The following is a 50137-nucleotide window of genomic DNA, read 5'->3' as shown; positions in this document are numbered from 1 at the left end:
CCAACTCATCCGCCACATTGTGTGTAGCCGCAAAGTTAGAATGTCCTGTTGAGCGTCGCCAGATAATTTTGGACTGTGGTCACGTATTCTTGGACTGTGCACCCACAATTTTGGATTTACGTACTCTCCTGCCCGAATGCCTGACCTCTCCGCCTGTCAGGCGATGCCGGAACGAACTGGCAGCGGATCGAACATCCGCTGCCGAAGATAATTCAACGAGTGGTCTGCTTATTTTGCCGGGGCTTTGTAGGCAGATGCGATTTTGCCCGCCTTTTTTTGGGCGGCCTTGAATTCCGCACCCGTGTACGCTCGCACGGTTTTGATATTCGATACTGCTCCCGATGCGCCGACGACAAGAAGCGCGGGGATCAGGTCAACACCGTCGGGGAATTCTGCGATTATCATCCAGTCGGTTTCGCCGGTCGTGACGTAGAAAGAATGCTGTTTCCCGCCTGCTGCTTCCATGATGGCACGGGCCGCCGCTTCCCGGTCCGATGGATCGGCGATCATTCCCTTCGCTGCTGCGGCAGAATAGCACCCTGTGATTATGAACAGTGGCATAGGACATCCTCCTCAACAATCAGGCAGATCGGGTGATCTGCGCATATTCAGTATCTCACATCCAGGCGTTCACCGCGATTAGGTAAACCGGAGTAAACCCCGGCGTAGGCCCGTCGTGCAAAAAGCCCAATGCCGCCCTCTCCTCAGTCGAACCTCGATGCCGACGACAAGGAATATGGGCGAAACTGCCGAAGGTCGGGCGCGCCAGATTCTCTTTCGGTGGCGCGATGCGGATAACCCTTGCGCTCCTAGCCCGCTGCTCCGCCCGTTCGACCGCCGCGATGGCAAGGTCGGTGCCAACAAACCTCTGCGGTCGCTCCAATGCGATCCTGCCCCCGATCCAGGATTATGCGTTTCAGCATCCAAAATCGTCCTTTCGAGATCTCTGATTTTCATAGCTAAAACAATGCTTTTGAATCCAAGATTATCTGGCGGCGCTCAATGAAGTGCGACAGACACACAGCATCAGCCATGATTTCTTGAGAATGGAATGGCCTGCTCTTTTGCGCAATTGAACAGGCCTGCCTGCCCCTCATGCCTCCAGTGTCATAACGACGATCCAGGCCTGCCATCTGATGCCCGGGATTTTGAGCAGCAGATTGTCGATCTGTTCGCCGGTACCCCGGACAGCGGCGCCAAGCGGGCTCCTGCGAAACGGGATGGAGGCAAGTGAGGCAAGCCCGAAGAATTCCAGGTCGCACTTCGAGAAATATTTGCGCACGATGTCAAAGTCGGATTTCAGGAGCGGATGCTCGTCAACCGTGCGGGCGGCTGGCGTCCGGTTACGATAGAGATTGATCACGGGGTTGTGGCCGAGTGGCTCGAAGAAGAAGGCCTTGCCGCCGGGTCGCAGCACACGCCGGATCTCGCTAAGCGATTTCTCCAGGACCAGGTGGTGCAGGATGCCGCTGCCGAAGACAACGTCAAAACCCGCCGAGGACAGGCTCATAGCTTCCGCATTGTCGACCTGGAAGGCTACGTTGTTGATTCCATGGCCAGCCGCCGTATTCGTGGCCTGTTGAATGGCGACGTCCGAAATGTCGATACCGGTGATCCGCTTGGCGGAGTGCGCAAGACCAATGCTGCTCATACCGTTCGAGCACCCGTATTCGAGCACTTCCTTTTCGGGGCAAGCCGCCCTCACCAGTCGCCAATAGGTGTCCACAGCGGCCTTTACGGCGAAATAGAACGAGTCCTCCTTGCGCTCCTCCACTGCACCGAAGCGTTCATTATGAAAGTCGCGCTCACGCGTCAAACGTGCATCATCATACGTCATTCCGGCCCTCCAAACTTGACCTAATGCGTTGAAATATTTGCGAGATTTCAGAGGAGCACCAGACCGGTCGCGGCCAATGGTGAATCCTTCATTTTCGGAGATAACAAACTGGAACAGATATCTCCGCCTACGCGAATTCGCAGTTCGGCGCGGATTCCCACCAAATCATGACAAGCGCAGCGAACGAGCAACGGTAGACATAGGGCAGCCCGCCAGTTCGGCAATCACCGCTCGACTATTGATTGTGAGAGAGCCGTCTCACTGATCAACCATGAAAATGTCTTGAGTGAAAGCCGCAGTCGGGGGCATCGCGCTTTTGCACGAAGAAACCCGCCCCCTCACCCTGTACGATAGGCATGATGCGGCGGGATCAGCTTCTCCGCGGAGCAACTTCGGGACGGAGCCACCCTCTTGTCAGCTGCCCAAAGGTGAATGGTAGGCTGGACACTGAAATCAGGCAGAAATCAGTTCGCCGAGCTTTGCTTGGGGACGCCCGTCGATACCGTGGCTGTCGTCGCCACCGGCGCCAGATAGGTGTCCAAAAGGCTTGCCATCTTGTCGTCGCGAATTTGGGCTGTCTTCTCACCCATGACCACGCCGACAATGCGGCGGCCGTTCTTGGTTGCAGACGTCACGAGATTATAGCCGGAGGCATCGGTATAGCCGGTCTTGATACCGTCGGCACCGGCGTAGCGATACATGAGATTGTTGTGGCCGCGCAGCTTCATGCCGCGGAACTTCATGCCGCGCAGCGAGAAGAGCTTGAACTCATCCGGAAAGTCGCGCATCAGCGCCACGCCCAGCGTTGCCATGTCATGCGCGGTCGTGACCTGTTCCGGATCCGGCAGACCAGAGGGATTTTTGAAGACGGTCCTGCTCATGCCAAGCTGATGCGCCTTCTCAGTCATGATCCTGCCGAAGCTCTCCTCGGAGCCACCAAGCTGCTCGGCAATCGCGACGGCTGCGTCATTAGCTGACAGAACGACGATGCCTTCGATAGCTTCGCGCACAGTGACCTTGCGGCCGGCACCGATCGCGAATTTGAAGGGTTCCTTGCCTTCGGCATTCGCCGACATGGTCAGTTTCTGATCCCATGTCAGGCGGCCGCCATGCAGCGCCTCGAAGGCGAGATAGAGCGTCATCATCTTGGTGAGCGATGCGGGATAGTTCAGCTCGTTCTCATTCGATGCCTCCAGCACCTGGCCGCTACGCGCGTCCACGACATAACTTGCCTGACCGGCCTGCGCTATCGAAAGACTGCCAAGAAGAGACACGGCCGAAAGCGCCGTGGTGAGAAGCAAGGAAGTTGTCTTGAGCATGGAACTCTATCTGGTACTCTGAATTGATGATCCGGGCGGAAGGCGGGCAGCAGCCGAAAGGCACCGCTGAATTTGGAAGGCGATGGATCAGACAACTCTATGGCGGAAAGAAGAACGCTGCCACAAAAAGGGCCGCATACGGCATAATTGCTGTGCACTGAGGGTGGGATCATCCGGAGCGCGGCCTCTGCCGGCGGCAAGGGTCAGATCCTGCTGCCGCAATCTGCGGCGCGCGCCAGAGATGACGTTTGAAATTGCTTGGTCAAACCCTGTTGGCCAACTGCATGAACTCTTCCAAATCCGCTTTCGACGCTCACCTCCTGCATAGATCCCGTCGGTGCGAGCAGCAGCGTCATGTGGCTCCTCTCCGGAACTTTCCCTTCCCGTAGCTCTGGGCCATTCAGCCCCAGAACCACGACTTGCTGACCTCGGTTCGCGCTTCGGCGCGCGTCATGCCGATATCGCGAAGCTGATCGTCGGTCAGGTCGCGCAGGTCCCATCTTGTTTCGCGCTTTTCGAGATAGGCCAGAAATTTCGTGAGCGCAGCTCCAAGAAATCCCAGCTTTCGCCATTCCCTGCCCGCGCCAGCCGCTGCTCGCGTTGCGCTATCGATATCGATCGTCATCTTCATGCTCCTTGAGCCGCATCAACACGGCATCAGGATGCACTGGCGCTAGCAATGAATGAAGCTTATGATTTTTATGCAATCCATAAGGAATTCTTCTAATGCTCAATCTGGATCAGCTCGCCGCCTTTATCAGCGTCGTCGATCTCGGCAGTTTCACCGCTGCGGCCGATAAGGCCGGGCTGACGCAACCGGCCGTCAGCCTGCAGGTGAAGCTTCTGGAGCAGCGTCTTGGCGTGAAACTGATCGAGCGTGTCGGTCGGCGGGCGCAGCCATCGCCGGCGGGCGTCGATCTGCTTCCGCATGCGCGCCGCATCATCGAAGCCTGCTCCATGGCGGAAGAGGCGATGATGCCGTTTCGCGAGGGATCGGTCGGCCGCGTGAGGATCGGCAGCGGCGGCACGGCCTCGATCCACCTGCTGCCCCGCGCCATTGCCATGGTGAAGAAGCGCATGCCCGATCTCGAGATCATCGTCCGCATCGGCAATATCGCGGAGATTCTGCGCGATCTCGAAGCCAATGCGCTTGACCTCGCGGTGGTCGCCCTGCCCGCCGCCGGCCGTTCCCTCGAAGTCGAGCCATTTCATGACGACGAGCTTCTGGCGGTGGCGCCCAAGGGAACCGTGATGCCGGATGGCGGACCTGATGTGGAATTCATGAAGGACAAGACGCTGCTCTTTTACGAAGGCGGCAACACGCGTCGCGCCACGGATGATTGGTTCCAGGCTGGTGGGGCTCGCCCCGAGCCCGCCATGGAATTCGGCAGCGTCGAGGCCATAAAGGAGCTGGTCGCGGCGGGCCTCGGATGGTCCATCCTCCCGGACATGGCGCTGAGGCGCGACAGGTCTGACCTGCTGGTTACGTCGCCGCTCCGGCCAAGACTCGTTCGGCAACTCGGCATGGTGCTGCGTCGGGACAAGCATCTCACGAAAGGTCTTCGCGAAATCATGAAATCCCTTCGCGAATTTCAGACGATCGAACAAGCGATGTAATCCTGACGAGGCATCGTTCGACCGTCCCGACCATCGACTATCTATTTCCACCGCTTGCGGCGCTCGATCTCCTCTTCGGACGGATCCGGCCCAACGAAGGAACCAGTCTTCACCGGACCGTCCGGCTGGTAAGTCGCAAAGATGACCCCGGTCGGAGACGACTGGGTGCGCAGCAGTTTCATCGCGGCGGGAATCGCCCCGCCGGCGAAGAGCTTCTTGCCGCCGCCCAGAACAAGCGGAAAGATCATCAGGTTGAATTCATCGATCAGTCCGTGGCGCAGCAAGGTCTGAATGAAATCGCCGCTGCCCTGGATGAGGAGATCCGGCCCCTCGCCTGCTTTCAGTTCCTTGATCGCCGACACGACGTCTTTGCCAAGGGATTGGCTCTTATTCCATTTCAGTTCGCCGTTGCCGCGTGTCGCAACATATTTGGTGACGCTGTTGAATTTAGCGGCGATCGGATTGTCGTTGTCGATATAGGGCCAATAGGCGGCGAAAATTTCATAGGTCTTGCGTCCGAGCAGTAGATCGAACGGCTTTTCGAACACTTCGAAGAGTGTCTTGAAGGTTTCTTCGTCGGAGTAAGGAAATACCCAGCCGCCATGCCCAAAACCGCCGGTCGGATCCTCATCCGGACCGCCGGGTGCCTGCATGACGCCGTCGAGGCTGATGAATGTGGCTGCGATGACCTTGCGCATGATGTCCTCCTTTTTTGGCTTGGTGCCCGAAGGACGTCCCGCCGGTTTCGATCCCGACATGTCATCGATTATTTTTTGAACACGCAATCTAACGTTCGCGCGGGACTTGTGACCAATTGACTCTTGAACGTCGCCACGGAATCGGCAAAATTCATCCTATCAATACTTTCCCTGAGATACGAACCCGACTGCGGGCCCGCCTCGTTTAATTGTGCTTGGATAAAAGCGTGAGCAGCGATTCATCAAGAAACGCGGCGCGGCCATTGGCTTCGCGCGCGCATATCAACGCGGTCGGCTGGGGCCAGGGCCTGTCGACGATCGTCCGGATCACCCATATGACGCTGCGCCACCCCTGGCAGACAAGCTTTGCCATAGGGGCAACTTTTGTAGCTGCAACGTTGCAGTTGACAATCCCCAGGCTTTTGGGGCGAGCCGTCGACCAGACGCAGACGGCGATTGCCGGTGGCGTTGCCGGCCAGATCGCGGAAAATGCCTTGATGACGACGGCTCTGCTGCTGCTTGTTGTCAGCATCCTGCGCGGACTGTTCACGATGGTGCAGAACTATTACAGTGAATCCGTCGGCCACCATATGGGCTACGAGCTCCGCCTCGCCTGTTACGAAAAAATCCAGCAGCTCTCCTTCAGCTTCCACGACAAGGCCCATTCTGGCGATCTCATCACCGTCGGACTGCTCGATCTCGAAGGCGTGCGCATGTATTTTTCGACCGCGCTGGTGCGCATGATGTTGCTCACCATGCTGATCGGCGTCGGCGCCTATATGCTGCTATCGACCGATGTGGCGCTCGGCCTGCTAGCGCTGAGCTTCGTGCCTTTCGTCGCATGGCGTTCCTCCGTCACGCAGTTGCGGTTGCGTTCGACCTGGCTCGACCTGCAGGAACGGCTCTCGGTGCTGACGCGCGTGATGGAGGAAAATCTCGGCGGCATCCGCGTCGTCCGCGCCTTCGCCGCGCACGCGCATGAACTCATGAAGTTCGACCGCGCCTCGCACAGCGCGCTTTCCCTCGCCCATAAGCGTGTCGGCATCCGCGTTATCAATACCAGCGCCATGAACCTCTCCTTCTTCGTGTCGATGGGGCTCGTGCTTTGGCTGGGTGGCCTCAAGGTCATTGCGGGCGAGATCAGCGTCGGCACGCTGGCCTCGTTCCTGACCTTCATGACCATTCTACAGATGCCGGTGCGCCAGCTCGGCCTGATGGTGAATGCCTTTGCGCGCGCATCGACATGCGGATCGCGCCTGTTTGCGCTGCTGGATCTCGATATCCCCATCAAGGATGCGCCGGATGCCAAGCCACTTGTCGTAACCAACGGTACGCTGCGTTTCGAGAATGTCGACTTCAACTATCCCGGCTCGGAAACGCGGCCGGTGCTGAAGAATATCTGTTTCGAGGCACGGCGCGGCGAGACGATCGGCATCGTCGGCCCGCCCGGCAGCGGCAAGTCCACCATCGCCCACCTCATTCCGCGCTTTTACGATGTCACGGCCGGGCAGATCACGCTGGACGGCCAGGATATCCGCAAGGCGACGCTGCAATCGCTGCGGCAGAACGTTGCCGTCGTACAGCAGGATTCCTTCCTGTTCACGACAAGCATCGAGAACAATATCGCCTACGGCGACCCCTGGGCGAAAGAAACCCGCATCGAACGCGCTGCCGAGTCCGCACAGCTTCATAATTACATTCTCGGCCTGCCAGGCGGCTACGCCACGGTTGTCGGCGAGCGCGGCGTGTCGCTATCCGGGGGTCAGCGCCAGCGCCTGACGATCGCCCGCACGTTGATGCTGAAGCCGGCCGTCATGGTCTTCGACGATTCCACGGCGGCGATCGACGCCGCAACCGAGCAGCGCATCCGCAGCGCCATGAAGCGCTTCGCGCGGGATCGGGTGACGCTGATCGTCGCCCATAGACTGAGCTCGCTGATGCATGCCGACCAGATCCTGTTCATCGAGGATGGCGAGATCGTCGAGCGTGGCACCCATGAGCAGCTTCTGGCCGCAGGAGGGCGATACAAGGCGCTTTACGATCTGCAGGTTCGCCCGGAGGACGATGTCGTCAGGACATCCAGCAGCGGCACGCTCGAAAGGGCGAAAAGGGAGGTTTGACAATGTCGGAAATCACCGAAACCGAGCGCAATGACGTGCGCGAGGATGGTCGTCGCCCTCCCCGCGCCGTAGTCGGCTCGCATCGCGTCGAAGAGGAGATCTTCGGCAAGGTCTTCGACAGCAAGATCATCCGCCGCATCTGGGCCTACGTCAGCCCTTATCGCCGCCAGATCTATATTTCGGTCGCGGCCGTTCTGCTGTTCACCGCATCGCAGATCATCATACCGCTCGTCATCCGTCATGCGATCGACAATGCGATGGCACCCGGCGCTATCGACTACTCGGCACTCTGGCTGTCTCTGGCAATTTTCGCGGCGGCAATTCTCGTCAATTACGGGGCGAGCTATGTGCAGGAAACCTTCGTCGGCCAGGTCGCGGAAGAAGTGCTGTTTGACATACGCCGTGCGATGTTTGCGCATCTGCAGCGCGTCTCGCTGTCCTTCATGGATAAGACGGAGGTCGGACGTTTGATGTCGCGCTTACAGGGTGACGTTAACTCCATGCAGGAATTCCTTGAAACATCTGTACTTTCCGTCGGTGACATAGCCCTGCTTTTCGGTATCGTCATCGTTATGCTGTCGCTCGATTTCCGGCTCGGTCTCCTGACGCTCTCCGTCATGCCCATCCTGTTCATCGTGCGGCTGTTCTGGCTGCCGAAGGCACGCGTCGCCTTCATGAATGCGCATGAAACCAACTCCGTCACCAGCGGCGCGCTGGCGGAGGCGATCCATGGCGTGCGCGCCGTCCAGGGCATGCATCGGCAAGGCGTCAACTTCTCGCTTTTCGACGACAAGGCACATACCAATCTTCAAGCGCATCTGACGGCGGCACGCTATGCGCAGATCATGGTGCCGATCGTCGACACGCTGACCGGCATGGCGATGGCGATCGTCATCATCGTCGGCGGTTCGATGGTACTGAACCATAGGCTCGATGTCGGCATCATGGTCGCTTTCCTGTTCTATATCCAGCGCTTCTTCGACCCGATCCGCTCGCTCACCATGCAATATTCGGTCATGCAGCGCGCCATGGCCTCCGGTCAGCGGCTGACCGAGGTGCTCGACGTGCCGATCGATATCAAGGATGCGCCCGACGCCAAGGAGCTTTCGCGGGACATGGATGGCTCGGTGGAGTTCCGCAGCGTCGTTTTCGGCTACAATCCCAAGCATCCTGTGCTGAAGAATGTCAGCTTCAGGGTCAATCCAGGTGAAACCGTGGCGCTGATCGGCCCCACAGGCTCAGGCAAGTCGAGCTCGATGGCACTCATCCATCGTTTCTACGACGTACAACAGGGCCAGGTGCTGGTCGGCGGCCACGACGTGCGGTCCCTCACCCAGGATTCGCTCGGTCGTCAGATCGCCATGGTATTGCAGGAGCCGTTCCTCTTCACCGGCACGGTGCTCGAGAATATCCGCTACAACAAGGCGGAGGCGACGCGGGAAGAGGTCATCGAAGCCGCCAAGGCGGTTGGCGCGCACGAGTTCATCATGCGATTGCCCGATGGCTATGACGCCGTTCTCGGCGAGCGCGGCGGCGGTCTTTCGCTCGGTCAGCGCCAGCTCGTCAGCTTCGCCCGCGCCCTTGTCGCCGATGCCAAGATCCTCGTGCTCGACGAAGCCACGGCGAATATCGACAGCTATACCGAAATGCTGATCCAGAAGGCATTGGTGAAATTGCTCGAAGGGCGTACGGGCCTGGTCATCGCCCATCGTCTGGCCACCATCCGCGAAGCCGATCGCATCATCGTGCTGCAAAACGGCCAGCTGCTTGAAAGCGGCAACCACAATCAGCTTATGGCGAATGGCAAACTCTATTCGAAGCTCTATAACCTCAATTATGCGTCGTTCGACGACATTCCGGAGGAAGAGGTTTCCGCTTCGGTGCCGGTGGAGTCACGGACGTAGAGTATCTCGCACAAAACTGTGGGGGCATAATCAACAATGACCGACAGTATTCTGGTTCTCTACGGTTCCTACCGGTCGGATCGCGCCGGCATCCGTCTCGCGAATTATCTCGTAACCAGCCTGCGTCAGCGCGGAAATGCTGTGGAGCTCATCGACGCTAGAGATGTTGGGCTGCCGATGCTGGATCGGATGTATAAGGAATACCCAAAAGGTTCTGCTCCCCCGGCGATGGAGCGGCTTGCCGAAAAAATTCGGAGTGCCGATGCCTTTATATTCGTCACGGGCGAATACAATTGGGGCATGCAACCCGGCCTGAAAAACCTGACAGATCATTACCTTGAGGAGTGGTTTTGGCGCCCGGCGGCAATTGCCAGCTACTCCGGCGGGCGCCTTTCCGGCGCACATGCGGCGGTCTCCTGGCATGGCACCCTTTCCGAGATGGGAATGGTCGTTATCTCGAGCACGCTTGCCGTCGCCAATATTTCGGCGGCATTGGACATTGACGGTAAACCTATCGGGAGCGGAGGCGATGCCCTTGCGAAAGCTTTTCCCCGTTTTGCCGATGATCTCGCCTGGTGGACCGAGGCAGCAAAACACCAGCGCGCCCGCAGGGCGCCTCCCTATTGAGGCAACGGAATCCCGCACCAACAGATTGGGTTCCAGCTTCGCGCAGATATAGGTCCGCGATAGTAACTTGCATAATGCTAGTTACTCATGCTATCTGCCCTGCCCATGCAAAGAACCAGCTTCAGCACCTTCAAATGCCCCGCCGCCCGTGCGCTCGAAAGCGTCGGCGATTGGTGGAGCATTCTGATCCTGCGCGACGCACTGCAGGGCTTGAGCCGGTTCGACGAATTCCAGAAGAGTCTTGGGATTGCGCCGAACATCCTGACGCGCCGGCTCAAGCATCTGACCGATGAAGGCCTGTTCGAGCGGTGCCTCTATAACGAGCGGCCGCCGCGTTACGAATATGTGCTGACCGACAAGGGCCGGGATTTTTTTCCGGTTCTCATGGCGCTTTTCACCTGGGGCAACCGGTATTTGCCTCCAGAAGAGGTCGCCGTGCGGCTTACCGACGCCAATACCGGTGAGGATCGCGACCCCCTTCTCATCGACCGCGTTACCGGCCGCACTTTCCAACCCGAAGACACGATCCTCGTGCCGGGACCGGCAGCCGACGATGCTGTTCATGAACGCATCGCCCAGATGAAAGCATGGTTTCTGGGCTTCGACGCCTGACATAATAGGAGCAAGACATGGATCGTATCGTCGTCACCGGCATGGGACTGGTTTCCCCCCTGGGCGTGGGTGTCAATGCAAGCTGGAAACGGCTGGTCGAGGGCCGCTCCGGTCTCAGGCTGCTGCCCGAGGAGATGGTGGGCGATCTCGCTGCCAAGATCGGCGGCGTCGTTCCCGATAGTGCAGAAGATCCCGAGGCTGGCTTCGATGCCGATCGCTACGTGCCCGTCAAAGACCAGAAGAAAATGGATCGCTTCATCCTCTTCACCATGGCGGCAGCCGAGGAAGCGATCCTCCAGGCCGGCTGGCAGCCGACGGAGGTTGGCGATCTGGAGCGGACGGCGACGGTGATCGCATCGGGCGTCGGTGGCTTTCCGGCCATTGCGGACGCCGTGCGCACAGCGGAAACAAAGGGCGTCCGGCGACTGTCGCCCTTTACCATCCCATCTTTCCTCGTCAATCTCGCCGCCGGCCAGGTCAGTATCCGTTACGGATACAAGGGACCACTCGGCGCGCCGGTCACGGCCTGTGCCGCCAGCGTCCAGGCGATCGGCGATGCCGCGCGACTGATCCGCGCCGGAGAAGCCGATATCGCTATCTGCGGCGGTGCGGAAGCCTGCATCGACAAGGTGAGCCTCGGCGGCTTTGCGGCGGCACGCGCGCTCTCGACCGGCTTCAGCAACCGGCCGGAAGAAGCCTCCCGCCCCTTCGACAACGGTCGCGACGGTTTCGTCATGGGCGAAGGCGCCGGCATGCTTGTCATCGAGACATTGGACCATGCGCTTGCCCGCGGCGCGGCGCCACTTGCCGAGCTCGTCGGCTATGGCACCGCCGCCGATGCCTATCACATGACCGCCGGTCCGGAAGACGGCGATGGCGCGCGCCGGGCCATGCTTGCCGCCCTTTCCCAGGCTCGAATTTCACCGGCCGAGGTCAAGCATCTGAACGCACATGCGACGTCGACACAGGTCGGCGATCGTGGCGAGATGGAAGCCATCAAGACCGTCTTCGGCCGCGATGGCGGGATCGCGGTCAGTGGCACGAAGGCCGCAACCGGTCATCTTCTGGGTGCCGCCGGCGGCATGGAGGCGATCTTCACCATCATGGCGCTGCGCGACCAGATCGCTCCGCCGACCCGCAATCTGCAGGACCCGGATCCGGCGGCCGAGGGTATTGACATTGTCAGTACCAAAGCGCGGCCGATGGCCATGGACTATGCGATCTCCAATGGTTTTGGTTTCGGCGGCGTCAACGCCAGCGCCCTCTTCCGCCGCTGGCAGTAACCGCTTCTGCTTGATATCAAAGCGCGTTATGCTCTTCCCATATGGCTGGGGTCGAACATGCGCGCTTTCTTCATAGCCGCTTTTCTCTGCTGCATCACCTTCGCACCGGCCGCTCGCGCAGACGATCCGGTACGAACGGCACAGAGCCTCATTGAACAACAGATCGAAGCTTTTCTGCACGATGACGCGGCGACGGCCTATTCCTTCGCCGCGCCGGGCATCAAGGCGCTCTTTCCCGACAAGGACAGCTTCTTCGCCATGGTGAAGAAGAGCTATCAGCCGGTCTACCACCCCGGCAACTATGCATTCGGCAAGAGCAGCGCGATCGACAACGGCGCGGTCGTCTATCAGGAGGTGCTGATCACTGGCACCGACGACAAGGACTGGACGGCGATCTATCAGATAACTCGTCAGCCTGACGGCAGCTACAAGATCAATGGCGTGCAGATTCTATCGAAAACGACGAGCGAAGGCATATAAACAACTGCTCAACCCAAATGAAAACAGCGCGCCTCGTTAGGAGAGACGCGCTGCACGAAGGCTTGAGCCAGGTCTTGCCAGAGCCTTTCCGCTTTTCTTCGAATCGCGAAAACGCTCTGTCTTTTTGTTTCCCTATGCATTCCGGACGGAAAACCGCTGCGCACTTTTCTTGGAAATGCTCTAGCCGCGAATTCTAAGCGAATTTCCTGCCGGCGTGTTGCCGTCGAATTCCGGCCGCGGCTGCGGAATGACAACGGTCGAAGCGGGCACCGGCGTATTGGTGAACGTCGTGTCGTCATTTGAAAGCGGTCCGGAAATCGCCATGTTCGTCGGCGCCGGCGTCGGGATCGGAACCGCAGCCGGGATGACAACGGCGCTCTGCGGCATCGTTACCATCGGGTTCGAGACAGGCGTGAAGGCCATAACGGACGAAGCCGATTGCGCTGGCTGCGTTTCCGGCAGAACGAATGGAGATTGCGGCGCACCCTGCGTGGGCACGTAATTCATCGCGACCTCGTAGGCCGGAAGCGGCGCAGGCGTCTGCAATTCGCCATCCCGACCACGTTTCTCATAGAATGCGTTGCCGCCGGCATAAGCGACGTAGTGCATATTGTCGTAGGGGAATCTCAGGCCCTCGGTATGGAAGAACATTGCGTCCTTCACCTGGGGATGCCGTTCGCCACGCAGGATCGCGGCGGCAGCAACATCAAGATCCGACTTCGCCTGATCCTTGACTTCCCTCGTCATCACGCCCGGCGCGAACTGCTTTTCCTGGGAAACGACGCCGCAGATCGTGGGCGGATAGGCTCCGGAGGTCAGCCGGTTCATTATGACCGTACCGACGGCCATATAACCGCTGGGGTCGGAACGCTCTGATTCGAAGTACATTGCACGTTCGAGACAGTCCTTGTCCTTGATCGTGTAATTGTACGTTACTTTAGCGCCACGAATGGGCTTGGTGGTTTTGCTGGGGGTGGGGGTCGTCTTCTGCGTCGTCGTGCAGCTGGTGGTCGCTAGACCGACAACCAATAGCCCTGAAAGACATGCCCCGAATTTACGTTGCGCCCTCAACGGCAAGTGCCTCCTATTTTCGGTAGTACAGCCCTTATCGATCAAGAGAATGCGTTTTAGCCGGATTTTTTCAAAATTCCAAGCGTTATGCAATCAAATCAGCCAATGAAATGCATCAGTGGTGGAAGGACCGTTTATTCCGATTCGTTATTTTTCCCAATGCTTTATTATCGAAAAGCTCATTGTGAGACACGGCTGAAGACAGAGATTGCCCGCGGCAAGCCTGTTCCAGCCAGTTCAAAACGATGTGCGTTCAAGATAGCAATCAATCGATAATAAAGGATTTACCATGCGGATTAACCGCTTAGTCGCCAACCGACCTCGATGAGGATTCGGCCCGGCGCGAAGCAGTAAAGCAGCCATCCGCCACGGATCGCAGTCGGCGGCCGCCAGATCTCATGACCCGCCGCCTTGATCCTTTCATACTGTATATCGACCGCCATCACACCGGCTCGAGATCGCCCCTCGCCCAGTTCTCCAGCGTCTCGGCCATGAAATCGGCAAAGCGGCCTTCGGCGATCGCCTGTCGGATGCCCTGCATCAGCTCCTGGTAATAGGCAAGATTGTGCCAGGAAAGCAGCATGCCGCCGAGCGCTTCGTTGGCGCGGACGAGATGATGTAGATAGGCGCGGGAATAATCCCGCGAAGCCGGGCAACTCGACTGCTCGTCGAGCGGGCGCATGTCTTCCGCGTGGCGGGCGTTGCGGATGTTCACCTTGCCGCGGCGCGTGAAGGCCAAACCGTGACGGCCAGAGCGGGTCGGCATCACGCAATCGAACATGTCGATGCCGCGGGCTACGGATTTCAGGATATCGTCGGGCGTGCCGACGCCCATGAGATAACGCGGCTTCTCGGTCGGCAGCTCGGGTAAGGTAATCTCGAGCATGCGCAGCATGACCTCCTGCGGCTCGCCAACGGCAAGACCGCCGACGGCATAGCCCTTCAGGTCCATACTGCTCAGCGCCTGCGCGGAACGGACGCGCAGCTCCGGAATGTCGCCGCCCTGGACGATGCCGAACATCGCCTTGCCGGGTTGGTTGCCGAAAGCCACCTTGCAACGCTCCGCCCAGCGCAGCGACATTTCCATGGCGCGCTCGATTTCCTTCGGCGTCGCCGGCAGGGCGACGCACTCATCAAGCTGCATCTGGATATCGGAGCCGAGCAGCCCTTGAATCTCGATCGACCGCTCGGGCGACATATGATGCAGGCTGCCATCGACATGCGATTTGAAGGTGACGCCCTGCTCGTCCAGCTTTCGCAGACCGGAGAGCGACATCACCTGGAAACCGCCGGAATCGGTGAGAATCGGATGCGGCCAGCGGATCAGCTCGTGCAAGCCGCCAAGGCGGGCGACACGCTCGGCCGTCGGGCGCAGCATCAGATGATAGGTATTGCCGAGGATGATATCGGCGCCGCTTTCGCGCACCTGGTCGAGATACATGGCCTTGACCGTGCCGACTGTGCCGACAGGCATAAATGCCGGCGTGCGGATCGTGCCGCGCGGCATGGAAACTTCGCCGAGGCGCGCGCCGCCATCGGTCTTCTTCAATTGAAACTGAAAGCTCTCGCTCATCTCGTCCTAGTCTTTCCGGTAGAGCAGGCTGCCATCGCCATAGGAATAGAAGCGATAGCCCGTCTCGATAGCATGTGTATAGGCCGCGCGCATCGTATCGAGGCCGGCAAAGGCCGATACGAGCATGAACAGGGTCGAGCGCGGCAGGTGGAAATTGGTCATCAGCATGTCGACGGCCTTGAAGCGGTAGCCAGGCGTGATGAAGATGCCCGTAGCACCCTGCCAGGGCTGGATGGTGCCATCAGCTGCGGCAGCACTTTCGATCAGTCTCAGCGACGTCGTTCCGACGCAGACAATGCGCCCGCCTCTCGCCTTGACGGCGTTGAGCTTCCCGGCGGTCGCGGCATCGACATAGCCGATCTCGAAATGCATCTTGTGATCGTCGGTATCATCGGCCTTCACAGGCAGAAAGGTGCCGGCGCCGACATGCAACGTCACGAAATGGCGCTCGACACCCAAGTCATCGAGCGCTGCAAACAGGGATGGCGTAAAATGCAGGCCGGCGGTGGGTGCGGCGACGGCACCTTCTTCCCGCGCATAGATCGTCTGGTAGTCGGCGCGATCGCGCTCGTCTTCCGGGCGCTTCGCCGCGATGTAGGGCGGCAGGGGAATATGACCCACCGCCGCGATCGCTTCATCCAGCGCGGGACCGGACAGATCGAACCGCAGGGTGATTTCGCCGCCCTCGCCCTTTTCCTCCACCGTTGCATCGAGCGAGCCGAGGGCGCAGACATTTTCGCCATGACCGAACTGGATGCGATCGCCGATCTTGATGCGCTTCCCGGGCTTGGCAAAGGCCTTCCAGCGATCAGGTGCGGCGCGCATATGCAAGGTCGCCGAGACCTGCTGGCCGGGCGCACCCTCGCGATGGCGAATGCCTTCAAGTTGCGCCGGTATCACCTTGGTATCGTTGAAGACCACGGCGTCACCGGGGCGCAGGAAGGACGGCAAATCCCGCACCTGATGGTCGCTGAGCGTGTTTGCGCCGCTGTTCGGATCGACGACGAGCAGGCGCGCGCTATCGCGCGGCTCGGCGGGCCTGAGCGCGATACGCTCATCCGGCAAATCGAAATCGAAAAGGTCAACGCGCATACAAGTGGTCCAGGCAGTTCATTCAGACAAAGCGAAACCCGCCCCTCACGCCACAAGCGCAAGAGGCGGGTTTCAGGAATAATCACGATCAGACGTCGGCGGCAACCCGCGCGGATACGATCGAATCCGGATCCTTCACCGGCTCGCCGCGCTTGATCTGGTCGACGATTTCCATGCCGGAGATGACCTGACCCCAGACCGAATACTGCTTGTTCAGCCACGGAGCATCGGCAAAGCAGATGAAGAACTGCGAATTGGCCGAGTTCGGGTTCTGCGAACGAGCCATGGAACAGGTACCGCGTATATGCGAGGTCGCGGAAAATTCCGCCTTCAGGTCAGGCTTGGAGGAGCCACCCATGCCGGCGCGGCCGGGATTGAAGGTTTCGCTGCCCTGCTTGCCGAACTGCACGTCGCCGGTCTGGGCCATGAAGCCATCGATGACGCGATGGAAGACGACGCCATCATAGGCCTTCTCGCGAGCGAGTTCCTTGATGCGGGCAACGTGCTCGGGGGCGACCTGCGGCAGAAGCTGAATGACAACCTGGCCCTTGGTGGTTTCCAGGATGAGGGTGTTTTCTGGATCCTTGATCTCAGCCATGTTCGTTTCCTTGTTCTCTCTGTTTGGTTGTGCATGATCCTACCCGGATCATGCAGCTTGCGTTGGCGTGATCTCATCCAAAAGCCGCGCCGGGCCTTTTGAGATCATGCCCCGTGAAGTCACTTCTTGGTGACGGTGACCTTGACCATCTTGTCAGGGTTGCTCACTTCGCCGTTCTGGCCCTCGCCACGCTTGATCTTGTCGACAAGCTCCATGCCGGAGATGACCTTGCCGACGACCGTATACTGGCCGTTCAGGAAATCACCATTGGCGAACATGATGAAGAATTGCGAGTTGGCGGAATTCGGGTCCTGGGCGCGCGCCATGCCGACGGTGCCGCGCTGGAACGGGACTTTCGAGAATTCGGCAGGAAGATTCGGCAGGTCGGAACCGCCGGTGCCGGCCTTGTTCGGATCGTAGCCCTTCGTCGCATTGCCGTACTGGACGTCGCCGGTCTGGGCCATGAAGCCATCGATGACGCGGTGGAAGACGACGTTGTCGTAAGCACCCTTCTTGGCCAGCGCTTCGATCTGCGCGACATGCTTCGGCGCAACTTCGGGCATCAGCTGGATGACGACTGGGCCGTCCTTGAGCTGGATCGTCAAGAAATCGGCGGCCGCAGCCGAGATTGCGCTGCCTGCGAAGGCGGCAAGGCTCAAAGCGCCTGCCAATGCGATATGAAAGAGTTTCATGGGTGCTCCGTTCGGAAATGAATTCGGGCTCAGTTTTTGACGCTGGCCGTATCTTTGAGTTTGCCGGTCAGGGCTTCCAGAACCGCTGACGGCACGAAGGCGCTGACATCGCCGCCCATGGATGCGATCTGCCGCACCAATGTGGCGGTTATGGGCCGCGAGGCCGTGCCGGCGGGCAGAAACAGCGTCTGGATATCCGGCGCCATCTGCCGGTTCATGCCGGCCATCTGCATTTCGTAGTCGAGGTCGGTGCCATCGCGCAGGCCGCGCACCAGCAAGGTGGCGCCATGGGTGCGGGCGGCATCGACGACCAGATTGTCGAAGGCGACGACGGAAATGGCACCCGCCTTCTGTGGCACAGCCTCGGCAAGCGATCTGCGGATCAGTTCCGCCCGTTCCTCAAAGGAGAAGAGCGGCTTCTTGCCGGGGTGAATGCCGATCGCGACGATCACATTCGAGGCGACGTTCAACGCCTGCACGAGGACATCCAGATGTCCATTGGTCATCGGGTCGAAGGATCCGGGATAAAAGGCTGTCGTCATACCAAGCCGGCTCGTTGTTTTGACGCCTTTTGTCATGGATGGGGCCGCATCGCAAGTCATTTGCAACCCAAGGACCGCCTCTGAACACTGGATGAACGCGACGTTCAAGCCTGTTTCAGCTCGACAGTGCTTTACTGGCTTCAACATCGAAACGGGCCTGGTTCAATGGCTCATCGATCTCCGCCTCAGGGAAATCATGCCATGCTCGTCTTCATTATCGCTGGCGCCATCGTCGGTTCATTTCTCGTCGAATATCTCGTTCATCTTTTCGCCGACTATTATGAGATTGAATGGGATTCCGCCTTTGAGAACGGCAAAGACGTCGACTTTGCCCAAGAAATCGCCACCGCCATGCGCAAAACGCATCGCGAATCTGAACGCCAGATGAACAAGCTATTCAAGGTCGCTTCAGGCGCGCATTGCTAGACAGCTCTCAAGATCGGCGGAACCATTTAGGAAACGCCGCGTTAACAGTTCGAAACTCAGTTCGCATATTGCGGCAAGAAGGGAAATAGTATGCCCGACAAGATCACCCTCATTAACGTTGTTTGGATGGCCATGATTTCGGGAATGCTCGCGGCAACCGTTGCGCTTTACGATCAGAAACCCGACCAGTCGAAGGTCTACGGTCCCTTTGCTTCGGCTCGTCCCTTCGTTACCACGAGCCAATACTAAAGGGATCTGAACGCTAGTCCCACCAAAGGAGGGAGCGATCATGTTCACAATTTTGACGCTGCTTACGCTTTTCATCAGCATCATGTTTATCGTGTCAGTCGCATCCACCATTTCGGCGCTCCATCGCGAAAGCGAAGAGAGCAAGAGATTGCATAAGCGTCACAAGACGCTCTGATCTCCGCGTACCGAGCATCTCTCCCCGCCATATGCTCGGATGGACCATGAACCGGACGCTACCCCCGCCAGCGTCCGGTTTTTTATTGCCAATACATTGAACTCTTGCATCCTGTCGCCACTCCGCAAGCATATGATCTTGCAACAAGAAGCGCGGCAATCGCCATGATCGTGCTATGATGGGCCAGTTCATCGGGGGATCGACATGCGCATTGTTCTGACAGGCAGTTCAGGGCGGCTTGGCCGGGCAATCTTCAACGCGCTGGCGGCAAACCACTCGGTCGTAGGGATCGATCGCTCGCCGTTTTCGACGACGCATCTCGTTGGCGATTTCACTGATACGGTGCTGCTGCGCCAAGCGCTGGCGGGTGCCGATGCGGTCGTCCATTGCGCGGCGCTGCACGCTCCGCATGTCGGAACGATCTCCGACGATGAATTCCGCCGCATTAATGTGGAGGGAACGCGTTTCCTAGCAGAAGCGTCGCTGGCGGCCGGTGTGAAGCGACTGGTGTTTACAAGCACGACGGCGCTTTATGGCCACGCAGCCGCTCCCGGCCGTTGCACATGGATCGATGAAGACACAGCGCCGCAACCGAAAAGCGTCTATCACCGCACAAAACTGGAAGCCGAACGGATCCTAGCGGACATGGCCGGTCCAGATCTGCAGGTGCGCGTTTTACGCATGTCTCGGAGTTTTCCCGAACCGGCCAACGTGATGGCCGCCTACCGGCTGCATCGCGGCGTCGATATCCGGGACGTGGCCGATGCCCATGTCGCGGCATTGACGAATGGCGGCATGGATTTTCAACGGCATATCGTTTCCGCCGGCACGCTGTTCAAACCAGAGGATTGCGAGGCGCTCGCCGTCGACACGCCCTCCGTCATCCGATTGCGCGCTCCGGGCCTTGCCGCGAAATTTGCGCAGCAAAACTGGTCTCTGCCGCAAAGCATCGATCGCGTCTACGCCTCGAAATCCGCAGGCACGGTCCTCGGATGGCATTTCCGTTTCGGCTATGACGAGGTTCTCGCACAGCTTGATCGCGAAAGCCTCGAGGTTCTGCCGCCCTTCTCCCAGGGCAATAAACAGTCCGAATAGATCCTATCGCGATCTTCCGACAAGTCAGCCTGCGCTCCAAAAACAATCGCATGAGCCTGTTGCCAAGCTCATGCGATTTGAAAAACTTCCATTTTCAAGCAGGTCGGTCGGATCAGCCTCCAGCTTTTCCGACCGGGTTGCGGCGCAATTTTATTCTTCGCCGCCACCCTCGACGTCGTCGCCGGCATCTCCTGCCTCGCCGGCAACGGCGTCATCTTCGACCGTCGTGTCATCTTCGCCTTCCGGCTCGCTGATGCGCTCGACGGACACGACCTTCTCATCCTTGGCGGTAGAGAAGATGGTGACGCCCTTGGTGGCACGGCTGGCGACGCGGATGCCGCCGACGGGAACGCGGATCAGCTGCCCGCCATCCGAGACGAGCATGATCTGATCGCCATCTTCGACCGGGAAGGCGGCAACGAGTTCGCCGATTTCGCCCGTCTTCGACGTGTCAGTGGCGCGGATGCCCTTGCCGCCGCGGCCGGAGATACGGAAATCATAGGAAGACGAACGCTTACCGAAGCCCTTTTCCGAAACCGTCAGGATGAACTGCTCAAGCGCCTTGAGTTCTTCGTAGCGCTCGTCGCCGAGCTGTCCCTCTTCGGTGACTTCCTCGCCGACCAGAGCGATTTCCTCATCGTCTCCCGTTGCGGAGCGACGTTCGTTGACGGAGCGCTTGAGATAGGCTGCGCGCTCCCAAGGTTCGGCATCCACATGCCGGACGATCGTCATCGAGATGATGCGGTCTCCGGATGCAAGGCTGATGCCGCGCACGCCGATGGAGTTGCGGCCGGCAAAGACGCGCACGTCCGAAACCGAGAAACGGATGCACTGGCCGAGCGCCGTCGTCATCAGCACGTCGTCGTGTTCCGTACAGGTCTCGACGGAGAGGATTTCATCGCCCTCCTCCTCGAGCTTCATGGCGATCTTGCCGTTGCGGTTCACCTGCACGAAATCCGACAGCTTGTTGCGGCGCACGGTTCCACGCGTCGTCGTGAACATGACGTCGAGATTGTCCCAGCTGCTCTCGTCCTCGGGCAGCGGCATGATCGTGGTGATGCGCTCGCCAGGCTCCAGCGGCAGCATGTTGATCAGTGCCTTGCCGCGCGAAGTCGGCGTGCCGATCGGCAGGCGCCAGACCTTTTCCTTATAGACGATACCGCGAGACGAGAAGAACAGAACGGGCGTATGCGTATTGAGAACAAATAGCCGCGTAACGAAATCTTCGTCCCGCGTCGTCATGCCCGAACGGCCCTTGCCACCACGACGCTGTGCGCGATAGGTGGTCAGCGGCACGCGCTTGATGTAGCCGAGATGGGAAACGGTGACGACCATGTCCTCGCGGGCGATCAGATCCTCATCGTCCATTTCGAGACCGCCGTCGATGATCTCGGTGCGGCGCGGCGTTCCGAATTCGTCGCGAACCGCAGCAAGCTCTTGTTTTACAATGGCTTGGATGCGGGCACGCGAAGAGAGGATATCCAGATAGTCCTTGATCTCGACGCCGATCTGATTGAGTTCCTCGTCGATTTCATCGCGGCCGAGAGCGGTCAGGCGAGCCAAGCGCAATTCGAGGATCGCCCGGGCCTGTTCCTCGGAGAGGTTGTAGGTGCCATCCTCGTTGATCCGGTGACGCGGATCGTCGATTAGCCGGATAAGGGATTCGACGTCTGCCGCATTCCAGCGACGCGTCATCAGCTCTTCGCGGGCCGATTGCGGATCCGGCGCCTGGCGAATGACGCGGATGACTTCGTCGATATTGGCGACCGCAATCGCCAGACCGACCAAGACGTGGGCGCGATCGCGCGCCTTGCGCAACAGATACTTGGTGCGGCGGCTGATGACTTCCTCACGGAATGCCACGAAAGCGCGCAGCATGTCCATCAAGTTCATCAGCTCGGGCTTGCCGCCGTTCAGCGCTACCATGTTGCAGCCGAAGGAGGTCTGCAGCGGCGTATAGCGATAAAGCTGATTCAGGATGACGTCGGCATTGGCATCGCGCTTCAGCTCGACGACGACGCGATAGCCCTGCCGGTCGGACTCATCGCGCAAATCCGAGATGCCCTCGATGCGCTTGTCGCGCACGAGTTCGGCCATCTTCTCGATCATCGACGCCTTGTTCACCTGGAAGGGAACCTCGGTGATGATGATCTGCTCGCGATCGCCGCGCATCGGCTCGATGGTCGCGACGCCGCGCATGACCACGGAGCCGCGGCCCGTCTCGTAGGCGGAACGGATGCCGGCACGGCCGAGAATTTTCGCACCCGTCGGGAAATCCGGACCGGGAATGATCTCCATTATCTCGGGCAGCTCGATCGCCGGATTGTCGATCAGCGCAATACAACCGTTGATGACTTCCGAGAGGTTGTGCGGCGGAATGTTCGTTGCCATGCCGACGGCGATACCACCCGAGCCATTGACAAGCAGGTTCGGAAAGCGCGCCGGCAGAACCTTCGGCTCTTCCGTCGTCGCGTCGTAGTTTTCCTGGAAATCGACCGTTTCCTTGTCGATATCCTCGAGAAGTTCGTGGGCGACCTTCGTCAGGCGCGATTCCGTATAACGCATCGCCGCCGGCGGGTCGCCGTCGATCGAGCCGAAATTGCCCTGTCCGTCGATGAGCGGCACGCGCATCGACCAATCCTGCGCCATGCGGACCAAGGCGTCATAGATCGAGGCGTCGCCATGCGGGTGGTAGCTACCCATGACATCAGCGACGGGACGGGCCGACTTCACGTATTTGCGGTTCCAGTGATAACCGCTCTGATGGGCCGCATAGAGGATGCGCCGGTGAACGGGCTTGAGACCGTCGCGAACGTCGGGAAGTGCGCGGCTGACGATCACGCTCATGGCGTAATCGAGATACGACCGCTGCATTTCCTCAATGATGGAAATCGGCTCGATGCCTGGCGGGAGCTTCCCGCCGCCGGGTGGTGTTTGCTCAGTCAAAACAGATCACGATCTCTTTTAGAATCACTGCGAAATTTATAGCCGAAAGGCCCTGCAAGCGCCAATTTTGACGGGTGCTTTTAAACAGGCTTTTGCCCCTTTAAGCCATGAAATCGAACATTTCCATGGCGTAACCCGCCAATAGCAGCGCATGGCTCTTTGCGAAAGCTCGTTCCTCGCATAACAATGATCGATAACAACGACAGAACAAGTTCCGGGGACTATATGGCGAGCGCGGACACGCTGATCAATGCCTTCACGACTCTGCTTGTTACCGTCGATCCGCCTGGGCTCGCCCCGCTTTTCATCGGGCTTACGGCGGGCATGAACCGCTCCGAGCGCAAACAGGTAGCGCTACGCGGCTCGCTGATCGCCTTCTTCATTCTGGCAGCCTTCGCCCTGTTCGGCGCGAGCGTCCTTGGCGTGCTCGGCATCTCCATCGGCGCTTTCCGCATTGCCGGCGGCCTGCTGCTTTTCTGGATCGCCTTCGAGATGGTGTTCGAGCGGCGGCAGGACAGAAAAGAGAAGACGACCGAAGTCGCGATCACCCAGGATCATATACGCAATATCGCGGTCTTCCCCCTCGCCCTGCCCTTGATCGCCGGCCCCGGGGCCATCTCGGCCACCATTCTGTTGGCCGGCTCGCTGCAGACGACGCTCGACCGCGCGCAACTGATCGGCGTCATCGCCGCAAATCTTTGCCTGGTCTTTGCCGCTTTGGCCATTTCGGACAGGCTAGACCGCATGCTGGGTGCAACCGGCCGCGCCATTCTGACCCGGTTGCTCGGGGTTATCCTTGCGGCGCTTGCCGCGCAGTTCGTTGTGGATGGCGCAAAAGCAGCGCTGACCCTTCAATAAAAAGCCCGCCTTGAAGGCAGGCCCTTCCAAAACGAGCGCAACACCAGCTCGGAACGGAATGTCATCATCCAAATCTCGCGAGAAGTTGCCCCCTGGCTGCTGCCACCAAAATTGCCGCCGCCACGGGAGCAGCTCTGCGATGAGGACTGGCCGTAATCGCCATCGCAATAACACACCGAAATTACCGCCGCAGCCGCCATCTTAGCCGGGTGAGGAGCTGTTCCTATTGCAAAGCTTCAGCGTATCGGATGATGCTCTGATTTTGCACGTTTTCGATCAATTCATCCGCACGGGATAAAAGCCGGCGGAGCAAGGGAGAGGAATTTGCTTCGTTGTATCCCAGAGTGAGATCAACCGTCGGAGGCACACCTTCCAGCGCTCTGGCAACAACGTTTGGTGCCAGCATATTTTGCGCATAAAGCGGGACAAGAGTAACTCCGCCCGTGGACGCGACGAGCGACATTGCCGACGATATGTTCTCGCCTTCGTACTTTGCCTTGAGCACGATCCCGGCACTTGATGCGTAATCCTGAATAGCAGCTTGCAATACCGGAGAGGTTCTCGCCGAACTGACGTAAATTTCGCGGGCAAGATCTTCCGGCCGAATCTTTTTGCGCGACGCCAAGCGATGGCCTGCCGGCAGCACGGCAAGCAGAGGCTCCTTCGCTAGCAATCTGAAGGATAGGCCCAAACTCTGTTTCTCGGGACGAAGGAAGGCTACGTCCAACTTCCCGCGCATTAAAGCAAGAGCAAGCTCCGGGGAGGACTGACTACACAACGTGACTTCGGTCTCCGGTGCTTCCTCGCGGATCATGCGCAATAGGTGAGGTAGCCACGTGACCTCCAGCCCAACCAGAAACCCCATAGCGAGTACGGGCCTTTTCGGCTGCGCCGTTCGCCGGGCGCCTTCGCTCGCCGCCTCGACTTGCAGAAGTGCCAGCCGAGCGTGATCCAGAAAAACGCGCCCCGCATCGGTAAGCACGACACCGCGCGCCTGTCGCTCTAATAGCTGAACGCCGACTTCCGATTCGAGATCGCGAATCTGCCGGCTCAACGACGGCTGCGAGGTGTTCAGTCGCCGCTGGGCAGCGGTCAACAAGCTGCCCTCCTCGGCAACCGCAATGAAGTAGCGTAAATGGCGGAGTTCCATCCGATCCTCGCTATACTTCCAAGGCATAGGTCAAACGTACAAAGTCTTTGTCACTGATGGAAGGGAAATCTACCTTCGCGCTGAAATCAACGAAGGAGAAAACAAAATGTCTACAGCATCCAAGCCTACCATCGTATTCTGCCATGGCCTCTGGGCGGATGGCTCATGCTTCAGCAAGGTGATCCCGGTCTTGCAGGCGGACGGACATGAGGTCATCGCCGTCCAATATGGCCTGGATTCGTTCGAAGAGGATGTGGCGATGATCAAGCGCACGCTCAACCGCGTCGGCAGCCCCGTCATCCTCGTTGGTCATTCCTACGGTGGCGCGACCATTACGGCCGCAGGCGTTGACCCGCGCGTGGCCGGCCTTGTCTATATCGCGGCCGTCGCCCCTGATGCTGGCGAAACCGTTCAGGACCAACTCAACAAATATCCCTCGGACATCTTCGGTTACGTTGAGATCGCAGACAACCGCGCTTGGTTGCTGCCGAACGGCACCCAATTCTTTTGCGGTGACCTTTCGCAAGAGGAGCAGAAGCTAGTCTGGGCGATCCACTTCGCGCCTGACGCCGACGTGCTCAACCAGCAGAAGCTGACGGCAGATCAGGTCGCGTGGCGAACCAAGCCGAGCTGGTATGTGCTCGCAACCGAAGACCATACGGTACACCCCGATCTGCAACGATGGGTTTCGAAGCGCATGGGAGCGAGTGTCACTGAGGTGGCGAGCAGCCATGTGCCGATGCTCTCCAAGCCCGATGTCGTAATCGAGGTCATCCGAAGGGCTGTCGCCGCTGTTCAGAGCGGCTGACGAGGGTCGTTTTACCCGACGAATATGGAGAGACTGCCGCAGGGCGGTCTCTCTCGCCGATGTGAAGCATCGCGGAACGCCGGCAGGCCTTTCCCAGGCACTCGCGGCAGACAGCACTGCAATGTTCCCATCTACGGGTACGACCTTCATTTCAAGGAAATATTATGTCGTATCAGATATTTGGGCGGCGTTAATTTACAGAACCTTCCGCCTTCTCTTTTAGAACGGGATGTCATCATCCAGATCGCGCGAGAAATTACCGCCGCCGCCCTGGTTGCTGCCACCACGGTTGCCACCGCCAGCGCGGGAGGAGCCCTGCGAAGAGGACTGGCCATAATCGTCGCCGCCGCCGTAATCACCGCCGAAATCACCACCGCCACGACCACCGCGGCTGCCGCCTTCAATGGAACCGCCGCCTTCGCCGCGGCCATCGAGCATGGTCAGCGTCGAATTGAAGCCCTGGAGCACGACTTCGGTCGAATAGCGATCCTGACCATTCTGATCCTGCCATTTGCGGGTTTGCAGCGCGCCTTCGATGTAGACCTTGGCGCCCTTCTTCAAATACTGTTCCGCAACCTTGCAGAGACCTTCATTGAAGATGACGACACGGTGCCACTCAGTCTTTTCCTTGCGCTCGCCGGAATTGCGATCGCGCCAGGTTTCTGAGGTCGCAACGTTGAGGTTGGCGATCGGGCGGCCGTCCTGCGTGCGGCGGATTTCCGGGTCCGCCCCGAGATTTCCAACCAGAATTACCTTATTCACACTACCGGCCATGATACCACCCTGCTTGCCGCCCATCGACGGCTTTGAAATTCTATCCAAGCACCTTAACCCATAGCGGCTGTCAGGCGCTATTTATGCGGCCTTCCCAGTTCCGTTCATCCACAAAGAAATCGCCGCGATAATTTTGTTCTTTATTTGTTCTAATTTGTCTCTATGATCTTGTCAACGGAATCGAAAACCCGGGCTCCACCCTTCATTTCAGCCTCGACTCGCGGGCTGACATCACTAAATAAAGGCAGACCCAAAAGGACCTGCATACGACGATGAGCGAACTGAAGACTATTTCCATACGTGGTGCGCGCGAGCACAATCTCAAGGGCATCGATCTCGACCTGCCGCGTAACAAGCTGATCGTCATGACCGGCCTTTCCGGCTCCGGCAAGTCGTCGCTTGCCTTCGACACGATTTATGCCGAGGGACAGCGCCGCTATGTCGAAAGCCTTTCGGCCTATGCACGCCAGTTCCTGGAAATGATGCAGAAGCCGGATGTCGATCAGATCGACGGCCTCTCGCCGGCGATTTCGATCGAGCAGAAGACCACGTCGCGCAATCCGCGCTCGACGGTCGGCACGGTCACCGAGATCTATGACTACATGCGTCTGCTGTTTGCGCGCGTCGGCGTCCCCTATTCGCCGGTCACGGGCCTGCCGATCGAGAGCCAGACGGTCAGCCAGATGGTCGACCGGGTGCTCGCTTATGAAGAAGGCACCAGGCTTTATATTCTGGCACCGCTCGTGCGCGGCCGTAAGGGCGAGTACAAGAAGGAACTGGCGGAGCTCATGAAAAAGGGCTTCCAGCGCGTCAAGGTCGACGGCCAGTTCTACGAGATCGCCGATGTGCCGGCGCTCGACAAGAAATATAAGCACGACATCGACGTGGTCGTCGACCGTATCGTCGTCCGGCCCGACATGGCGGCGCGTCTCGCCGACAGCTTCGAGACCTCTTTGCGGCTTGCCGACGGTCTTGCGGTTGCGGAATTCGCCGACAAGCCGTTGCGGCCGGAGGAAACCGCCGCCGGCGGTTCGGCCAACAAGTCGCTGAACGAAACGCATGAGCGCGTGCTGTTCTCGGAGAAATTCGCCTGCCCGGTTTCCGGCTTCACCATTCCGGAGATCGAACCGCGCCTGTTTTCGTTCAACAATCCCTTCGGCGCCTGCCCGTCCTGCGACGGCCTCGGCTCGCAGCAGAAGATCGATCCGGACCTGATCGTGCCGGAACCGGAACGCACGCTGCGCGATGGTGCCGTCGCCCCCTGGGCCAAGTCGACTTCGCCCTATTACAATCAGACGCTGGAAGCGCTTGGCAAGCATTATGGCTTCAAACTCGGCAATCGATGGAACGAATTGTCCGACAAGGCCAAGGATGTGATCCTGAACGGCACGGAAGACAAGATCGAATTCCATTATGCCGATGGCGCACGCTCCTACACCACGCACAAGAATTTCGAAGGCATCGTGCCGAACCTCGAGCGCCGCTGGAAGGAGACGGATTCCGCCTGGGCGCGCGAGGAGATCGAACGCTTCATGTCGGCAGCCCCCTGCCCGGCCTGCAACGGCTATCGCCTGAAACCGGAGGCCCTGGCGGTCAAGATCAACAAACTGCACATCAGCCAGGTGGCGGAGATGTCGATCCGCGTTGCCCGGGACTGGTTCGACACGCTGCCGGGAACTTTCACTGACAAGCAGAACGAGATTGCGGTCCGCATCCTCAAGGAAATCCGCGATCGCCTGCGCTTCCTCAACGATGTCGGTCTCGAATATCTGAGCCTGTCGCGCAACTCAGGCACGCTTTCAGGCGGCGAGAGCCAGCGCATCCGGCTGGCATCGCAGATAGGTTCGGGATTGACGGGCGTTCTCTACGTTCTCGACGAGCCGTCCATCGGCCTGCATCAGCGCGACAATGCCCGCCTGCTGGAGACGCTGAAGCATCTGCGGGATATCGGCAACACCGTCATCGTCGTCGAGCACGACGAGGATGCGATCCTGACCGCCGATGATGTCGTCGATATCGGTCCGGCGGCCGGCGTGCATGGCGGCCAGGTGGTGGCACATGGCACGCCGCAGGATATCATGGCGAACCCGAAGTCACTGACCGGTAAATATCTTTCCGGCGAACTCGGCGTGCCGGTTCCGGACGAGCGCCGCAAGCCGAAGAAGGGCAAGGAAATCAAGGTCGTCGGCGCGAGAGGCAACAACCTCAAGAACGTCACGGCGTCTATCCCGCTCGGTGTCTTCACTGCAGTTACCGGCGTGTCCGGCGGCGGCAAGTCCACCTTCCTGATCGAGACGCTTTACAAGTCGGCAGCGCGGCGCGTCATGGGCGCCCGCGAAATCCCGGCCGATCACGACCGTATCGACGGTTTCGAGCATATCGACAAGGTGATCGATATCGACCAGTCGCCGATCGGCCGCACGCCGCGCTCGAACCCGGCGACCTATACCGGCGCCTTCACGCCGATCCGCGACTGGTTCGCCGGATTGCCGGAAGCAAAGGCGCGCGGCTATCAGCCCGGCCGTTTCTCTTTCAACGTCAAGGGAGGCCGCTGCGAGGCGTGCCAGGGCGACGGTGTCATCAAGATCGAGATGCACTTCCTGCCCGACGTCTACGTGACCTGCGATGTCTGCCACGGCAAGCGCTACAACCGCGAAACCCTCGACGTCACCTTCAAGACCAAGTCGATCGCCGACGTGCTCGACATGACGGTTGAGGAAGGCGTCGATTTCTTCGCGGCCGTCCCCGCCGTGCGCGACAAGCTGCAGAGCCTCAAGGATGTCGGCCTTGGCTATATCAAAGTTGGCCAGCAGGCCAACACGCTTTCGGGTGGCGAGGCGCAGCGCGTCAAGCTAGCCAAGGAACTGTCGAAGCGATCGACGGGCCGCACGCTCTATATTCTCGACGAGCCGACCACCGGGCTGCACTTCCACGACGTCGCCAAGCTTCTGGAAATGCTGCACGAACTGGTCAATCAGGGCAATTCCGTCGTGGTGATCGAGCACAATCTCGAAGTCATCAAGACGGCCGACTGGATCCTTGATTTCGGTCCGGAAGGTGGCGATGGCGGCGGCGAGATCGTTGCGGTTGGAACGCCGGAAGCGGTCGTCAGCGAAAGGCGCTCCTACACGGGGCAGTTCCTGAAGGAGCTGCTGGAGCGGCGTCCGGTGAAGAAGGTTGCAGCAGCGGAGTGAGGTTCACTCGGACGAACGTCCAAGGAGGAGAGAATGACCAAAGCGGGCGAGATCCGTACAGGCATAGGCGGCTGGACTTTCGAACCCTGGCGCGGGACCTTTTATCCCGACACGCTCAAGCAGAAGGATGAGCTGAACTACGCCAGCCGCCAGCTGAAAGTGATCGAGGTCAACGGCACCTATTACAGCACGCAGAAGCCCGAGGTCTTCGCCAAATGGGCTGCCGACGTCCCCGACGGCTTCATCTTCTCTCTGAAGGCCACCCGCTTCGTCACCAACCGTCGCGTGCTTGCCGAAGCGGGCGAATCCATGCAGCGCTTTCTGGAATCCGGCATCAGCGAGCTCGGCGATCATCTCGGCCCCCTGCTCTGGCAGTTCGCGCCGACGAAGAAGTTCGACCCGGATGACTTCGAGGCATTCCTGAAACTGCTGCCGGCGAAGCAGGATGGCCTTGCACTCAAGCACGTCGTCGAAGTTCGCCACGATTCCTTCAAGGTGCCGGACTTCATTGCGTTGCTTGAAAAGTATAATGTGGCGCCGGTCTGTGCCGAGCATTTCGAGTATCCGATGATCGCCGATGTGACGGCCGATTTCGTCTATGCCCGCCTGCAGAAAGGCTCGGACGACATCAAGACCTGCTATCCACCGAAGGACCTGAAAGCCTGGGCGGATCGCCTGAAGACATGGGCCGCAGGCAAGGTGCCGGACGATCTGCCGCTGGTCGACGAGAAGCGCAAGGTCAAGACGGAGCCGCGCGATGTCTTTGCCTTCATGATCCATGAGGGCAAGGTGAATGCGCCTCCGGGCGCGATCGCATTGCAGCAGGAAGTGGCGAAGTAGCGCTATAGCGGCTTGACGGCTGCCACGAGGTCTTCGGCCGTCAGCCCCTTGCCGGCATGTTGGCCTGCAAGACCATGCAGCCAGACGCCAGCTGCTGCCGCCTCGAAGGCCGGCACCCCTTGCGCCATCAGGCCGCCGACAATGCCGGCGAGCACATCTCCGGAGCCGGCCGTGGCAAGCCAGGGCGGGGCGTTGGCATTGATCAAGGCCCTACCATCCGGGGCGGCAATCACGCTATCGGCCCCCTTATAGATGATCGCGGCATGGGCTCTAGCAGCAGCAGCCCTCGCCTTGTCGATCTTGCTCAACGTCTCGTCGGCGGCAATATCCGGAAAGAGCCGCGCAAACTCTCCCTCATGCGGCGTCAGCACCAAGCGTGTCGGTCCTTCGGCGAAGGCATCGAACAATCGCTGCGGGTCATCGCGAAACGACGTGATACCGTCCGCGTCCAGCACCAGATGGCGATCCGCGAGCGCGAGGCAGAACTGGCGCGCTTTCTCGCCGGCACCGAAGCCTGGCCCGAGAATGAAAGTTGAGAGTCGCTGATCGGCGAGCCATTGCCGCAACGACGCTTCATCCTCGACAGCGTGCAGCATGATCGCGGTCAGCAGTCCGGCATTGACGTCGAGCGCTTCTGGCGGCGAGGCGATGGTGACGAGCCCTGCCCCAGCCTTCAGCCCAGCCATGGCCGACATGCGCGCAGCACCCGTCGCGTTCGGTCCGCCTGAGAAGACGACCAGATGGCCGCGCTTGTATTTGTGCGTATCTGCGCCCGCCGACGGGATCTTGGCCTGCCACTGTGCCGGCGCATTTTGCGCGATCAGATTGTCAGCATGGGCGCGAACGATGCGGGCAGGAATGCCGATATCGAAAACCTCCAGCTCGCCGCACAGATCGCGACCTGGAAGAAGAAGGTGGCCCGGCTTGCGCGTCATGAAGGTAACGGTGCGCGCGGCATGGAAGGCTGCTCCGAGGATCCGGCCGCTACGCCCGTCGACGCCGGACGGCAGATCAACGGCGATGACGGGAACTTTCGCTTCGGTGATTTTGGCGATGACGGTGGCCACCTCATCCGGAACGGGGCGGGAAAGCCCCGCTCCGAAGATGGCGTCGATCACCACATCGCCGGCCTTCGGAACATAGCTGCCGATCGTCTCGCCTCCGACAGGACAATCGGCAAAGGCGCGGGCTGCATCGCCCTTAAGCCGCTTGGGATCGCCAAGATAGCAAAGCCGTAGTTCGGCGCCGGCCTGCTGTAGTGCGCGCGCCGCGACATACCCGTCCCCGCCATTGTTGCCCGGCCCGCAAAGTACGACATATCGATACGCTTCGGGAAAGTGCCGGAGCGCTGCGGCGGCCACAGCCTGGCCGGCCCTTTCCATGAGCCCATAGGAATCGATACCGGAGGCGGCGGCGGCGCTGTCGACAGCAGCCATATCGTCGGGCGTGAGGAGAAGGTCGGCAAGCGTCAACATCATGCAACCATTATAGATGCGAAATCTGCCTCAAAAACAACCGCTTTCGTAGCGTGCAATTTGATCGATAAATGTGCATTTGCATAATAGTTAAACAATAACATTCAATGGCTTGCCGGAGCATCGACATGGCATGCATGGCACTTTTTTGCGAAATTTTGCTTATCCCATGCATTTCGGCGCGAAATCGCTTCCATTTTTCCGAAAAATCCTCATCAATCCATTGTCTCGGTGCGAATTCATCGGGATTTTCTACGGCAGCTCGTTCGCAACTGGCATGATACGTGCATCACGTTGGCCGAGCGGGGAGTAGTCCTGCTGTAACAGGAAAAGCGGAGAGACATTTTCTCATGAAAAAGATCGAAGCGATCATTAAGCCCTTCAAGCTCGATGAAGTGAAGGAAGCCCTTCAGGAAGTCGGCCTGCAGGGCATCACCGTCACGGAAGCGAAGGGCTTCGGTCGTCAAAAGGGCCACACGGAGCTTTACCGTGGCGCCGAATACGTCGTCGACTTCCTGCCGAAGGTGAAGGTCGAGGTTGTATTGGCGGACGAAAATGCGGAGGCGGTGATCGAGGCCATCCGCAAGGCTGCGCAAACAGGCCGTATCGGCGACGGAAAGATTTTCGTTTCCAACGTGGAAGAAGTCATTCGAATCCGCACCGGTGAGACGGGTATCGACGCCATTTAATCTGCCCGGCCCGTCAGGCCGCGGCTCGTTTAATCGTCATCTAAGTCAAGGGAAGTAATTTAATGACGACCGCAAGCGAAATTTTGAAACAAATCAAGGACAACGACGTCAAGTTCGTCGACCTGCGCTTCACCGACCCGAAGGGCAAGCTGCAGCACCTGACGATGGATATCGTCTGTGTCGACGAGGACATGTTCGCCGATGGCGTCATGTTCGACGGCTCCTCGATTGCCGGTTGGAAGGCCATCAATGAATCCGACATGGTGCTGATGCCCGATCCGGACACGGTCCATATGGATCCGTTCTTCGCGCAGTCCACCATGGTGATCCTCTGCGACATCCTCGACCCGGTCTCCGGCGAAGCCTATAACCGCGACCCGCGCGGCACCGCCAAGAAGGCCGAAGCTTATCTCAAGGCCTCGGGCATCGGCGACACCGCCTTCTTCGGCCCGGAAGCCGAATTCTTCGTTTTCGACGACGTCAAGTACAAGGCTGACCCGTACAATACGGGCTTCAAGCTCGATTCCAGCGAACTGCCGTCCAACGATGACACCGATTACGAAACGGGCAATCTCGGCCACCGTCCGCGCGTCAAGGGCGGCTACTTCCCGGTCCCGCCGATCGACAGCTGCCAGGACATGCGCTCCGAGATGCTGACGGTTCTCACCGAAATGGGCGTCGTCGTCGAAAAGCATCACCACGAAGTGGCAGCCGCCCAGCACGAACTCGGCATCAAGTTCGACACACTGGTGCGCAACGCCGACAAGATGCAGATCTACAAGTATGTCGTGCACCAGGTCGCCAATGCCTACGGCAAGACGGCAACCTTCATGCCGAAGCCGATCTTCGGCGACAACGGCTCGGGCATGCATGTCCATCAGTCGATCTGGAAGGGCGGCAAGCCGACCTTCGCCGGCGACGAATATGCAGGCCTCTCGGAAAGCTGCCTCTACTACATCGGCGGCATCATCAAGCATGCCAAGGCGATCAACGCCTTCACCAATCCGTCGACGAACTCCTACAAGCGTCTCGTCCCGGGTTATGAAGCTCCGGTTCTGCTTGCTTACTCGGCCCGCAACCGTTCCGCCTCCTGCCGCATTCCGTTCGGCACCAACCCGAAGGCAAAGCGCGTCGAAGTCCGCTTCCCCGACCCGACCGCCAACCCCTATCTCGGCTTTGCCGCGATGCTGATGGCTGGCCTCGACGGCATCAAGAACAAGATCCATCCCGGCAAGGCCATGGACAAGGATCTCTACGACCTGCCGCCGAAGGAGCTGAAGAAGATCCCGACGGTTTGCGGCTCGCTGCGCGAAGCTCTGGAAAGTCTCGATAAGGACCGCAAGTTCCTGACGGCCGGCGGTGTCTTCGACGACGACCAGATCGATGCTTTCATCGAGCTGAAGATGCAGGAAGTCATGCGCTTCGAAATGACCCCGCATCCAGTCGAATACGACATGTACTATTCGGTCTGATAGCGGATGCGAAAGCCCCGGCTTGCCGGGGCTTTCTTCATGATTGGGAAGCCGGTGGCAGGTCTCCCGCCCGATGGTGTTTTCGCATTGAGCTATCGCTCGCTGTCCAGTTGAAGAGCCGGGCCGAATGTGACAGTTCAATGAAGGAATGGGGGCAAAATCCTTGATATCAGTGGTGAAAGTCACCACATGATTGCTTGAAAGGAAGTCGTGCCATGAAACAACGAAACGCAAAATTCAATATTGGCGACGTGGTTCGACACCGGATGTTCCCCTTCCGCGGTGTCATCTTCGATGTCGATCCGGAATTCGCAAACACCGAGGAATGGTGGAATTCCATTCCGGCCGAAGTGCGGCCCGAAAAGGACCAGCCATTCTATCACCTTCTCGCCGAAAACGACGAGACTGAGTATGTCGCCTACGTATCGGAACAGAATCTGATCAACGATGAGAGCGGTGCCCCGCTCCGCAATCCGCAGATCGCCCAGATTTTCGACCAGGCGCCGACGGGCCAGTTCAAACCTAAGATGAGCTTCGCCCACTAAGAGCCTGCCAGATAAGTTCTTTTTAAAAGGGAAGATGCCCCAAGCGTCTTCCCTTTTTCATTTGCAACATGCGGTCGATAGCAGCAAAAAAGCCCGGATTGCTCCGGGCTTTTTCAATAAGGCAAAGTTTTAGAAGCTTACTGCTGCTTGGCGGCCTTTTGGGCGTCTTCCAGCTTCTTGCGTGCTTCCTCGGCCTTCTTCTGCATGCTGTCCTGCAGGCTCTTCTGGCTTTCAGCGAGCTTGCTGTCGGAGATTGCCGGACCGTCATAAGCGGCACCAAAACCGGTGAGCGAAATCTTGATCGGGTTCGGCGCACGGCGGAAGTTGATCGAGGTGAAGGTCACATCCGTGCCCTTCTTCAGCGAGTTGATCATGGCGTCGGTCAAGGGCACTTCAGCCGTGCACTTGTCCGGAAGGCAGACGGCGTAATCGAGCTTCTGGCCCTTGCCGCCATCAACCTGCATGGTGATGCCGGGCGGGATCAGGCGAGCCGTGGGAACGGAGATCTGCAGGATCTTGCGGTTGACCTTGCCATCGACGGAGATGAGGCCGACTGCCGTGACCAGCTGGCCATTGTTGGCCATGATCAGGTTCTGCACGATGCAGATATCGGCATCGTCCTGCTTGGTGCAGGTCTTGTACCAGCCCAGGCGCGGCTGATTGGGATCGTTGCCGCCATCGGCAGGAGCTGCGTTGGACGCGTCCTGAGCGAAGGCAGCAGCCGGCATGGCCGCGCCGATCATGAGAGCCAGAGCAGAGAGACCTGCCCGCATTTTGTTGTCAGTCTTGAACATCATAGCGAAACCGCCTCCTGAAATCCGCTTCGAAACGACAGCGCGCCGTCCCATGCAATTCGGGTCAAACCGTCGTCCACCTGTCGAATGAATAAGGCAAATACATGACCCGAGAAACCCGGCACCCCTGTTACATCGCACTGGCACGGATATCCAGCTTTTCTTTGGTCTTTTCCGCCAAGTCCTAAGATTTCCGCAGTCGCGTGTTGAATTCGGCACGCTCATGATAATGTTCGGCCGAATCGTACCCTTACCGGAAAGGATGCCATGCTAGCGCTCCGGATCGCTGCCTTCCTGCTCTTCGCAACCTTGTGCAACGCCGCCGCGGCTCAGCCGCTCTATGGCATCGCCACGCATGGAGATCCGGCCCTGCCGGCGGACTTTAAGCATTTCCCTTACGTCAATCCGGATGTGAAAAAGGGCGGGCGCATCAGCTATGGCGTCGTCGGCACCTTCGACAACCTCAACCCCTTCATTTTGAAGAGCATGCGCACCACGGCGCGCGGCATGTGGGACCCGGAATTCGGCAACCTTATCTACGAACCACTAATGCTGCGCTCGCGTGATGAACCCTTCACGCTTTACGGATTACTGGCACAGACCGTCGAATGGGACGACAGCAGGAGCTATATCCAGTTCAATCTCAATCCCGCCGCCAAATGGTCCGACGGACAGCCGGTGACGCCTGACGACGTGGTCTTCACCTTCCAGCTCCTGCGTGAGAAGGGACGCATACCCTTCTCGTCCTGGCTCGACACGATCGGCTCGATCGAGAAGGTCGGCGAGCGTAGCGTGATGGTCCGATTCAACGAGAAGGGCAATCGCGAAACGCCTGTCATCATCGCGTCGTCGCTGCCGATCCTGCCGAAACATGCGACCGATCCCGACAATTTCGACCGGACCACGCTCAGTATTCCGGTCGGCTCCGGCCCGTATCGGGTGAAAAGCGTCGATCCCGGCCAGCGAATCACCTTCGAGCGCAATCCCGATTATTGGGGCAAGGACATTCCGACGAAGGTCGGCGTCGACAATTACGATCAGATCGTGGTGAACTACTTCCTGCAGGACACGACCTTATTCGAGTCCTTCAAGAAGGGTGATATCGATATCTACCCGGACGGCAGTCCCGCGCATTGGCAGCAGGCCTATAACTTTCCGGCAGTCGGCTCCGGCGCCGTCGTCAAGGAGACGTTTACGCCGAAGCTGCCGAGCGGCATGCTAGGCTTCGTCTTCAACATGCGCCGGCCGATGTTTGCCGACAAGAATGTGCGCAAGGGCCTGACGCTCGCCTTCGATTTCGAATGGTTCAATCGCAATCTGGCTTCCAGCGCCTATACACGAACGGAAAGCTACTGGCAGAATTCCGATCTGTCCTCTTTCGGCGTACCTGCCGGTGCCAACGAGCTCGCGATGCTCGGCCCAATCAAGGATCGTATCGACGCCGACGTTCTTAATGGCACCTACAAACTCCCTGTCAGCGATGGCTCCGGCCGCGACCGCAAGGTTCTGCGCAAGGCCGTCAATTTCCTGAAGCAGGGCGGCTATACGATCAAGGGCGAACGCATGGTCGATAGTGCTGGGCGGCAGCTCAGCTTCGAGATCATGACGCAGAATGCGGATCAGGAGCGTATTGCCATCGCCTATCGCCGCTCGCTGGCGCTGCTCGGCATTGCCGTTACGATCCGCACCGTCGACGATTCGCAATACCAGCTGCGCACGACGAACTACGATTATGACGTGATCATCAAATCCTATCCGTCGTCGCTGTCGCCAGGCATCGAACAGGTGCCGCGCTGGGGCTCTGCCGCCGCCAAAATGCCGGGAAGCCTGAACTTTGCCGGGGTCGAAGATCCGGACGTCGATACGTTGATCAATCACTTCCTGACGGCCCATTCGGCCGAGGATTTCCGCGACGCCGTGCGCTCCTTCGATCGCGTATTGATTTCAGGCTATTATATCGCGCCGCTTTACCATATCGCACAGCAGTGGGTGGCACGGCGCAGCCATATCGCCCATTCCGGCGTATTGCCGCTCTATGGCTATTACCTGCCCGCATGGTGGGACACCTCGGCACAGTAGCGTTGCATGGTTCCCTTTCGGTAACCGGTTGAAGCCATCGGCACAAAGGCCTAGATGGAGGGGAATAGCCCTAAAACCGAAAGGACAGAACCATGGAACGCATTACGATCGACATCGTCTCGGACGTCGTCTGCCCATGGTGCTATCTCGGCAAGGCCCGCCTGGAGCTTGCCATCGCCGAAGTGCAGGACGAAGTTGGCGTCGACCTCAACTGGCGGCCCTATCGTCTGAACCCCGACTATCCGCCAGAGGGCGTTGACCAGAAGAAGGCGCTCGAGCAGAAGCTCGGCGGCGCGGAGCGTGTCGCTGAGGGGCACAAGATGCTGACCGATCTCGGCCGCGAAGTTGGCATCAAGTTCGATTTCGACGCCATCAAGATCGGCCCCAACACGCTCGACGCACACCGCCTCATCCACTGGGCCGTCACCGAAAGCCGGGAAAAGCAAGACAAAGTAGTCGATGCGCTCTTTAAGGCCAATTTCGAAGAGGGACGGAATGTCGGCGACCATGCCGTACTGCTCGATATTGCCGAAAAGGCCGGGCTCGACAGATCCGTCATCGCCACCCTGCTTTCCTCGGATGCGGACCGCGATCTCATCGTCGGCGAAATCGACGCCGCGCAGAAGATCGGCGTCAACGGCGTGCCCTTTTTCATCTTCGACCAGCAATATGCCGTCAGCGGCGCGCAGACGCCGGATGTGCTGGCCGAGGCCTTGCGTGACATTGCCAAGATGAAGACGGAAGCGCGCGCGGGAATGAATTGAGCTGACGATGGCGCTTTCGCTGGAAAGCAAGCGCCGTTTGAAACCCCTCGAGCAAGTCAGCTGTCGCGAATCGCCGATAACAGCAGCAAGGCGGCCACCTGTATCAGGCCTTTGCCAGCAATCCCGAAGCCATCGCCCGGAAGGTCTCTACCGCCTTGGGCAGGATCTCTGCGGGATTGTCACTGGCGGCAACCCATAGGGCGGCATTCAGCGCTGCGCCGGACAGGAGGCGAGCTGCCGCTTCCGCATCAACCGGCTTGACGACTTCGTTCTCCAGAAGTCTCAAGACCGTCTGCCTCGTTCTTGCGAGACAGCTGTTCTGGCTGGGCCATTTCGATGGATCACCCAGCACCGCCGGCCCGTCAAGCAGAACGATGCGCTGGACCTCCGGATCGAGAGCCATTTCGATATAGGCTTCGCCTTCTGCAAGCAGGCCTTGCCAATCGTCTCCCGCCTGCTCGCCGATCGCTTTTGCCCGCAACGCCATCTCATTGTCGATCTGATCAACGACGGCAGCGAGTAACCCCCGTTTGTCTCCAAAATTGTGATAGAGCGCACCTCTCGTCAGGCCGACGTCCGCGGTCAGCTCGTCCATCGATGCGGCGGCAAATCCTTTTTCGGCGAAGGCTTTTCGTGCGGCGGCAACAAGCTTGTTCCGGTTCTCTTCCATTGTTTCCAAGCGTTTTGCCATAGCATCCTCAATATTTCACATACGCTTCGTATTTTAAATATTGACATACATCGCGTATATCGATATTTCACATACACGCCGTATATCAAACAAAGCGGCCTTTTGAAAAGGGCGTGCAGGATTGCGCGCCTCCGATCTTTTCACATTAATGCGATGGAGAGCGAAATATCATGACGACACGTAGTGCGATTTTTCCGAAGAACAGACATGCACTTTACGAAGAACATGGCTATTCCGCCGCTATCCGCTCCGGTGATCTGTTGTTCGTCTCCGGCCAGGTCGGCAGCCATGCGGATGGAAGTCCGGAGCCGGATTTCGAACGTCAAGTCCAACTTGCCTTCGACAATCTGCAGGCAACCTTGGAAAGTGCGGGCTGCACTTTCAACGACATCGTCGACATCACCACGTTCCACACCGATCCCGAGCAGCAATTCGGTACCATCATGACCGTCAAGAACCGGATCTTCAGCGAGGCGCCCTATCCGAACTGGACGGCTGTCGGTGTCAATTGGCTGGCTGGCTTCGATTTCGAAATCAAGGTTATCGCGCGCATTCCAGACGCTGGAGAGACTCGCAAGCCCCGGGCCGCATGAGGATATGTCGGATACTGGAGCTATCTCGGCATCGAACACCTTTCCGCTTGTTGCCGTCTTTGAGAAGGCATACTAATTTCCAAATCGCTTGAGGGAACACTGTCCGGCGACAAAGTTAGACATTGGTATTAAGCGCTGAGCTGTTCTGTGAGCCGCATGAAGATCATTTTCCGTTGCGACCCGAATCTGCATGATTATTTGCCGAAACCAGCGGCGGCGCGGTCCTGTTTGCCCGATTGGCTTCGCCAGATGCCGAATACCTCGTTTTCGGAATTTCATGGACGTGACATACGAACCGTCAAGCAATGCCCGCCTTTTGTCGACGCCATGACCCATGGCTTCATGATCCTGCTGCCATGCGATGTGACAGTAAAAGCTGGAAAATTCTCCTGGGACTGGGATGTGCCAATACCGGCTGCGAAAAACCACCCCCGTGCGCCTATGAGTTTCCATGTGCCTGAACAAATCCTTGGATCAGCGCTGGCCAAAGAGGGAACATCCCAACTGGTAGCGATCAAATTCAATAGTTTCTGGACGATTGAGCTTGAGGAAAAGTGGTCGCTTTTTGCGACGCATCCTGCCAATCGGGAAGACCTCCCGTTTCGAACCGTGACCGGAATGGTAGATTGCGACAAATTCCACGACGCAGGCATCAATTTCCCGGCAATCTGGACAAGATCGGATTTCGAGGGCGTATTGTCCAAAGGGTTGCCGGTCGCACATTGCTTTCCCGTCCGGCGGGAAGACCTTGAGCTTGTCTGCGAAAGCTTTGACGGCGAACAGATCGCCGGTTACGACCGGACAGTCGGCCAAATTCTGGTCGAGCCTGGCATTTATCGCAAGAAATTCAGGGATAAGCGTTCCCGCTCACCTGGAGAGAAAAGAGCGCAGGCCCGCCTTGTCGAGGAATAGAAGACCATTGCGTCCAGAACTCAGCACATTTGCTATCATGCCCAGCGTCGCAGGCGAGAGCGCATAGGCATCCCGGTACGCGCCAATTGCACCTTCCATATCACCAAGCTGCTGTAGAGCGCTACCGAGGTTGAATTTAGCTTGCGGATCATCCGGCTTACGCGCGAGCGCCGTTTTAAAGGCATCCACGGCACCGTCAAGATCGTCACAATCTTGACGCGCGAGGCCGAGGTCGAACCAAGCGCTGTGAGGTGCATCTGCCTTCACCGCAAACTCCAGCCGTTCGCGGGCATTTTCGAAATCCCCGGCTTCCCAAAGCAGACGGCCAAGCCTTGCGGCGGCCTCCCGTGAGGATGGATCGATCTCGAATGCCCGCTGCCAGGCCTTAGCTGCCTGCTGGCGTTTGCTATTCTGTTCAAATGTCCTGGCGAGCTCGGCGAGCGCGTCCGGAAAGGCGGCTGGAAGCTGAGCGAAATAGCTTTCGGCAAGGTCAAGCCGGCCAAGAGCGCGAGCAGCGCGCCCTGCGAGGAACAATGTTGCCGGATTTCCCGACCTGACTTTGAGGCTCTCCTCGGCACAATCCAGCGCCGTGACGAAATCCTGGACCGCGAAGCTCCCCGCCGCGAGGAGGTGATTGAGTACGGCGTCATTTGGGTTGTCGTCCAGGGCATTGCGGCACAGTCGCAGCGCGTCGGCATGCTTTCCGGAATTGAATGCCGCCACGACCTCCCGGACTTGCAATTCCACCGTGATCAAGCTTCACCTTCCCTTTTATTGCCGTGCCCTAACTTTGTACTTCAATTTCAAGCGGAGCAATCAAAAAAGCAGGAGCGGATAAATCGCTTCGGCTGCTTCAAATCTGGTTTAAGAAGAGCTTACGGGCAGTGCCATTTCTCAGGATTTTCACGAATAGCTGTGATCCTATCAAGCAAAGCCGAGAGGCAAGCGAAGGTTGATTGATAGAGCTACCGTGTCTATCCCAATTGACAGCTATTGGGGTAATCGCGCCACAACCCGACGGTCCGGAAGCGGCCCCGGGCCGGACATCGGTCGCCTCTCGACCGATGTCCGATTCTGGCGCATAGCGTACTTCGGAGATCGTATCCACGACGGCCGCTTAGAGCCGAAGGCGGCCTTGGATCGTGCCGTCGAAAGCGGTCGCCGAATACCACCGACCGGCTGAGAGACGCTTCCCTACTTAGCCAGCTCCGCCAGCTGCGTCATGACAACTGCCGCCCCCTGCAGCCGCTTTTCCGGCGTGGGAAGATCGCGGGTCAGGAAGACGCTGTGGTCGGGACGGATCTTTGCCATGGTGCCCTGCTTGGCGATATAGCCGACGAGGTTGGCCGGGTTCGGGAATTCCTTGTTGCGGAACTGCACGACGACGCCCTTCGGGCCGGCGTCCAGCTTCTCGACATTGGCGATGCGGCAAAGCGACTTGATGTAGACGATCTTGAGGAGGTGCTGCACCTCGATCGGTAAGGGGCCGAAGCGGTCGATCATTTCTGCACCGAAACCATCGATCTCCTTGATTTCGGTAATCTCGCCGAGGCGGCGATAGAGCGCCATGCGCAGATGCAGGTCAGGCACGTAATCATCGGGGATCATGACCGGCGTGCCGACGGAGATCTGCGGCGACCAGCCGGTATCCTGGATCTCGTCGACGCCCTTGACCTCGGCGACGGCCTCCTCGAGCATCTGCTGGTAGAGCTCGAAGCCGACTTCCTTGATATGGCCCGACTGTTCCTCGCCGAGCAGATTGCCGGCGCCGCGGATATCGAGGTCGTGGCTGGCAAGCTGGAAGCCGGCGCCGAGCGTATCCAGCGACTGCAGCACCTTGAGCCGGCGCTCCGCCGTCGTCGTCAGCACCTTGTTGACAGGCAGCGTGAAGAGCGCAAAGGCACGGACCTTGGAGCGACCGACGCGGCCACGGAGCTGATAGAGCTGGGCCAAACCGAACATGTCGGCACGATGGACGATCAGCGTGTTCGCCGTCGGCACGTCAAGGCCGGATTCGACGATGGTGGTGGAGAGCAGCACATCATAACGGCCCTCGTAGAACGCGTTCATGATATCTTCCAGCTCGCCGGCCGGCATCTGGCCATGGGCGACCGCCACCTTCAGCTCCGGTACATCCGACTGCAGGAAGGCATGGATATCGGCGAGATCGGCCAGGCGCGGGCAGACATAAAAGCTCTGACCGCCGCGATAATGCTCGCGCATCAACGTTTCGCGGATCACAAGCGAATCGAAGGGCGAGATGAAGGTACGCACCGCCATGCGGTCGACCGGCGGCGTTGTGATAAGCGAGAGCTCGCGCACGCCCGTCATCGCCAGCTGCAAGGTGCGCGGGATCGGCGTCGCCGACAGCGTCAGCACATGTACGTCGCTCTTCAGCTCCTTCAGGCGCTCCTTGTGCTTGACGCCGAAATGCTGCTCCTCGTCGATGACGAGCAGGCCGAGATTGGCGAACTGGATGCCGGCGCCGAGGAGCGCGTGGGTACCGACGACGATATCGGTCTTGCCCTCGGCAACTTCCTTCTTGGTAAGCGCCAGTTCCTTGGAACCGACCAGACGAGATGCCTGCTGTATGCGGATCGGCAAACCGCGGAAGCGCTCGGAGAAGGTCTTGAAATGCTGGCGCGAAAGCAGCGTCGTCGGCACGACGACGGCGACCTGCACGCCATTCATGGCAGCGACAAAGGCTGCACGCAGGGCCACTTCGGTCTTGCCGAAGCCGACGTCGCCGCAGACGAGGCGGTCCATCGGCCGGCCGGCGCCGAGATCCTCGCGCACCGCCTCGATGGCGTTCATCTGGTCGTCGGTCTCGTCATAGGGGAAGCGCGCGGCGAATTCGTCATAGAGACCATCCGGCGTACTGAGCACCGGCGCATGGCGCGTCAGGCGTTCGGCCGCGACCCGGATCAAGGCGCCGGCCATATCGAGCAGGCGCTTCTTGAGCTTGGCTTTGCGCATCTGCCAGGCGCCGCCGCCGAGCTTGTCGAGCTGCGCTTCGGTGCCCTCGCTGCCATAGCGCGACAGGAGATCGATGTTTTCGACCGGCAGGAACAGCTTGGCATCGTCGGCATACTGCAGCTCGAGGCAGGCATGCGGTGCGCCGGCGGCCTCGATGGTTCTGAGCCCAACGAAGCGACCGATACCGTGCTCGGCGTGAACGACGATCGAACCTTCGTCCAGGCCCGCCACTTCCGAGATGAAATCGGCAGCACGCTTGCGACGCTTCGAGCGGCGCACCATGCGGTCGCCGAGAATATCCTGCTCACCGATGACGATGAGATCGCCAGCCTCGAAACCGGCTTCCAGGCTGAGCACGGCCGCAGCCGCCTCACCCTTCGCCAGGCTGCCGAGATCCTTGAAGGCTTCGATCGTCTTGACGCGTGCGAGGCCGTGTTCGGACAGCACCTGCAGGAGACGGTCGAGCGAGCCTTCGGTCCAGGCCGAAATCAGCACCTTGCCGCCCGCAGCCCGCTTATCGGCGATATGCTTGACGACGGCATCGAAGACGTTGACGCGCTCACTGTCGGCGCTCTCGGTGGCGGAGCGCGCCCAGCGCGGTCCCTGGCGGGCATCGAGGCTGACGACGCGACGCGCCTCGCCCTCGTGCTCGTTGAAGGGTGAGATACGGATAGCGGCGAAGGCATCGAGCGCATTGCCGAAAACCTTGCCGTCGAGATAGAGCTGGCCTGGGGTCACGGGCTTATAGGGCGTGCCCTGCGCCATCTGCCCCTTGGCTTGCTGGCCGGAGTGCAGGCGAGCGTCGTAATAGTCGAAGACGAGCTTGGAACGCTCCTCGGCGGCCTCGCGAACGGTATGATCCGTCACCAGCCGGAAGCCCTTGAGATAGTCGAAAACCGTCTCCAGTCTCTCGTAGAAAAGCGGCAGCCAATGTTCCATGCCGGCATAGCGGCGACCTTCGGAGACGGCGAGATAGAGCGCATCGTCGCGCGTGGCCGCACCGAAGGCGGAGAGATAGTTTTTGCGGAAGCGGCTGATCGTATCCGGCGTCAGGGTCACTTCGCTCATCGGATTGAGATCGAGCGAGCGGACCTGTCCCGTCGTGCGCTGGCTGGCGGGATCGAAGCTACGGATGCTTTCCAGCGTATCGCCGAAGAAATCCAGGCGCACCGGCTCTTCCGTGCCCGGAACGAAGACATCGAGAATGCCGCCGCGCACGGCATATTCGCCGACCTCGCGCACAGTCGCCACGCGCTCGAAGCCGTTGCGCTCCAGGCGGGCCGCGATATCGTCCATCCGGACCTGGTTACCCGGCCGGGCAGAAAAGGCCAGGCTCTCGATAATCTCCTGCGGCGCTACCTTCTGCAGCATGGCGTTGACGGTCACCAACACGACCGCCGCATGCGGCTTGCGATGATGGGCAATGAGGCCGGACAAGGCCGCGAGGCGCCGGGCCGAGGTGTCGGAGCTCGGGGAAACGCGGTCATAGGGAAGACAATCCCAGGCCGGCAAGGTAAGTACCGGAATTTCGGGCGCGATAAAGCCGAGCATCTGTTCGACATCGGCCATGTGCTGGCCGTCGGACATGACATAGGCGACCGGCTGGCCGGCCTTTGCCATTTCGGCAATCAGGAACGGCTCCAGGCCGGCCGGAACATGACCGATCGTCATCGGCTCGCTGGCGGCGAGCAGCTTCTTCGCATCGAAACCGGGGATCATTTCGTTAAACCAAACCTTTCGGCGATCTCTTCGAAATCGGGCTTATAGGACGCGAGGCGCTCAAACAGCGGCGTCTGCAGATGCTGCGGTATCGGCAGGCTACCGAGTATCCACTTGAGGAGATCATTGTCCTCCTCGGCCATAATGCGCTCGAGCTCATCGAGGTCTGCCTCGGCAAGGCCCGGCAGCTCGTTGTCGGCAAACTGGCCGAAGACGAGATCCATCTCGCGGATGCCGCGATGCCAACAGCGGAAAAGGATGCGCCGACGACGAGGATCGAGATCGGCACTGCTGAGGGTAAGCCCAGTCATCAAAAACACCTTTATGTTGATGCGTCTCTATAAAACCAGCATTGAAAGGTGGGAACCGGTTTTTCAGAAAAAAGCGCCGGAAGCGCAATTTTCGGGGGAGTGATGGCCTCAAAGACGCCGTGCGTGGCGCGACCCCTTGCCAAACGCGCCCTGCCCGTCGCATTTTGCCCGCCATGCGTCCCGCTATCCTCGACCCGCTGTTTGCCTCCATCTCTTCGCTGCCCGGCGTCGGGCCGAAGGTATCCGAGCTGCTGGTGAAACTGCTCGACCGGGAGACGATCGACGATTGCCGCGTCATCGACCTTATTTTCCACGCGCCGCATTCGATCATCGACCGGCGCGAACAGCCGGGTATCGCCCGCGCGCCGCAGGGCGCCATCGTCACCATTACCGGCCGCGTCGATCGCCATCAGCCGCCGCCCAATCCGCGCAGCAACGTTCCCTATCGCGTCTATCTGCATGACGAAACAGGCGAGCTTGCGCTGGTCTTCTTCCGCGGCAAGGCGCAATGGCTCGAAAAGCAGCTGCCGATCGATGAAACCGTCACCGTCAGCGGCAAGGTCGACTGGTTCAACGGCCGGCCGTCCATGGTGCATCCGGACTATATCATGCGCGAGAGCGAGGCGGAAAACCTGCCACTGGTCGAACCGGTCTATCCGTTGACCGCCGGGCTCGCGCCGAAATTCCTGCGCAAGACCATCGAGGCCGCACTTCCGCGCATTCCGCAACTGCCCGAATGGGATGACCTTGCCCTTGCCCAGAAGCAGGGTTTCCCCTCGATATCCGACAGTTTCCATATGCTGCATGCGCCGAGAGACGCTGCCGATATCGATCCGCAGGCACCAGCCCGCCGCCGGCTTGCCTATGACGAATTCCTGGCGGGGCAATTGTCGCTCTCACTGGTTCGCCAAAGGCTGCGCAAGGTGGCAGGAAAGCCGGTGCATGCTACTGGAGAAATCAGCGGTAAGATACTGGAAACCCTGCCCTTCTCTATGACGAACAGTCAGCGCGACGCGGTTGCCGATATTCTCAAGGATATGGCAGGCACCGAGCGCATGCTCCGCTTGCTGCAGGGCGATGTCGGCGCGGGCAAGACGCTGGTTGCGCTAATGGCGATCGCCGCCGTCATCGAAAGCGGCGGCCAGGCCGTGCTGATGGCACCGACCGAAATTCTTGCCCGGCAGCATCACACTACGATCTCGAAATTCGCAGCAAATGCAAATCTTTCCGTCGAAGTTCTCACAGGTCGCACCAAGGGGCGAGAGCGAGATGCGATCCTCGAGCGCATCGCCTCCGGCGAGGCGCAGATCATCATCGGCACGCATGCTCTTTTCCAAGACAGCGTCGCCTATGCCAACCTCATGCTGGCTGTCGTCGACGAGCAGCATCGCTTCGGCGTTCACCAGCGCCTACGCCTGACTGCGAAGGGCATCTCGCCGCATATGCTCGTCATGACCGCAACGCCGATCCCACGGACGCTGGTGCTCGCCGCCTTCGGCGATATGGACGTGTCCAAGCTCACCGAGAAACCGGCGGGCCGCAAGCCGATCCAGACGATCACTATTCCGAACGAGCGAACCGGCGATATAGTGGGCCGGCTGAAAAGTGCGCTGTCAGAGGGTAAAAAAGCCTATTGGATATGCCCACTTGTGGAGGAATCCGAAGAATCCGATCTAATGTCGGTCGAGGAACGTCATGACACATTGACCAAGGCGCTCGGCCCCGGCATCGGCCTTATCCATGGCCGCATGGGCGGCCCGGAAAAAGATGCCGTCATGATGGCCTTCAAAAATGGCGAGATCCGCCTGCTGGTCGCCACGACCGTCGTCGAAGTGGGCGTCGACGTACCGGACGCGACGATCATGGTCATCGAACATGCGGAACGTTTCGGCCTGGCACAGCTGCACCAGCTGCGCGGACGCGTCGGTCGCGGTGACGAGGCCTCGACCTGTATCCTGCTCTATAAGGGACCGCTCGGCGAAACCGGGCATGCGCGGCTATCGATCATGCGGGAGACCGAAGACGGCTTCCGGATTGCCGAAGAAGACTTGAAGCTGCGCGGCGAAGGCGAGCTTCTCGGCACGCGTCAGTCCGGCACGCCGGGCTTCCGCATCGCCAGCCTCGAGGCCCATGCCGATCTTCTGGAAATCGCCCGCAAGGATGCCGTCTATCTCATCGAGCGCGACCCAGAGCTGACGGGCGAGCGCGGCATGGCAGTTCGGACGCTGCTCTATCTCTTCCGCCGCGACGAGGCGATCCGGTTCCTGCGGGCCGGATGAGCGGATGGACGCGTCTGCCGCGTCCATCCCGGTTTAAGAGCATTACTTGGTAGCGAGGCCGGGAATGGTGACCTGGAACACCTGGAACATGGTGTCGACATCGCCTCCGCCGTCGCCCTTGTAGGCGGCGCCGACCTGGAAACCATCCTGGGTCAGGAAGTCGTTGTCGTTGGCGACGAACAGGAAGTAATCATCCGGCAGCTTCGGATCCTGAACGCTGACAAGCGACATGGCCTCCCACTTTTCCGAAAGGTTGTTGCGGTCGTTCGGCGCGCCGTTATGGAGGCCGAAGCGAGCGAGATCGGCGCTGTCGTTGATGTCGATGAACTGACTGACCGTTGCCGGCTTTACCGAGGCGTCAAGAACGCCCTTGGGTGCGACCGGCTTGTCGGCATCGAACTTGCCCGCAATATCGGTGGCGGTGGAGACATCGACAGCAACGACGCTGCGATAGAGCGACTTGTCGCCTTTCACGCCATAGCCATTGTTGCTGTCACGCGCCAGCATCAGGAAGGTCTGCGGCGAGAGCGCATAGATTTCGCTCTGGGCTGCAACGGCCGTCTTGCCCTTCTCATTTGTAAAGACCGGCAGCGGCACGACATATTCATGAACCAGCTTCAGATTTGCCGGATCGACGGCATCATAGACCAGCGCACGGGTGTTCTCGCGCGTGGAGCTGGAATCGCCGCCATCCTGGCGCGTTGCGGATTGCAGCACGGCAATCAGGAACTTGCCGTCCGGCGTCAAGGACATGCCTTCCAGGCCCTGGTTGTTCTGGCGGCCACTGGTCGGATCCTTCGGATCCGGAGCGGATTCGCCGGGACCGGGGTTATTGGAAGCGAAGTTGACGGCGCCATTGCGCATCGGCAGCAGGGCCGCCGGCGGAGGGGTAGCGGACATCATGCGGCCATCGGCGGCGAAGCGGTAGATATAGGGGCCATATTCGTCGCTGATGAACATGGTGCCGTCAGGCAGACGCGCAACGGCTTCGGTATCGAGCGAGATCTTGCCGTTCGGAGCAGCGGGCAGCAGCGGCATGCTGCCTTCCGCAGGGCGAGTGCCATTGACCGGATCGAGACCGGTGGTGTCGGCGCCCTTGTCGTCTTTCAAAAGCATGGTGTCGATCAACTTGGCATCGACGCCCGATTGCTCCTTACCGGCTGGCGGGGTTGCGCCGGGCGCAACAGGGGCCAGAGTGACCTCGATCGTGTTGAGACGTGCGCGATAATCCGTCGTTCCCGCGACGTTGTAGCCACGGTCCGGCAGCAGCCACAGCGAGCCCTTATATGTGCCGTCAGCATTGCGAACCCAGCTCTTCGTATCGATCGACATGCCCGAGCCGGAGCCGAAGGTCTCGCCGAATTTGTCACGCAGGTTGGCCGGGATGCGGCCAACCGCGACACGTCCCTTGTTGACGAGCGTCACGCCCTGGACCGCGATGGAACTATCCGCAAGCGCCGCGACTGGCGCGGAAAAAACAAATGTGGCAAGCACAGCCGACAACAGCGGCAAGCTCTTGGAACGCATATATTTCAAGACAATATCCTCCGGTGAAAATACGTATGGCGACAATGAGATCCATCCGCGACCCACTCTCAAGCCGCGTCGAAGAACAACAGCCCGGGGCCGAAACTCCGAACGTTCGATGATGAGATGCATCCGACTGCCTATCCCGTACGACGATCTAAGGCGTCAATATGATAGGGACATGACAGTTCGCGCGATACGCGAAATCAGGAGACCTACGACAGGAACGGGAGTGTTAAGTCAGCGACTTCATCGGAACGGGCCTGGGCAGCCCCTTCGCCGCGACCAGCTCTTCCTTGTATTCGGGCGAAACCAGGCCGCCTGATATCAGGAGCTTGGCGCCATCCTCCGGGCTCATATCGAGCACCGTGATCTTTTCGCGCGGAACAAAAACAAGGAATCCGGCCGTAGGTACGGGAGTCGGCGGCAGGAAGACCGCTACCATGTCCTGACCCATGGCATTGAATTTCGAAGCAATCTCGCCCTTGGCATCCGTCGATATGAACACCATCGACCAGAGACCGGGGCTCGGATACTCGATCAGCCCCACCTTTTTGAACGACGAACCCTGCTCCTTCAGCACGGTTTCGAAGATCTGCTTGACGCTCTTGTAGATGGTCCGCACCAGAGGCACGCGATTGACGATCGACTCGCCGACACGGACGATGCTCTGCCCGATCAGGTTCTTGGCAAGAAAACCGACCAGCGTAATGAAGATCATCGCGATCAGC

The 50137-nt window shown here is 59.3% G+C and carries 46 protein-coding genes (1 of these 46 cut by a window edge); 23 read left to right on the top strand and 23 right to left on the bottom strand.

Annotation, left to right across the window (positions count from 1 at the left end; all coding sequences use genetic code 11):
* Nucleotides 1–228 precede the first annotated feature (228 nt).
* The 5 genes from FP026_RS27320 to FP026_RS27305 form a co-directional block, all read right to left on the bottom strand.
* Nucleotides 229–561 (bottom strand): GYD domain-containing protein, encoded by a 333-nt coding sequence (locus FP026_RS27320; protein ID WP_149637704.1) that lies wholly within the window; start codon nt 559–561, stop codon nt 229–231.
* A gap of 532 nt (nt 562–1093) precedes the next feature.
* A complete protein-coding gene (locus FP026_RS27315; RefSeq protein ID WP_149637703.1) occupies nt 1094–1837 on the bottom strand; it encodes a class I SAM-dependent methyltransferase in 744 nt (247 codons plus the stop codon).
* A gap of 464 nt (nt 1838–2301) precedes the next feature.
* Nucleotides 2302–3156 (bottom strand): D-alanyl-D-alanine carboxypeptidase family protein, encoded by an 855-nt coding sequence (locus tag FP026_RS27310; RefSeq protein ID WP_149637702.1) that lies wholly within the window; start codon nt 3154–3156, stop codon nt 2302–2304.
* 203 nt (nt 3157–3359) lie between these two features.
* Nucleotides 3360–3512: a hypothetical protein gene (locus tag FP026_RS30385; RefSeq protein ID WP_188112701.1), complete on the bottom strand. Its 153-nt coding sequence runs from the start codon at nt 3510–3512 to the stop codon at nt 3360–3362.
* Nucleotides 3513–3556: 44 nt separating this feature from the next.
* Entirely contained in the window at nt 3557–3781 is a 225-nt protein-coding gene (locus FP026_RS27305) for a DUF1127 domain-containing protein (RefSeq protein ID WP_149637701.1), read from the bottom strand.
* 101 nt (nt 3782–3882) lie between these two features.
* Between FP026_RS27305 and FP026_RS27300 the strand changes: the two genes are divergently transcribed.
* Nucleotides 3883–4773, top strand: coding sequence for a LysR family transcriptional regulator (locus tag FP026_RS27300; protein ID WP_149637700.1), 891 nt, complete (start codon nt 3883–3885; stop codon nt 4771–4773).
* Nucleotides 4774–4814: 41 nt separating this feature from the next.
* Here FP026_RS27300 and FP026_RS27295 read toward each other — a convergent pair whose 3' ends face one another.
* Nucleotides 4815–5471, bottom strand: coding sequence for a dihydrofolate reductase family protein (locus tag FP026_RS27295; protein ID WP_149637699.1), 657 nt, complete (start codon nt 5469–5471; stop codon nt 4815–4817).
* A gap of 227 nt (nt 5472–5698) precedes the next feature.
* Here FP026_RS27295 and FP026_RS27290 point away from each other — a divergent pair, with 227 nt between their 5' ends.
* The 6 genes from FP026_RS27290 (at nt 5699) to FP026_RS27265 (ending at nt 12497) form a co-directional block, all read left to right on the top strand.
* Nucleotides 5699–7591, top strand: coding sequence for an ABC transporter ATP-binding protein (locus FP026_RS27290; RefSeq protein WP_149637698.1), 1893 nt, complete (start codon nt 5699–5701; stop codon nt 7589–7591).
* Between the two features lie 2 nt (nt 7592–7593).
* The gene (locus FP026_RS27285; protein WP_149637697.1) at nt 7594–9495 is read left to right on the top strand and encodes an ABC transporter ATP-binding protein; all 1902 of its coding nucleotides are present in this window, start codon (nt 7594–7596) and stop codon (nt 9493–9495) included.
* Nucleotides 9496–9531: 36 nt separating this feature from the next.
* Nucleotides 9532–10122 (top strand): NADPH-dependent FMN reductase, encoded by a 591-nt coding sequence (locus FP026_RS27280; protein ID WP_149637696.1) that lies wholly within the window; start codon nt 9532–9534, stop codon nt 10120–10122.
* A 105-nt stretch (nt 10123–10227) separates the two neighbouring features.
* A complete protein-coding gene (locus tag FP026_RS27275; protein ID WP_149637695.1) occupies nt 10228–10734 on the top strand; it encodes a winged helix-turn-helix transcriptional regulator in 507 nt (168 codons plus the stop codon).
* Nucleotides 10735–10751: 17 nt separating this feature from the next.
* Entirely contained in the window at nt 10752–12017 is a 1266-nt protein-coding gene (gene fabF, locus FP026_RS27270; RefSeq protein WP_149637694.1) for a beta-ketoacyl-ACP synthase II, read from the top strand.
* A gap of 57 nt (nt 12018–12074) precedes the next feature.
* Nucleotides 12075–12497: a DUF4864 domain-containing protein gene (locus FP026_RS27265; RefSeq protein WP_149637693.1), complete on the top strand. Its 423-nt coding sequence runs from the start codon at nt 12075–12077 to the stop codon at nt 12495–12497.
* Nucleotides 12498–12677: 180 nt separating this feature from the next.
* Here FP026_RS27265 and FP026_RS27260 read toward each other — a convergent pair whose 3' ends face one another.
* The 6 genes from FP026_RS27260 to coaD all read right to left on the bottom strand — a co-directional run bounded on the left by FP026_RS27260 (nt 12678) and on the right by coaD (nt 18065).
* Nucleotides 12678–13568: a cell wall hydrolase gene (locus FP026_RS27260; RefSeq protein WP_149637692.1), complete on the bottom strand. Its 891-nt coding sequence runs from the start codon at nt 13566–13568 to the stop codon at nt 12678–12680.
* 442 nt (nt 13569–14010) lie between these two features.
* Nucleotides 14011–15141: a tRNA guanosine(34) transglycosylase Tgt gene (gene tgt / locus FP026_RS27250; protein WP_149637691.1), complete on the bottom strand. Its 1131-nt coding sequence runs from the start codon at nt 15139–15141 to the stop codon at nt 14011–14013.
* A 6-nt stretch (nt 15142–15147) separates the two neighbouring features.
* Complete coding sequence (gene queA, locus FP026_RS27245) at nt 15148–16233, bottom strand: tRNA preQ1(34) S-adenosylmethionine ribosyltransferase-isomerase QueA (protein WP_149637690.1); 1086 nt, start codon at nt 16231–16233, stop codon at nt 15148–15150.
* An 88-nt stretch (nt 16234–16321) separates the two neighbouring features.
* Entirely contained in the window at nt 16322–16831 is a 510-nt protein-coding gene (locus FP026_RS27240; RefSeq protein WP_149637689.1) for a peptidylprolyl isomerase, read from the bottom strand.
* A gap of 119 nt (nt 16832–16950) precedes the next feature.
* Nucleotides 16951–17523 (bottom strand): peptidylprolyl isomerase, encoded by a 573-nt coding sequence (locus tag FP026_RS27235; RefSeq protein ID WP_149637688.1) that lies wholly within the window; start codon nt 17521–17523, stop codon nt 16951–16953.
* Nucleotides 17524–17552: 29 nt separating this feature from the next.
* Complete coding sequence (coaD, locus tag FP026_RS27230) at nt 17553–18065, bottom strand: pantetheine-phosphate adenylyltransferase (protein ID WP_149637687.1); 513 nt, start codon at nt 18063–18065, stop codon at nt 17553–17555.
* A 201-nt stretch (nt 18066–18266) separates the two neighbouring features.
* On the opposite strand from coaD, the gene FP026_RS27225 reads away from it, so the two are divergent.
* The 4 genes from FP026_RS27225 (at nt 18267) to FP026_RS27220 (ending at nt 20010) form a co-directional block, all read left to right on the top strand.
* Nucleotides 18267–18491, top strand: coding sequence for a hypothetical protein (locus tag FP026_RS27225; RefSeq protein ID WP_246665466.1), 225 nt, complete (start codon nt 18267–18269; stop codon nt 18489–18491).
* Nucleotides 18492–18581: 90 nt separating this feature from the next.
* Entirely contained in the window at nt 18582–18740 is a 159-nt protein-coding gene (locus FP026_RS30380) for a hypothetical protein (protein WP_188112700.1), read from the top strand.
* 40 nt (nt 18741–18780) lie between these two features.
* Nucleotides 18781–18915: a hypothetical protein gene (locus FP026_RS30795; RefSeq protein WP_281023965.1), complete on the top strand. Its 135-nt coding sequence runs from the start codon at nt 18781–18783 to the stop codon at nt 18913–18915.
* Between the two features lie 204 nt (nt 18916–19119).
* The gene (locus FP026_RS27220) at nt 19120–20010 is read left to right on the top strand and encodes an NAD-dependent epimerase/dehydratase family protein (RefSeq protein WP_149637685.1); all 891 of its coding nucleotides are present in this window, start codon (nt 19120–19122) and stop codon (nt 20008–20010) included.
* A gap of 150 nt (nt 20011–20160) precedes the next feature.
* Here the strand turns inward: FP026_RS27220 and gyrA are convergent, their stop codons facing one another.
* The gene (gene gyrA, locus FP026_RS27215) at nt 20161–22956 is read right to left on the bottom strand and encodes a DNA gyrase subunit A (protein WP_149637684.1); all 2796 of its coding nucleotides are present in this window, start codon (nt 22954–22956) and stop codon (nt 20161–20163) included.
* A gap of 225 nt (nt 22957–23181) precedes the next feature.
* Between gyrA and FP026_RS27210 the strand changes: the two genes are divergently transcribed.
* Nucleotides 23182–23814 (top strand): MarC family protein, encoded by a 633-nt coding sequence (locus tag FP026_RS27210; RefSeq protein WP_149637683.1) that lies wholly within the window; start codon nt 23182–23184, stop codon nt 23812–23814.
* 223 nt (nt 23815–24037) lie between these two features.
* On the opposite strand, the gene FP026_RS27205 is transcribed toward FP026_RS27210, so the two are convergent.
* Nucleotides 24038–24964, bottom strand: coding sequence for a LysR family transcriptional regulator (locus tag FP026_RS27205; protein ID WP_149637682.1), 927 nt, complete (start codon nt 24962–24964; stop codon nt 24038–24040).
* Nucleotides 24965–25070: 106 nt separating this feature from the next.
* On the opposite strand from FP026_RS27205, the gene FP026_RS27200 reads away from it, so the two are divergent.
* Nucleotides 25071–25772 (top strand): alpha/beta fold hydrolase, encoded by a 702-nt coding sequence (locus FP026_RS27200; RefSeq protein WP_149637681.1) that lies wholly within the window; start codon nt 25071–25073, stop codon nt 25770–25772.
* Between the two features lie 219 nt (nt 25773–25991).
* Here the strand turns inward: FP026_RS27200 and FP026_RS27195 are convergent, their stop codons facing one another.
* On the bottom strand, nt 25992–26546 hold the full coding sequence (locus FP026_RS27195; RefSeq protein WP_149637710.1) for a single-stranded DNA-binding protein: 555 nt from the start codon (nt 26544–26546) through the stop codon (nt 25992–25994).
* 272 nt (nt 26547–26818) lie between these two features.
* On the opposite strand from FP026_RS27195, the gene uvrA reads away from it, so the two are divergent.
* Nucleotides 26819–29740, top strand: coding sequence for an excinuclease ABC subunit UvrA (gene uvrA / locus FP026_RS27190; RefSeq protein ID WP_149637680.1), 2922 nt, complete (start codon nt 26819–26821; stop codon nt 29738–29740).
* A gap of 33 nt (nt 29741–29773) precedes the next feature.
* The gene (locus FP026_RS27185; protein ID WP_149637679.1) at nt 29774–30580 is read left to right on the top strand and encodes a DUF72 domain-containing protein; all 807 of its coding nucleotides are present in this window, start codon (nt 29774–29776) and stop codon (nt 30578–30580) included.
* 2 nt (nt 30581–30582) lie between these two features.
* On the opposite strand, the gene FP026_RS27180 is transcribed toward FP026_RS27185, so the two are convergent.
* Nucleotides 30583–32058, bottom strand: coding sequence for an NAD(P)H-hydrate dehydratase (locus tag FP026_RS27180; RefSeq protein WP_149637678.1), 1476 nt, complete (start codon nt 32056–32058; stop codon nt 30583–30585).
* Nucleotides 32059–32405: 347 nt separating this feature from the next.
* Between FP026_RS27180 and FP026_RS27175 the strand changes: the two genes are divergently transcribed.
* From FP026_RS27175 to hspQ, 3 genes are all read left to right on the top strand, one after another.
* The gene (locus FP026_RS27175) at nt 32406–32744 is read left to right on the top strand and encodes a P-II family nitrogen regulator (protein ID WP_015339877.1); all 339 of its coding nucleotides are present in this window, start codon (nt 32406–32408) and stop codon (nt 32742–32744) included.
* Between the two features lie 62 nt (nt 32745–32806).
* Nucleotides 32807–34216: a type I glutamate--ammonia ligase gene (gene glnA / locus FP026_RS27170; RefSeq protein WP_149637677.1), complete on the top strand. Its 1410-nt coding sequence runs from the start codon at nt 32807–32809 to the stop codon at nt 34214–34216.
* A gap of 215 nt (nt 34217–34431) precedes the next feature.
* Nucleotides 34432–34761, top strand: coding sequence for a heat shock protein HspQ (gene hspQ / locus FP026_RS27165; protein WP_149637676.1), 330 nt, complete (start codon nt 34432–34434; stop codon nt 34759–34761).
* Between the two features lie 137 nt (nt 34762–34898).
* On the opposite strand, the gene FP026_RS27160 is transcribed toward hspQ, so the two are convergent.
* Complete coding sequence (locus FP026_RS27160) at nt 34899–35558, bottom strand: invasion associated locus B family protein (RefSeq protein WP_112340779.1); 660 nt, start codon at nt 35556–35558, stop codon at nt 34899–34901.
* Between the two features lie 264 nt (nt 35559–35822).
* Between FP026_RS27160 and FP026_RS27155 the strand changes: the two genes are divergently transcribed.
* Together FP026_RS27155 and FP026_RS27150 are read left to right on the top strand one after the other, a co-directional pair.
* The gene (locus FP026_RS27155) at nt 35823–37634 is read left to right on the top strand and encodes an extracellular solute-binding protein (RefSeq protein WP_149637675.1); all 1812 of its coding nucleotides are present in this window, start codon (nt 35823–35825) and stop codon (nt 37632–37634) included.
* Nucleotides 37635–37726: 92 nt separating this feature from the next.
* Nucleotides 37727–38398 (top strand): DsbA family oxidoreductase, encoded by a 672-nt coding sequence (locus FP026_RS27150; protein WP_149637674.1) that lies wholly within the window; start codon nt 37727–37729, stop codon nt 38396–38398.
* Between the two features lie 103 nt (nt 38399–38501).
* On the opposite strand, the gene FP026_RS27145 is transcribed toward FP026_RS27150, so the two are convergent.
* Nucleotides 38502–39089 (bottom strand): TetR/AcrR family transcriptional regulator, encoded by a 588-nt coding sequence (locus FP026_RS27145; RefSeq protein ID WP_149637673.1) that lies wholly within the window; start codon nt 39087–39089, stop codon nt 38502–38504.
* 170 nt (nt 39090–39259) lie between these two features.
* Here FP026_RS27145 and FP026_RS27140 point away from each other — a divergent pair, with 170 nt between their 5' ends.
* Entirely contained in the window at nt 39260–39682 is a 423-nt protein-coding gene (locus FP026_RS27140; protein ID WP_149637672.1) for a RidA family protein, read from the top strand.
* A 156-nt stretch (nt 39683–39838) separates the two neighbouring features.
* A complete protein-coding gene (locus FP026_RS27135; RefSeq protein WP_188112699.1) occupies nt 39839–40594 on the top strand; it encodes a hypothetical protein in 756 nt (251 codons plus the stop codon).
* Here the strand turns inward: FP026_RS27135 and FP026_RS27130 are convergent.
* The 3 genes from FP026_RS27130 to FP026_RS27120 form a co-directional block, all read right to left on the bottom strand.
* Nucleotides 40550–41341 carry a tetratricopeptide repeat protein gene (locus FP026_RS27130; protein ID WP_246665468.1) on the bottom strand — a complete coding sequence of 264 codons (792 nt, stop codon included), beginning with the start codon at nt 41339–41341 and terminating at the stop codon, nt 40550–40552. The genes FP026_RS27135 and FP026_RS27130 overlap by 45 nt on opposite strands.
* A gap of 447 nt (nt 41342–41788) precedes the next feature.
* Nucleotides 41789–45289, bottom strand: coding sequence for a transcription-repair coupling factor (gene mfd, locus FP026_RS27125; protein WP_149637669.1), 3501 nt, complete (start codon nt 45287–45289; stop codon nt 41789–41791).
* A complete protein-coding gene (locus FP026_RS27120; protein WP_149637668.1) occupies nt 45286–45600 on the bottom strand; it encodes a succinate dehydrogenase assembly factor 2 in 315 nt (104 codons plus the stop codon). Before FP026_RS27120 ends, mfd begins: the two co-directional genes overlap by 4 nt.
* A 173-nt stretch (nt 45601–45773) precedes the next feature.
* On the opposite strand from FP026_RS27120, the gene recG reads away from it, so the two are divergent.
* The gene (recG, locus tag FP026_RS27115; RefSeq protein WP_149637667.1) at nt 45774–47879 is read left to right on the top strand and encodes an ATP-dependent DNA helicase RecG; all 2106 of its coding nucleotides are present in this window, start codon (nt 45774–45776) and stop codon (nt 47877–47879) included.
* A gap of 42 nt (nt 47880–47921) precedes the next feature.
* On the opposite strand, the gene FP026_RS27110 is transcribed toward recG, so the two are convergent.
* Both FP026_RS27110 and FP026_RS27105 read right to left on the bottom strand, forming a co-directional pair.
* Nucleotides 47922–49406: an esterase-like activity of phytase family protein gene (locus FP026_RS27110; protein ID WP_432444158.1), complete on the bottom strand. Its 1485-nt coding sequence runs from the start codon at nt 49404–49406 to the stop codon at nt 47922–47924.
* Between the two features lie 235 nt (nt 49407–49641).
* Nucleotides 49642–50137, bottom strand: partial view of a DUF502 domain-containing protein gene (locus FP026_RS27105; protein ID WP_149637665.1) — the 3' portion only. 206 nt of this gene lie beyond the right edge of the window; only the last 496 of its 702 coding nucleotides appear in the window; the start codon falls outside the window, past its right edge; its stop codon occupies nt 49642–49644.

It is taken from the genome of Martinezella tropici (genome assembly GCF_008370325.1).
Taxonomy (GTDB): Bacteria; Pseudomonadota; Alphaproteobacteria; order Rhizobiales; family Rhizobiaceae; genus Rhizobium; species Rhizobium tropici_B.
This window is presented reverse-complemented; position numbering and strand designations above follow the sequence as displayed.

What these genes read in the sequence shown, in the direction of transcription:
- FP026_RS27285 (WP_149637697.1), top strand. Translation starts at nt 7,594, where the DNA reads ATGTCGGAAATCACCGAAACCGAGCGCAATGACGTGCGCGAGGATGGT.
- FP026_RS27205 (WP_149637682.1), bottom strand. Translation starts at nt 24,964, where the DNA reads ATGGAACTCCGCCATTTACGCTACTTCATTGCGGTTGCCGAGGAGGGC.
- FP026_RS27160 (WP_112340779.1), bottom strand. Translation starts at nt 35,558, where the DNA reads ATGATGTTCAAGACTGACAACAAAATGCGGGCAGGTCTCTCTGCTCTG.
- FP026_RS27155 (WP_149637675.1), top strand. Translation starts at nt 35,823, where the DNA reads ATGCTAGCGCTCCGGATCGCTGCCTTCCTGCTCTTCGCAACCTTGTGC.
- FP026_RS27200 (WP_149637681.1), top strand. Translation starts at nt 25,071, where the DNA reads ATGTCTACAGCATCCAAGCCTACCATCGTATTCTGCCATGGCCTCTGG.
- FP026_RS27275 (WP_149637695.1), top strand. Translation starts at nt 10,228, where the DNA reads ATGCAAAGAACCAGCTTCAGCACCTTCAAATGCCCCGCCGCCCGTGCG.
- FP026_RS27110 (WP_432444158.1), bottom strand. Translation starts at nt 49,406, where the DNA reads ATGCGTTCCAAGAGCTTGCCGCTGTTGTCGGCTGTGCTTGCCACATTT.
- FP026_RS27295 (WP_149637699.1), bottom strand. Translation starts at nt 5,471, where the DNA reads ATGCGCAAGGTCATCGCAGCCACATTCATCAGCCTCGACGGCGTCATG.
- FP026_RS27175 (WP_015339877.1), top strand. Translation starts at nt 32,406, where the DNA reads ATGAAAAAGATCGAAGCGATCATTAAGCCCTTCAAGCTCGATGAAGTG.
- FP026_RS27185 (WP_149637679.1), top strand. Translation starts at nt 29,774, where the DNA reads ATGACCAAAGCGGGCGAGATCCGTACAGGCATAGGCGGCTGGACTTTC.
- FP026_RS27280 (WP_149637696.1), top strand. Translation starts at nt 9,532, where the DNA reads ATGACCGACAGTATTCTGGTTCTCTACGGTTCCTACCGGTCGGATCGC.
- FP026_RS27135 (WP_188112699.1), top strand. Translation starts at nt 39,839, where the DNA reads ATGAAGATCATTTTCCGTTGCGACCCGAATCTGCATGATTATTTGCCG.
- FP026_RS27195 (WP_149637710.1), bottom strand. Translation starts at nt 26,546, where the DNA reads ATGGCCGGTAGTGTGAATAAGGTAATTCTGGTTGGAAATCTCGGGGCG.
- FP026_RS27210 (WP_149637683.1), top strand. Translation starts at nt 23,182, where the DNA reads ATGGCGAGCGCGGACACGCTGATCAATGCCTTCACGACTCTGCTTGTT.
- FP026_RS27180 (WP_149637678.1), bottom strand. Translation starts at nt 32,058, where the DNA reads ATGATGTTGACGCTTGCCGACCTTCTCCTCACGCCCGACGATATGGCT.
- tgt (WP_149637691.1), bottom strand. Translation starts at nt 15,141, where the DNA reads ATGAGCGAGAGCTTTCAGTTTCAATTGAAGAAGACCGATGGCGGCGCG.
- FP026_RS27305 (WP_149637701.1), bottom strand. Translation starts at nt 3,781, where the DNA reads ATGACGATCGATATCGATAGCGCAACGCGAGCAGCGGCTGGCGCGGGC.
- FP026_RS30385 (WP_188112701.1), bottom strand. Translation starts at nt 3,512, where the DNA reads ATGACGCTGCTGCTCGCACCGACGGGATCTATGCAGGAGGTGAGCGTC.
- recG (WP_149637667.1), top strand. Translation starts at nt 45,774, where the DNA reads ATGCGTCCCGCTATCCTCGACCCGCTGTTTGCCTCCATCTCTTCGCTG.
- FP026_RS27315 (WP_149637703.1), bottom strand. Translation starts at nt 1,837, where the DNA reads ATGACGTATGATGATGCACGTTTGACGCGTGAGCGCGACTTTCATAAT.
- FP026_RS27225 (WP_246665466.1), top strand. Translation starts at nt 18,267, where the DNA reads ATGCTCGTCTTCATTATCGCTGGCGCCATCGTCGGTTCATTTCTCGTC.
- FP026_RS27140 (WP_149637672.1), top strand. Translation starts at nt 39,260, where the DNA reads ATGACGACACGTAGTGCGATTTTTCCGAAGAACAGACATGCACTTTAC.
- FP026_RS30795 (WP_281023965.1), top strand. Translation starts at nt 18,781, where the DNA reads ATGTTCACAATTTTGACGCTGCTTACGCTTTTCATCAGCATCATGTTT.
- FP026_RS27150 (WP_149637674.1), top strand. Translation starts at nt 37,727, where the DNA reads ATGGAACGCATTACGATCGACATCGTCTCGGACGTCGTCTGCCCATGG.
- FP026_RS27120 (WP_149637668.1), bottom strand. Translation starts at nt 45,600, where the DNA reads ATGACTGGGCTTACCCTCAGCAGTGCCGATCTCGATCCTCGTCGTCGG.
- coaD (WP_149637687.1), bottom strand. Translation starts at nt 18,065, where the DNA reads ATGACGACAGCCTTTTATCCCGGATCCTTCGACCCGATGACCAATGGA.
- FP026_RS27320 (WP_149637704.1), bottom strand. Translation starts at nt 561, where the DNA reads ATGCCACTGTTCATAATCACAGGGTGCTATTCTGCCGCAGCAGCGAAG.
- FP026_RS27265 (WP_149637693.1), top strand. Translation starts at nt 12,075, where the DNA reads ATGCGCGCTTTCTTCATAGCCGCTTTTCTCTGCTGCATCACCTTCGCA.
- FP026_RS27310 (WP_149637702.1), bottom strand. Translation starts at nt 3,156, where the DNA reads ATGCTCAAGACAACTTCCTTGCTTCTCACCACGGCGCTTTCGGCCGTG.
- FP026_RS27240 (WP_149637689.1), bottom strand. Translation starts at nt 16,831, where the DNA reads ATGGCTGAGATCAAGGATCCAGAAAACACCCTCATCCTGGAAACCACC.
- glnA (WP_149637677.1), top strand. Translation starts at nt 32,807, where the DNA reads ATGACGACCGCAAGCGAAATTTTGAAACAAATCAAGGACAACGACGTC.
- hspQ (WP_149637676.1), top strand. Translation starts at nt 34,432, where the DNA reads ATGAAACAACGAAACGCAAAATTCAATATTGGCGACGTGGTTCGACAC.
- fabF (WP_149637694.1), top strand. Translation starts at nt 10,752, where the DNA reads ATGGATCGTATCGTCGTCACCGGCATGGGACTGGTTTCCCCCCTGGGC.
- FP026_RS27235 (WP_149637688.1), bottom strand. Translation starts at nt 17,523, where the DNA reads ATGAAACTCTTTCATATCGCATTGGCAGGCGCTTTGAGCCTTGCCGCC.
- FP026_RS27220 (WP_149637685.1), top strand. Translation starts at nt 19,120, where the DNA reads ATGCGCATTGTTCTGACAGGCAGTTCAGGGCGGCTTGGCCGGGCAATC.
- uvrA (WP_149637680.1), top strand. Translation starts at nt 26,819, where the DNA reads ATGAGCGAACTGAAGACTATTTCCATACGTGGTGCGCGCGAGCACAAT.
- queA (WP_149637690.1), bottom strand. Translation starts at nt 16,233, where the DNA reads ATGCGCGTTGACCTTTTCGATTTCGATTTGCCGGATGAGCGTATCGCG.
- FP026_RS27300 (WP_149637700.1), top strand. Translation starts at nt 3,883, where the DNA reads ATGCTCAATCTGGATCAGCTCGCCGCCTTTATCAGCGTCGTCGATCTC.
- FP026_RS30380 (WP_188112700.1), top strand. Translation starts at nt 18,582, where the DNA reads ATGCCCGACAAGATCACCCTCATTAACGTTGTTTGGATGGCCATGATT.
- mfd (WP_149637669.1), bottom strand. Translation starts at nt 45,289, where the DNA reads ATGATCCCCGGTTTCGATGCGAAGAAGCTGCTCGCCGCCAGCGAGCCG.
- FP026_RS27145 (WP_149637673.1), bottom strand. Translation starts at nt 39,089, where the DNA reads ATGGCAAAACGCTTGGAAACAATGGAAGAGAACCGGAACAAGCTTGTT.